The sequence below is a fragment of the Burkholderia sp. 22PA0099 genome, assembly GCF_047497165.1.
Classification (GTDB): Bacteria; Pseudomonadota; Gammaproteobacteria; order Burkholderiales; family Burkholderiaceae; genus Burkholderia.
In genome coordinates this window covers 3,204,772-3,262,442 of the sequence record NZ_CP163164.1, presented here as the reverse complement: position 1 = coordinate 3,262,442, position 57,671 = coordinate 3,204,772, and the positions used below count along the sequence as shown (strand labels likewise).

Sequence of the window (57,671 nt, the reverse complement as noted above, 5' to 3'; positions counted from 1 at the left end):
CGAAACCGCCGCCTGGCGCGACGACCTGCACGACGCGCTCGTCAAGCTCGCGGCCGACAAGGCCAGCACCTTCCACGCCGGCAAGCTCGACGACACCGCCTGGAACTGGGTCGCGCAGCGCCTGCAGTACATGGCCGGCGATTTCGAGGACGCGGCCGCCTACCAGCGGCTCGCCAAGCAGCTCGGCGACAAGCAGGGCAACGTGGTGTTCTACCTCGCCGTGAGCGGGCGCTTCTTCAAGCCGATCGTCGAGCAGCTCGGCAAGGCGGGCTTGCTCGAGGAGCGCGGCGGCGCGAACGGGCCGTTCCGCCGGATCGTCATCGAAAAGCCGTTCGGCAGCGATCTGGCCTCGGCGCGCGACCTGAACCAGCACTTGCTGGACGTGGCGAAGGAATCGCAGATCTACCGGATCGACCATTTTCTCGGCAAGGAAACCGTGCAGAGCATCATGGCCGTGCGCTTCGCCAACGCGCTGTTCGAGCCGATCTGGCGGCGCGAGTACATCGACAGCGTGCAGATCACGGCGTCGGAGGTGATCGGCGTGGAGCGGCGCGGCAACTTCTACGAGCAGACCGGCGCGTTTCGCGACATGGTGCCGAACCACCTGTTCCAGTTGCTCGGCATGGTGGCGATGGAGCCGCCGAACTCGTTCGAGGCCGAGGCCGTGCGCGACAAGAAGGCCGATATCTTCGAGGCGCTGAAGCCGCTCGCGCCCGCCGACGTGGTGTTCGGCCAGTACGCGGCCGGCCCCGGCGGCGTGGCCTATCGCGACGAGCCGGATGTCGCGAAGGACAGCCGCACCGAAACCTACGCGGCCGCGCGCGTGCAGATCGACAACTGGCGCTGGGCCGGCGTGCCGTTCTACCTGCGCACCGGCAAGCGGCTGGCCGAGCGGCGCACCGAAATCTCGGTGCAGCTCAAGCCGGTGCCGTTCCGGCTGTTCCGCGACACGCCGATCGATGCGCTCACACCGAACGTGCTGACGCTGCGCATCGACCCGTCGCACGGCACGAGCTTCGATTTCAACGTCAAGACGCCGGGGCCGGCCATGCAGGTGGGGCCGGTGCGCTCGTCGTTCGACTACGATGCGTTCTTTCCGCAGCGCGCCAACGTGGGCTACGAAACGCTGCTGTACGACTGCCTGCTCGGCGACGAGACGCTGTTCCAGCGCGCCGACGCCATCGAGGACACCTGGGCGGCGGTGGAGGGCGTGCTGCATCCCGAAGGCGGCGAGACGATCCCGGTGCACGATTACCCGGCCGGCAGCGAAGGGCCGGCCGAGGCCGATGCGCTGCTGGCGCGCGACGGCCGGGCCTGGCGCCCGCTCGTCGAGGCGGAGCCGGCCGCAGCCGGGAGCGCGGGGCAGGCCAAGGCACCCGATGCCCCCGGCGCACCTCACGCACCTCACGCACCCGCGCGCGGCGGAAAATCCTGAGGAACGCGAACGATCCGGCCGGCGGCGCAGCCCGCCGCTTCTACCGACAACACGAGACAAACACCATGAAACCCAGCAAGAAGCCGAGCACCAAGCCCCACGCCACGCACGAGCATGGCGAGGCGATCCTGGCGATCGACATCGGTGGCAGCGGCCTGAAGGCCGCGATCGTCGATGCTGACGGCACGATGCGCACCGAGCGCGTGCGCGTGAGCACGCCGCATCCGTGCCCGCCAAAGCGGATGGTCGAGACGCTGCACGAACTGGTCAAGCCGTTGCTCGCGCAACATCCGGCCTCGCGCATGTCGATCGGCTTTCCCGGCTTCGTGCGCGACAACCATGTGCTGACCGCGCCGAACATCGGCCCGAAGGGCTGGAACGACGTGCCGCTGGCCGAGATGCTCGGCCAGCGCCTCGGCATCCCGGAGGTACGCATGATCAACGACGCGGAAATGCAGGGCTTCGCCGCGATCGAGGGGCATGGCCTCGAATTCGTGCTGACGCTCGGCACCGGGGCCGGCACCGCGCTGTTCCGCGACGGCGAGCTGATGCCGCATCTCGAGCTCGCGCATCACCCGGTCAGCAAGAAATATACGTACGACGAATATATTGGCGACGCCGCGCGCCGCTCGGCGGGCACCAAGCGCTGGAACACGCGCGTCGAGAAGGTGCTCGGCATTCTCGAATCGCTGGTGCACTACGACCGGCTGTGGATCGGCGGCGGCAATGCCGAGCGTCTCACGTTCAAGCTGCCGCCGAACGTGGCGACCGTGTCGAACGAGAACGGCATCGAGGGCGGGGCGCGGCTCTGGCATCCGCTCTCGATGCGCGAGGCGCGCCAGCGGCCCGAGGTGGATTGAGGCGCTACCGGCGCCCAAAAAGGAAACCGGCCGCATCGAACTGCATGCGGCCGGCTGCTGCGAGAGGCATGGGCACGGGCGCGCTCACGGCGCACCGGCCTGCCGTGGCTTACTGCCCCGAGGTGGCGGCTTTCTTCTCGGCGTTCTGCAGATCCTGCGGATAGTTCGGATCGTTCGCCGCCGGCTTGTAGCCGTTCGCTTCCAGTTTCTTCAGTTCGGCGGAGTTCTTGGCGCGGGCCGCCTTGCGCTCGGCCTTGTGCTGCGCACGGGCGGCCTTGCGCTTCTGGGCCTTGGTCGGCGCGCTGGCGGCATCCGGCGCGGCGGCACCGGGGTCGGCCGGGGGCGTTTGGGCGAGTGCGAGACCGGACAGGCCCAGCGACAGGGACAACGTCAGCGCGGCAAGAGACAGCTTGCGGGAAGTACGCATATCGACTTTCTCCTGAATCAACGAAGTGAGCGGCGCCCGCAACGTGTGGCGGGCGCCGTGCCTGCTCGCGGGAATGCGGGCGGACTGACGCAATGTAGCAGGGTGTCGCGAGGGTTGCACTTAACGCCGCGTTTTGCCTCACATTTGCTTCGGTCAGCTATCGATATGACGTTTCGCGCGTTGCGTGGACTTTTCGGTCTGCTCGGTACGTCAGGGCCGATTCCATCCGGAATGGCGCGATGCTCGCATTGAGCGCCAGCGGCCAATAAAAACCGGCCGCATCGAACGGCATGCGGCCGGCTGCTGCGAGAGGCATGGGCACGGGCGCGCTCGCGGCGCGCCGGCCGGTGCGGCTTACTGCCCCGAGGTGGCGGCTTTCTTCTCGGCGTTCTGCAGATCTTGCGGATAGTTCGGATCTTTCGCCGCCGGCTGGTAGCCGGTCGCTTCCAGTTTCTTCAGCTCCGCGATTTTCTTGTCGTGAGCTGCCTTCAAATCGGTGATTTTCTTGTCGTTGGTTGCCTTCAGATCGGCGACCTTCTTGTCGTGGGCTGCTTTCAGATCGGCCTTGCGCTGCGCGACGGCGGCTTGGCGCTCGGCCTTGCGCTGTGCGTGGGCCGCCTTGATCGACTGGATAGGCGTCAACGTGATGGCGGCAGCCGGCGCGGCGGCTGCTGGATCGGCGGCGGGCGTTTGGGCGAACGCGAGGCTGGACAGGCCCAGCGACAGGGACAACGTCAACGCGGCAAGAGACAGCTTGCGGGTGGTACGCATATCGACTTCCTTCTTAAATCAACGAAGTGGGTGGCGCACGCAACGTGTGGCGGACGCCGTGTCCGGGCGCGAGGATGCCGCGGACCGACCCAATGTAACAGGCCGTCGCCCGAATTGCGCTTAATGCCACATTTTGCCGCACATTGACTTGTGTCGATGATCGATACGACGTTTTGCGCGTTGGGCTGTCTCCCCGGTTTGCTCAGTACGCCAGGGCCGATTCCATCCGGAACTGCGCGATGCTCGCATTGAGCTGGCGGCCCTGATCCTCCAGCGCCGTCGAGGCCGCGGCCGCTTCCTCGACCAGCGCGGCGTTCTGCTGCGTGACCTGATCCATCTGCGTGATCGCCTGGTTGACCTGCTCGATGCCGCGGCTCTGTTCCTCGGACGCGGCGGCGATCTCGCCGACGATATCGGTGACGTGGCCCACCGCCTGCGTCACGTCCGACATGGTGGCGCCGGCCTCGTTGGCGAGCCTGGCGGCGTCGCCGATCTGCTGGACCGAGGTGCTGATCAGATCCTTGATCTCCTTGGCCGCGCTCGACGAGCGTTGCGCGAGGCTGCGCACTTCGTTGGCGACCACCGCGAAGCCGCGGCCCTGATCGCCGGCGCGCGCGGCTTCCACGGCCGCGTTCAGCGCGAGGATGTTGGTCTGGAACGCGATGCCCTCGATCATGCCGGTGATGTCGGCGATCTTCGTGGAGTTGGTGCTGATCTCGCCCATCGTCACGACCACGCGGCCCACCACGGCGCTGCCCTTGGTCGCCACGTCCGATGCGTTGGCCGACAGCATGTTGGCCTGGCGTGCGCTGTCGGCGTTCTGCTTCACCGTGGCCGTCAGTTGCTCCATGCTCGACGCCGTTTCCTGCAGCGAGGCCGCCTGCTGCTCGGTGCGCGACGACAGATCGGTATTGCCTGCCGCGATCTGGCCGGAGCCGGTGGCGATGTTGTCGGCGGCGCTGCGCACGCCGCTCAGCAGCGTGACGAGGCTGCGCTGCATCTCGCTCATCGAGGCCAGCACGCTGCCGGCCGGCGCGGTGTCGCCGCCCGGCACCGGGCTCAGGTCGCCGGCCGCCACGCGATGCGTGACTTCGGCCAGGTCGGTCGGCTCCGCGCCGAGCGAGCGCATCAGGCGGCGCGTGATCATCAGGCCGGCGAGCGTGGCCAGCACGATCGAGGCCAGGCAGATCGCGATCAGCAGGTTGCGCTGTCTCGCGAAATTATCTTCGGCATCCTGAATGAGCTGAGCCTCACGCGCATGCGCGGCGCGTTGGTAGGCGTTGGTCGACTTGATCAGCGCGTTGAGCAGCGGGCGGCACTTGGTGGCGATCTCGTCGATGGCAGCGTCGCGCTGGCCGGCCAGCGCGAGGCGGTCGATGTCGAGCGCGACGGGCCGGTATTGCTCCTCGATGCGCGAGATTTCCGCCGCGTTGTTGCGCGACTGCTCGGTCATGTCGGTGGCATTGGCCACCATCTCGTTGAATTGCGCAAGCGCTGCTTCTACGCGCGTCTCGGCTTCGGACACGGCCGTTTTCTCGATCTCGATGTCGGCCGGTGCGCTGACCAGCACCAGGTTACGCACGGCCATCGCACGGTCGTCCACGGCGTTGCGCACTTCGCGGGCCTTGTCGGCGCGCGCGTTGATGCCTTTCACGAAGCTGTAGAAGCGATCGTTCGAATCGCCGAGCGCTTTCAGCGAAACGCCCGATACGACCAGCACGATAACGGTCAGGGTTCCGAATGTAATCAGGAGCGAGGATTTCGCCGATAAATTCTTGAAAGTCATATGGTGCTCCGCTCCTTGTGCCGCGATGAAAAGCCGATGACGAATGCGATGGTTCGGCGAACTGACAGTTCGCCAACGGATCGCCTTGTCCATGGCAGGGTTATCGGCAGCGTTCGGCACGAGCACAGGTGCCTATTGGGCGAAATCGCGACGCAAAGGTTTGCGTATCGTTAAAGATTGTGAACTCGCGGGATATGACGATTTCCGCTGAGGAATGATGAAAATTTGAAGGTAAGAATGGGGTGGTTTGCAGTGAGGCGCAGGCGAAAAATCGGTAAGTTCGGCTGATTTTTTGTGGCAATGGTATGACGAAGGCGGCGCCGGTTTGGGGTTGTCGGCGGCCTTGAGGTTGCGATTCGTGCCGAGTCGCGCGATATGGGTGCGCGCCGAAGTTGGCCTTTTGCGAAAGCGAAATCGAGAATTGCCGGCGTTATTTTTATTGATATTTTTTTAATGAATTTCTAAAACTTTCCATCAAGTCACGGCGAGATGCCGCGCGCCTTTATTCGAATAAGGCGGCGCGGCCTGCCCAAGCTTATCGAGTATCCCGCCCGCCATGAAACTGCCCGAAGTGCCGGGCCGCAAACAGCCCGATCGCCAGCATGCCCAAACCGAGCGTGGCCGCGTCGGCCGTATTCCGAAGCTCGAATTGCCCCACATGGCAAACCAGCGCATAGCCCGCCACCAGATTGAACAACCCCCACACCACGTTCACCGTGGACGACGACAACCCACGCCCCCGAGGCTTGGCGAACGGGCTTTGAAACGGCTCGCCGCGAACGCCGCTGACGAAATGCGGCACGGCGTTGGCGAGAAAAACACCACCGAAGAACCACGCTACGAAGTGAAACTCATGCATGTCGGATACCTCTTGCGTCGAGAAGGTCAAGCACGTGCTGCGTCGTGCCGGTTTCGCCCAGGCGGGGAAATACGTGATTCAGGCTGGTGTCGTGCGCTTGCGGCTTGCCGTCGGTCATCGCGTCGACCGCGAGCGTCACGTGATAGCCAAGCTCATACGCCTGGCGCGCGGTCGATTCCACACCCGTGCCGGTCGCCACACCCACGATCACGACCTGCGTCACGCCGCGCGTTTTCAGTTGGCGATCGAGGTCCGTGCCGCTGAACGCGCCCCAGGTGCGTTTGGTCACCAGCACGTCGCCGGCTTGTCGATCGAGTTCGGGAATCAGTTCGGCCCAGCCGGGCGGCAGCGCTTCGGTGCGGCGAGGTTGCTCGGTGCGCCCCGGCGCGGTGCCATCGACATTGACCAGCACGACCGGCAAGCCATGCCGGCGGAACGCATCGAGCAAGGCGCGCGATCGTTCGATGATCGGGGCGATCGACTCGATGAACGCCGAGCCGACGATGCCGCGCTGCAGATCGACCACGATCAGGGCGGTGTTGGGGTCCAGCGTCGAAATGGGCATGGCCTTCCTTTACGGTATCGGCGGTATTGACGGGTGCTTACTCGTCCACCAGACGCTCGAGCAACGCCACGGCGCTCGTCAGTTGCGCCTGTTCGGCCGGGGACAAGCGTGCACGGAGGGTTTTCGACAGCCAGTCCTGCCGGGCGCTGCGCGCGCGCTCGATCCACGAACGACCGGCCTCCGTCAGCCGCAGAATGGTTCGGCGCCCATCGGCCGGATCTGGCGTGCCGGCGATGAACCCCATCGTTTCGAGCGGCGCAATCGCGGTGCCCATCGATTGCGTGCGAATGCCTTCGGCCCGCGCTAGTTCCGACACCGATCCCGAGCCCTCGCGCTCCAGGCGCAGAAGCACGAGCGCCTGCGTGGTGCTCAGATCGCCGCGACCGGCTTGCGCGCGCATGGCGCGCTTCAGCTTGGAAATGACGGTGCGAAGCGAGGTGGCGAGCGCGTCGGCTTGATCCGGCGGCGGGAGGGGGGCGTGATCTTTCATGAGCGGCACTGTGCCAGATGAAAAGAAAACTGCCAAGTTAACTTACTATTTTCACGCAAAAAAGCGCGACGTCCGCCGCGCGTACCTTACTTCGCCCGCACCACCAACCCGCGCGCCATTGCGGCCTTGTAGGGCTCGTCGAGCGTCACCGCATTGCGGTACAGCGTGCGCATCGCCAGGCAGGTGTCGGCCGGCGTGGCGGTGGCCGGGGCGCGCGTGGCGTCGAGGAAGGTCTTGCGCTCGGCGGCCGGCAGCGGCTGCATGATCCGTTCGAGCGCGGTGGTCACGGCCGCGGCGTTGGGGGCGATCGCGGGCGTGTTGTCGAGCACGGCCTGCACCGAGGCCTGCGAGATGTCGAACCAGGCGTTCGCGTCGGCTTCGTTCAGGCGCGCGATCGCATCGTTGAACATGCGTTCCTTGTCGTCCGGCTTGACGACCGGCCGCGACAAGGTCTGGCAGTCGTGATCGGGCATGCCCGCCACCAGCTTCGCCATCAGCGCGAGCCGCTGTTCGAGCTGCGCGTCGGGCAGGCGCGGCAGGCCGTCCTGCGCGAGACCGAAGCCCTTTTCGTAGCCGTCGGCCTGCTTGTCGCCGGCCAGCAGCGCCTGGAATTTCGCGTTGTCGTCGAGCTTTTCCATGAAGCGCTCGTAGGCCGCGTGCGCCGGTACGTTTTCCGCGAACGGGTTGTCGTCGTCTTCGTCTTCCTGTTGGCTGCTTGTCGAGACGGGCGGCGTGCTGCCGTCCGGCGCGCCGCGAAGGTGCTGGACCACACGCACCGCGGCCACGCCGAGCACGGCGGCGAGCAGATAAACCAGAAGGCGATTCTTGCGTGAGGTCATCGATCCACCGTCGGATTGTCGGATTGGAGCCGGCAGGGCGGATGGCCCGCTTGCATGGCATGGCCTGGATGACAGGCGCCGTGCGTAATATATCGACGCCGCACAAGGGTGGCAACGCCGCGCCGCGCGCGGCGCGTCATGACGAACGGCAAGCTTGTGAACGTGCGGCGCGAAGTGGCCGAAAGAAAGCCGAAGTGCGGACCGAACAACGGTCAACCGGTGTGCGTCAGCCCCGCCGCGACACCGGCTGGCGCGTCGCTACGGCGGCCGCGCGAGTTGCCACGAGACGGCGCGGGCAGCTTGACCGAACTGTTCCAGCCGCTCGCCTGCACGTCGCGAATCTCGCGCGCGGCGACGGCGGCGATGCACTGACGCCCCGGCATCGGCAGATCGATCACGCGCCAGGTGCCGGCGTCGTGGGTGTGCACGCGATGCGCGTGCGTGTCGGTCGACTGGCACAGATACCCGGCGGCGGACGGCGTGCCGGCCGCGGCGGCCACGCTGGCGAGGCGCACGCGATGCCGATCGTCGTCGTCCACCACGTCGCCGGTCGAGAACGCGGTGGCCAGCCCGAGCGGCTGCGCGCCGATCCCGATCAGAATCCAGATGCCCGCGTAGGCCACGGCGATATCGATCGGCCGGCTCGCATCCGACAGGTTCAACGTCACCCGGCCGCTTTCGTGATCGACGATTTCCAGCGACTTCGGCGGCACGGCGAGCATGCCGCCGAGAATGCCGCGCAATACCGCACGGCCCACCGCGAAGCGCTTGCCGATGCCCGGCTGCGGAAAGCACTTGGCGCGCTTGCGTTCATGCGGCGAGAGGCGCGCGAACGCGTCCTCGCGCGACAGCAGTTGCCACTCGGGGCGCAGCAGCCAGAGGCGCAACGCATCGTCGCGAAGCGGGGTATCGCAGAACGGCGGCTGCTCGGCCAGCGGGTGCGTGCTGAAGCTCAGGCCGGGGGCGAGTTCGATGCTGCGCTCGGCGTGAATCAGGTCGGCGGAGGCGGGCGCGGCATCGCCCGTGGCGGCCAGGCCGCGGGGTTCGCGTGCGTTGGCGCTCATGCGTGTCGCTCCCGCCGGCAAGCGGCGTAGTCGGCCCTCGGGATCGACGATCGCACGGCGGCATGCGGCAGGTTCTCGGCATGCATGATCGTTCCAGCTCTCTCTGGTTGTGATTCGAAGTGGCGCTATGTTCCGATAATTTCGAGATTAATGCAAATGGTTCTCATTTGCAGAATGTAAGCGAAACCGACCTGCCAAATCGGGCTGCCGACGCGGGATCGAAACAAGATCGAAACAGGATCGACGCGGGTGGCGAAAACTCGCCCGGCGTCTCGCAAAGTCACTTGACAAGGCGAAGCCCGCCCGTCAGAGTACGCAACCAAATGCCAATGATTCTCATTTGCGGAGCGAGAAGCAGGGTGACGGACTCAGGTCCGATGCCGCGCTCGATCCGCAGCACGCAAGGGCCGCGTGACGCCGAGAGGTGTAAATGAGTTTCGTTTATTCAATTTTTCACTGGCCGGCAAGCCGGTCGAACGGAGCAAGCGATGAGCTGGGGCGATGAAGACACGACCTATCAAGTGGTCGTCAACCACGAAGAACAGTACTCGATCTGGCCGGAATTCAAGGACATCCCGGCGGGCTGGCGCCAGGCCGGCAAGTCCGGCAAGAAGGCCGAATGCCTGGACTGGATCAACACGGTCTGGACCGACATGCGCCCGCTGAGCCTGCGCCGCGCGATGGAAGCCGACGCAGGCCGCGCGGCGGACTGATCGATGCCGGTGAACGCTGTCGCACCGGCGGCGCTGCCGCCCGTGCAGTTGTTCTGTTTCGCCCATGCGGGCGGGGCCGCCTCGCTGTATCGGCGCTGGCAGCAGGCGCTGCCGCATGGTGTCGAGGTGGTCGCGCTCGATCTGCCGGGCCACGGCACGCGCCGCGCGCTCGCGCCGCTGGCCGAATGGCCGGCGCTGCTCGATGCGATGTGCGCCGAGCTGCTGGCGCGCCGCGACCGCGAGCGCGCCTTCGCGTTGTTCGGCCACAGCATGGGCTCGCTGGTGGCCCATGAACTGATCCACCGGTTGCGGGCGCGCGATGCGGGCGAGCCGGTCTGGTTCGGCGCGTCGGCGTCGGCCGCGCCGCCGTGCCGCAAGGTCGAAACGCACTGGCTCGATTGCACGCATGAGCAACTGGTCGACAAGCTGCGCTCGCTCGGCGGCACGCCGGAGATCCTGCTGCGCGACCGCGATTTCATCGACATGCTGATGCCCACCTTCCGCGCGGATTTCCATCTGTGCGGCATCTACCCGACCGTGTTCCCGGCCGAACCGCGGCGCGAGCCGCTCGATTGCCCGGTGACGGTGTTTTCCGGCCGCGACGACGCGGCCACGGCCGATCCCGACAAGCTCGCGCCATGGCGCGACACGACCCTCGGCGAATGCACGTTCCATGCGTTCGCCGGCGGTCATTTCTATCTCGAGACGCAGCCGGAACCGGTGCTCGCGCGCGTGGCCGAGTCGCTCGCCCGTGCCCTGGCGACGCCGGCCCCGGCTGCCGTCTTGCCGACGGAGGCAGGATGGACGCAATGACGACGACGCGCCCCGCGCTGGCGCTCGATACCCGCGAACTCGAACAGAACGGCACGCGCGTGCTGGCGATCGAGCCGGCCGGCGGGGCCGCGGCGCATGCCGCACCGCCCGCGCTCGACGGTGCGGTGGCCGACGCGGTCGCCGCGCGGGTCGCGCTCGAAAAGCCTCGCTACGGCGGCGTGCTGGTGCGCGGTTTCGCGCCGCTCGGCGCGGCCGGCTTCGAGGCCTTCACGGGCCGCTTCGGCGAGCCGATCCGCGAATACGAATTCGGCTCGACGCCGCGCAGCCGCGTCGACAAGGGCGTGTTCTCGTCGACCGAATACCCGGCCAGCCAGTGGATCGACCAGCACAACGAGCAGTCGTACACGCTCAAGTGGCCCGGCTCGATCGGCTTCTATTGCGAGATCGCGGCCGAGGAAGGCGGCGCCACGCCAGTGGCGGACAGCCGGCTGGTGCATGCGCGGCTCGATCCGGCGCTGCGTGCGCGCTTCGCCGAGCACGGCGTGATGTACGTGCGCAATTACGGCAATGGTCTCGATCTGCCGTGGCAGCAGGTGTTCGGCACCGAGGAGCGGGCCGAGGTCGAACGCTATTGCGACGCCAACCGGATCGCCTACGAATGGCTCGACGACGGCGAGGAGTTGCGCACGCGGCAGATCTGCCAGTCGGAGCTCGTGCATCCGGCGACCGGCGAGACGGTCTGGTTCAACCAGGCCCACCTGTTCCATGTGACCAACCTGCCGGAAGGCGTGCGCGAGGCGATGCTCGAAGTCGTCGAGCCGGACCGCCTGCCGCGCAACACCTATTTCGGCGACGGCACGCCGATCGACGACGCGATCCTCGACGAGGTGCGCGGCGTCTATCGCGACACGATGCTGTCGTTCCCGTGGCAGGCGGGCGATGTGCTGCTGCTCGACAACCTGCTGATGTCGCATGGCCGTGCGCCGTTCGCGGGCAAGCGCCGCGTGCTGGTCGCCATGACGCGATAGCGCCGCCGTAGCGCCTCGCGTACCGGCTAGGGCCGCCGGCAGGCTTGCCGCGCGGCCGTCGGCCGTTCCGAAAACGAACCTGAAGAGTCAATCCGTGAGCGAAGTGTCGAACGATCTGCTGTCGATTTCGACGGCCTATGTGGCCCTCCCGCCGGACAAGCGCGCCGTGTTTCGCGGCCGCTTGCGCGAGCGCGGCATCGACGCCGCCCGCCTGCCGATCGTGCCGTTTCCCGGCGACGAGCGGCGTTTCCCGCTGTCGTACGCGCAGGAGCGCCTGTGGTTTCTGTGGCGTCTCGATCCCGACAGCGCGGCCTATAACGTGACCGGCGCGGTGCGCCTGCGCGGCCGGCTCGATGCGGGCGCGCTGCGCGCCGCGCTCGATCGCGTGGTGGCGGCGCACGAAAGCCTGCGTCAGCGCTTCCAGGAAGTGGACGGCGTGCCGTTCCAGAGCGCCGGCCCCGGCGAATACGGTTGGGAGACGCTCGACGCTGCCTCCGACGCACTCGACGCGCTGCTGGCCGCCCGCTCGGCCGCGCCGTTCGATCTGGAGCGCGGCCCGCTGCTGCGCGTGGCGCTGATCGCGCTCGGCCCCGACGATCACATGCTGCACGTGGCGCTGCATCACATCGTGTCGGACGGGCTGTCGATCGGCGTGTTCGTCGGCGAGGTCGCGGCCGCCTACCGGGCCTGCCTCGACGGCGCGACGGGTGCGCCCGCCGCCACCCCGGTGCAATACGGCGACTACGCGCAATGGCAGCGCGAATGGCTCGACGACGGCGCGCTCGCGCGCCAGCTCGACTATTGGCGCGAGCGGCTCGGCCACGATCATCCGGTGCTGGAACTGCCGAAATCGCGCATCCGCGCCGGCCTGCGCAGCGGCGCGGGCGCGCGGATCGTGCGGGTGCTGCCGGAAGCGGTGCGCGAGGCGCTGATGCGCGTCTCGAACGCGGCCGACGCCACGCCGTTCATGACGCTGCTGGCGGCCTACGACCTGCTGCTGGCGCGCTACAGCGGCCAGCGCGACATCCGCGTGGGCGTGCCGGTGGCCGGCCGCGACCGGCCGGAAGTGGCGAACACCATCGGTTTCTTCGTCAATACGCTGGTGATTCGCGCGGAACTCGACCGCGCGCCGAGCTTCGCCGCGCTGCTCGACCAGGTGCGCGAGCGCGTGCTCGAAGCCCATGCGCATGCGGACCTGCCGTTCACGCGGCTGGTGGACGCGTTGCAGCCGCAGCGCAGCTTCGGCCACACGCCGCTGTTCCAGGCGATGTTCAACTATCTGGGCGAGGATGGCGGCACGATCCGCCTGCCGGGCCTGGAGGTGTCGAATCACGAGATCGACACGCAGACAGCCCGCTTCGACCTGGTGCTCGACGCGCGCGAGCGCGCGGGCGGCTTCGAAGTGGCGCTGACCTATGCCGAGGACGTGTTCGAGCGCGCCACCATGGAGGCCATGCTTGATCACTACGTGGCGCTGCTCGGCGGCGCGCTGGCTGCGCCGCAGGCGCCGCTGGCCGCGCTCGGCGCGCCCGCGCCCGATGCCACGCCGGCACCCGTCAAGCCATACCGCCCGGTGCCCGCGCGTTTCGCGGCCAGCGCCGCGGCTCACGCGGCCTCGCTCGCCGTGCATTGCGAAGGCCGGCGCGCCACCTACGCGGAACTCGACCGCCACGCCGCGCGCATCGCGCGGGCATTGACGGCCGCCGGCATTGGCCACGACGAGCGCGTGGGCATCTGCATGACGCGCTCGGTCGGCATGGTCGCCGCGCTGCTCGGCACGCTGCGCTCGCCGGGCGCGTTCGTGCCGCTCGATCCGGCCTATCCGGCCGAACGGCTCGCGATGATGATGGACGATGCCGGCGTGCGCGTGGTGCTGACCGACGCCGATGCGCAGGCCCGTTGCGGCGCGCTGTTCGATGCGCGCGTGGCGATCGATGTGGGCGCGCTGGCGGATGGCGCGTCGAACGAGGCGGATAGGGAAGACGCTTCCGGCAACGATCCGCATCCCGATCAACTGGCCTACGTGATCTACACGTCCGGCTCGACGGGCCGCCCGAAGGGCGTGGCGATCTCGCACGGCGCGTTCGCGGCCCACCTCGACGATTTCATCGCCGCGCACCGCATCGGCCCCGACGACACGCAATTGCAATCGTCGACGATCAATTTCGACGTGGCGCTGCACGAGATGCTGCCGGCGCTCTTGCAGGGCGGCAGGATCGAGATGCGCGGCCCCGAGGCGTGGGATATCGACACCACCAGCCGCCACCTGATCGATGCGCGCGTGACGTTCTCGCGCCTGCCGACCGCCTACTGGCAGCAGTGGCTGCGCACGCCGCCGCCGCCCGAATCGCTGGCCGCGCTGCGCCAGATCACGGTGGGCGGCGAGGGCCTGCCCGGCGATGCGCTCGCGCAATGGCAGCGCGGCCCGCTCGGGCGGATCGGCCTGGCGAACCTGTACGGGCCGACCGAAACCACGGTGGCCTGCATGGTTCGCGCGACCACCCCCGACGACGCGGCGCAATCGATCGTCTCGATCGGCGTGCCGTATGCGTCGCGCACCGCGCGCGTGCTGGACCGCGACGGCAACGAGGCGCCGGTCGGCGCGCTCGGCGAGTTGTGCATCGGTGGCCACACGCTGGCGCGCGGCTATCTGGACCGGCCGGGGCAGACGGCCGAGCGCTTCGTGCCCGACCCGCTCGGCGGCCCGGGCGCGCGGCTCTATCGCACCGGCGACCTGTGCCGCCGCCGCGCCGACGGCGCGATCGACTTCCTCGGCCGCCTCGATCAGCAGATCAAGCTGCGCGGCTTCCGCATCGAGCCGGGCGAGATCGAGGCGGCGTTGCGACGCTTGCCGCGCGTGGCCGAAGCGGTGGTGGTGCTGGCGACCGAACGCGGCGTGGCGCGCCTGATCGGCTATGTGGTCGGGGCCGAAGGCGCGGCGCTCGACGGCGCTGAACTGCAACGCGCGCTCGCCCAGCAATTGCCCGCGCACATGGTGCCGGCCGCCATCGCCGTGCTCGCGAAGCTGCCGCTGATGCAGAACGGCAAGGTGGACCGCGCCGCATTGCCGGCCGTCGAGGTGGGCGCGGCCGACGGCGCGCGCGGCGCGCTGGCCGAACCGCGCAACGAGGCCGAACGCATGCTGCTCGATTGCTGGCGCGCGGTGCTGAACCGCGACGATCTCGGCATCGAGGATGATTTCTTCGCCTCGGGCGGCGATTCGATCCTGAGCCTGCAATTGATTGCTCGGGCGCGGGCGCAGGGCTGGTTGTTGAGCCCGCGCCAGGTGTTCGAGCAGCCGACCGTGGCGCGGCTCGCGGCCGCGATGCGACGGCTCGATGCGGCCGCCGATACGGCCGAACTGCACGAACCGCTGCCGTTGACGCCGATCCAGTCGTGGTTCTACACGCGCTATCCGGATGGCGAGCCGCATTGGAACCAGTCGGTGCTGCTGCGCGTGCGCGGCGCGCTCGATCTGCCCGCGTTCGAGCGGGCGCTCGGAGCGACGATCGCGCGGCACGATGCGTTGCGGCTCGTGTTCGAGCGCGGCGCCGAAGGCTGGACGCAACGCGTGCTGGCCGACGCGCCCGCCGTGACGGTGGCGTCGGTCGATCTGCGCGAGGCCGGCGAACGCTGGCCGGCCGCGCTGGAACCGCGCGCCGAGGACGCGCAGCGCGCGCTCGATCCGGCCGTGGGCCGCCTCGTCAACGCCATCGCGTTCCGCAGCCCCGATCTGGACGACGGCACGCCCGACGGCCGCTTGCTGCTGGTGATTCACCATCTGGCTGTCGATGGCGTGTCGTGGCGAATCCTGCTGGCCGATCTCGCGGCCGCCTATGCGGCGGCCGTCGAGGGCCGCACGATTGCACTCGATGCGGCGCTGCCGTGGAGCGTCTGGGCGCAGGCCCAGCGCGAGGCGGCCACGCCCGCGCGGCTCACGGCGGCGTGGCCGGCCTGGCAGGCCGCGCTGGCCGAGGCGGTCGCGCCGCTCGATGCACCGCGCGGCACCGTGGCGACCAGCGACGCGATCGACTGGAAGCTCGGCCGCGACGACACCGACGCGCTGCGCCGCGCCGCGCCGCGCGCGTACCGCCTCGGCATCGACGAGCTGCTGCTGGCCGCGCTGTCTCGCGCGGTGGCGGGCCTGTTCGGCGGCGGCGGTGCGCTGCTCGCGCTCGAAGGGCATGGCCGCGACCTGTACGACCGGCTGCCCGGCACGGCGCGCGACGATCTCGATCCGAGCCGCACCGTGGGCTGGTTCACGACGCGCTTCCCGGCCTGGCTGCCCGCGCCGGCCGACGACGCCGCGCTGCTGATCGGCACCAAATCGCGTCTGCGCGCGCTGCCCGATGGCGGCGCGTCGTGGGGCTGGCTGCGCAGCTATGGCGAGCCGGCCGTGCAGGGCGCGCTGGCCGCGCTGCCCGCGCCGCGCATCAGCTTCAACTATCTGGGCCAGTTCGACGGCAGCCTCGCCGAGGACGGCCCGTTCGGCTTCGCCACCGAGAAGGCCGGCAGCACCCAGCCGCTCGGCGAGGCGCTCGGCTATCCGGTCGAACTGAACGGGCTGATCGTGGCGGGGCGTCTGTCGTTCACGTGGCGCTTCGATCCGGCCGTGGTGTCACCCGAGCGCCAGCATGCGCTGGTGGCCGCGTTCGGCCGCGAGGTCGCACGGCTGGTGGCGCATTGCGAGCACGCCGCGCCGCGCGCGACCGCCGCCGATTTCCCGCGCGCCGGGCTGGACGAAGCCGGTTTCGACGCGCTCGGCGTGGCCGATATCGCGCTCGACGATCTGTATCCGGCCACGCCGCTGCAACAGGGCCTGCTGTTCCACAGCCTGCTGGAGCAGGGCGCGTACTTGAACCGCAAGCGGCTGACGCTGTCGGGCGAGGTGGATGTCGCGGCGATGCGCAGCGCCTGGCAGACCGTGATCGCGCGTCATCCGGTGCTGCGCACGCGCTTCGTGCGCGGGCACGGCGGGGCGATGCTGCAAGCGGTGCTGGCCGACGTGCCGCTGCCGTTCGAGGTGCACGACTGGCGCGAGCATGGCGATTACGAAGCGGCGTTCGCGCGCTGGTTTGACGAGGAAGCGCCCAAGCGCATCGATCTCGATGCCGCGCCGCTGATGCACGTTTCGCTGTTCCTGCGGCCCGACGGCAAGCACGATCTGGCCTGGTTCAACCATCACGCGCTGTCGGACGGCTGGAGCCAGTCGCAATTGCTCGGCGAACTGACGCGCAGCTACGCGGCCGCCTGCCGGGGCGTCGCGCCCGAACTGGAGCCGGTGGTGCCGTTCGCGGCCTATGCCGACTGGCTGGCGCGCCAGCCCGAGCCGGCCGATTGGTGGCGCACGCAACTGGCGCGCGTCGATCGACCGGCGTTGCTGCTCGACAGCGTGCCGGCCCGGCCGGCCGCCGTGCGCGATGCGTCGGGCTGGGGCCAGCGCGTCGCCACGCTCGACGCGCAGGCGTCCGCCGCGCTGGCGGAATCGGCGCGTTGCCGTGGCGTCACGCTGAACACGCTGATCCAGGCCGCGTGGGCGCTGGTGCTGGCGCGTCATGGCGGGCGCCGTCAGGCCGCATTCGGCGTGACCGTGTCGGGCCGTCCGTCCGACCTGGCCGGCGCGGGTGCGATCCAGGGCGTGTTCATCAACAGCCTGCCGCTGTGGGTGGACGTGCCCGCCGATGCGCCGCTCGATGGCTGGCTGCTCGCGCTCCAGCATCTGAACGTCGAATTGCGTCAGGTCGAGCACACGCCGCTGACCTCGGTTCGCCAATGGGCCGGTGCGGGCTTCGGCGAGCTGTTCGATTCGCTGCTGGTGTTCGAGAACTATCCGATCGATCCGTCGCTGAAGGACGGGTCGGCCGGGCTGGTGGTGGACGCCTCGGTGTCGTTCGAGCGCACCCACTATCCGTTGACGCTCGGCGTGCTGCCGGGCGAGCAGATCGGCCTCGAATGGAGCTGGGACGGCGCACGGCTCGACGGCGCGACCGTCGACGCGCTGTCGGCTGCCTACGTGGCGGTGCTCGCGCAACTGGCGCGGCCTGAAGCGTCGACGCTGGCCGAGCTGCGCATCGACGGCCCCGCCGGCGTGACGGGCGCGGCATCCGCGCCCGACGCCGCGCATCCGTACCGCCCGGCCGTGGCGCGCTTCGAGGCCGCCGCGCAGGCCGCCCCCGAGGCGCCGGCCGTGCGCTGCGGCGAGGCCGTGCTCAGTTATGGCGAACTGGCCCATGCTGCCGCCCGCATCGCGGCGCGGCTTGCCGCGCTCGGTGTGCGCGCCGAAGCGCGTGTGGGCGTGTGCATCGAGCGCGCGCCGCAACTGATCGCCGCGCTGCTCGGCGTGCTGAAGGCCGGTGGTGCGTATGTGCCCCTCGACCCGGGCTATCCGCGTGAGCGCTTGCGCGACATGTGCGCGGACGCGGGCATCGCGATCGTGCTGACCGATGCGCCCAGCGCCGCCGCGCATGGCGACTGGATCGGTGCGGCGGGTTGCGTGACGCTCGACGTGGCCGACGCGATTGGCACCGTGGTGAGCGATACGACCGATACGACCGATACGACCGAAGCAGCCGAAGCAGCCGAAGCAGCCGAAGCAGCCGAAGCAGCCGAAGCAGCCGACACGACCGATGCAGCCGATCGTTCCGCCCCTCTCGCGCCGCGCTTTGCCGCGCCGCATCCCGATCAGCTCGCCTACGTGATCTACACGTCCGGCTCGACCGGTCGGCCGAAGGGCGTGGCCTTGACACACGGCGCACTGAGCCGCCACCTCGACGATTTCATCGCCGATCACGGCCTGCGTGCCGACGACCATGTGCTGCAGTTCTCCACCGTCAACTTCGATGCGTCGGTCGAGCAGATCTTCGCGCCGCTGTCGCTGGGCGCCTCGATCGAGATGCGCGGCCCGGCGTTGTGGACGGCCGACGAATTCGACCGCGTGCTGGCCGAACGGGCGATCAGCTTCGCCTATCTGCCGACCGGCTATTGGCGTCAGTGGGCGCGCCAGGCGCGCCCGCAAGCCAAGCTCGCGCTGCGCCGCATGATGATCGGCGGCGAGGCGCTGCCCGGCAGCGCCGTCGCGCAGTGGTTCGCGGGGCCGCTGGCCGGCGTGCCGCTGCTCAATACCTACGGGCCGACCGAGATCGCCGTGACCTCGTCGGTGCAGGCGGTGGACGCCGCACAGGCGGCCTGCGCCGCCGCGCCGATCGGCGGGCCGTCGGCGTCGCGCACGTACCGCATTCTCGATCGCGACGGCCAGCCGGTGCCGCCGCTCGGCACCGGCGAGCTGTGCATCGGCGGGGCGACGCTCGCGCGCGGTTATCTGGGCCGACCGGACCAGACGGCCGAGCGCTTCGTGCCCGATCCGTCCGGCGCGCCCGGCGCGCGGCTCTATCGCACCGGCGACCTGTGCCGCTGGCTGCCCGATGGCGGCGTGGCCTATGTCGGCCGGCTCGACGCGCAGGTCAAGCTGCGCGGCTTCCGCATCGAACTCGGCGAGATCGAGGCGGCGCTCACGGCGCAGCCCGGCGTGGCCGAGGCGCTGGCGACGGTGCAGGGCGAGCATGATGCGCGCCGCCTGGTCGCCTATGTGGTGGCCGCGCCCGGCGCGAACGGTGTGCCGCCCGATCCGGCCGGATTGCGCGAGGCGCTGGCCGCGACGCTGCCGGCCTATCTCGTGCCCGCCGCGATCGGCGTGCTCGACGCGCTGCCGACGCTGCCGAACGGCAAGCTCGACCGCCGCGCGCTGCCCGCGCTCGATGCCGAAAGCGCCGGCTACGTCGCGCCGGCCACGCCGCTGGAGGCGACCGTCGCCGAGATCTGGCAGGCCGTGCTCGGCATCGACCGAGTGGGCGCGCGCGACGATTTCTTCGCGCTCGGCGGCCATTCGCTGCTGGCGCTGCAAGTGGCCTCGCGCTTGCAACGCGCGCTCGGCCGCGACGTGCCGCTGCGCGCGCTGTTCGATCATCCCGAACTGGCCGCGCTGGCCGCCTGGCTCGAAGCCGGGGCCGCGCCGGGCACGCCGGCCGCGCGCGTGCTGCCGCCGGTGCGCCGCACCGGCCGCCGCGAGGCGCCGCCCACCCACGGCCAGGCCCGGCTCTGGTTCCTGTGGCGCTTGGCACCGGACAACCCGGCCTATCACCTGTCGCTCGCGGTGCGGATCGACGGCGCGCTCGACGCCACGCTGCTGCGCGCCGCGCTCGACGCCGTGGTGGCGCGCCACGACATGCTGCACGCGCGCTTCGAGGAACGCGACGGCGCGCCGTGGCTGGTGGTGGACGACAGCCTGCGCGCCGGTTGGACGCAAGCGTCGTTCGACTCGGCCGATGGGGAGAACGCGTCGGCCTGCACGGCCTGGCTGCGCGAGGGCGGCGCCGAGCCGTTCGATCTGGCGCGCGGCCCGCTGCTGCGCGCGCGGCTCGCCCGGGTGGGCAACGACGCGCATGTGTTCCAGTTGACGCTGCACCACATCGCCACCGACGGCTGGTCGATGAACCTGCTGATCGACGAACTGGCGGCCGCCTACGAGGCGGCGCTGCGCGGCGAGGCCACGGCCTACGCGCCCGAGTTGCCGGTGCAGTACGTCGATTACGCCGTCTGGCAGCACGAATCGCTCGACGCCGCCGCGCTCGACGCGCAGCTCGATTACTGGCGCGACACGCTCGGCCGCGAGCAGCCGGTGCTCGAACTGCCGGCCGACTGGCCGCGTCCGGCGCGACGCGACGGTCACGGCGCGCAGGTCGGCCTCGAACTCGATCGCCCGCTGGCCGATGCGCTGCAGACCTGGGCGCGCCGTCACGACGCGACGCTGTTCATGACGCTGCTGGCGTCGTTCCATGCGCTGCTGCACCGCTACGGCGGGCAGGACGACATCCGCATCGGGATTCCGCTGGGCGGGCGCGAGCGCATCGAGATCGAGCCGCTGATCGGCTTCTTCGTCAATACGGCGGTGATTCGCGCCGACCTGTCGGGCGCGCTGCCGTTCGACGCGCTGCTCGCGCAGGTGCGTCGCCGCGTGCTCGATGCGCAGGCCAACCAGGACGTGCCGTTCGCGCGGATCGTCGACGCCTTGCAGCCGGTGCGCGTGGCGAGCCACACGCCGCTGTTCCAGGCGATGTTCAACTACGACGTGCGGCAGGGCGACACCGAACGCCGCGTGGCCGGCGCGTTGCGTCTGAGCCCGTTCGGCGCGGCGCGCACGGCGGCGCAGTTCGATCTGACGCTCGGCGTGTCGGTGGGCGAGCGGATCGGGCTGTCGTTCGGCTATGCGACCGATCTGTTCGATCGCGACACGGTGGCGCGTCTGCTCGACGACTATCGCGCGCTGCTGGTGCAGATCGCGGGTGCGGGTGCGGGCACGGGCACGGCGGACGCTCCGGCCGCTCCGCGCCTGCGCGACTTCGCGCTGGCCGCGCGGCCGGTGGCGAGCCGTGGCGCGTTCGAGGCGCAGCCGTTCGTCGCCACGCACGAGCGGATCGCCGCGCAGGCGCGCCGCTCGCCCGAGGCGATCGCGGTGCGCTGCGACGGCGCCGCGCTCGATTACCGGGCGCTCGATGCGCGCGCCACGCGGCTCGCGCAACGGCTGCTCGCCGACGGCATCGGCCGCGAGGCGCTGGTCGGCGTGTGCACGGCGCGTTCGCCCGACATGCTGGTGGCCGTGCTGGCGGCGATGAAGGCGGGCGCGGCCTATGTGCCGCTCGATCCCGCCTATCCCGACGCGCATCTGGCCGGGATGATCGACGACGCCGCGCTGGCTTGCACGCTGACCGATGCGGCGGGTCGCGAGCGGCTCGATGCGATCGGCGGCGCGCATCGTTACGTGGATATCGCGTCGGCTTCGGCTTCGGCTTCGGCTTCGGCCGATGAAGCGATGCCGTTGCCCGCCGTCGTGCCCGATCAACTGGCCTACGTGATCTACACCTCCGGCTCGACCGGCCGGCCGAAGGGCGTGGGCGTGACGCATGGCGCGCTGGCGCGCTTCCTCGACAGCTTCCAGGCGCGTCTCGCATTGACGCCCGACGATGTCTGGCTGGCCGTCACCACGCTGTCGTTCGACATCGCGGCGCTGGAGCTGTACCTGCCGCTCGCGGCCGGTTCGACGATCGCGCTGGCGACCCGCGAGACGGTGGTGGACGGGGTGCGGCTCGCGGCGCTGGCCGATGCCAGCGGCGCGACCGTCATGCAGGCCACGCCGATGGGCTGGCGCGTGCTGCTCGACGGCGGCTGGCAGGGCGCTTCGCCGGGCCGGCGCTTCACGGCACTGAGCGGCGGCGAGGCGCTGCCGCCCGATCTGGCCGAGGCGTTGCAGGCGCGCGGCGTGGCGCTCTGGAACCTGTACGGCCCGACCGAGACGACCATCTGGTCGAGCGCGGCGCGGCTCGAGGCCGGCGCGGCGATCACGCTCGGCGCGCCGCTCGAACACACCACGCTCCAGGTGCTCGACGCGAGCGGCCAGCCGGTGCCGGACAACGGCGTCGGCGAGCTGTGCATCGGCGGGGCCAACCTCGCGCGCGGTTACCTGAACCGGCCGGGCATGAGCGCCGAGCGCTTCATCCCCGATCCGCACGGCGCACCCGGCGCGCGGCTCTATCGCACCGGCGACCTGTGCCGGGTGCGCCGCGACGGCCGCCTCGACTACCTGGGCCGCGCCGATCAGCAGGTCAAGCTGCGCGGCTTCCGCATCGAACTCGGCGCGACCGAGGCGGCGCTGCGCGCATTCGACGGCGTGACCGGCGCGGCGTGCCGGATCGTCGGCGAGGGCAGTGCGCGGCGTCTGGTGGCCTATGTCACGGGCATGGCCGATGCCGCCGATGCAGCCGGCCTGCGCGCGCGGCTCGCCGAGCAACTGCCGATGCAGCAGGTGCCCGCGCAGATCGTGGCGCTGGCCGCGCTGCCGCTGACGTCGAACGGCAAGCTGAACCGCAACGCGCTGCCCGAGGTGGCCGCGCACGACGACGAGCGCTACGTCGCGCCGGCCACGCCGATGCAGGCGCTGGTGTGCGAGGTGTGGGCCGACGTGCTCGGCGTCGAACGGGTGGGTATCGACGACGACTTCTTCGTGCTCGGCGGCCATTCGCTGGCGGCGGTGCGCGTGGCGGCGCGGCTCGGCGAACGGCTCGGCCGTCAGATCGGGCTGGCGCAACTGTTCGCGCATCCGCGCGTGGCCGATCTGGCCGCGTGGCTCGACGCCGACTCCGGGCAGGGTTCGGCCGGGGAACCGGGCAGCGCGGACGGCTCGTCGTTCGACGCCATGCAGGGCCTGCTCGACTCGCTGTAAACCTTCGCGGCGCGCGGTGGCGGACGGATGTGCCGCCGCGCGCCCCCGGTCCGCCGCTCCGTGCCGGGGCGGCGGCCGACAGACTGGAAACGAACGACGTGACGGACAACACACTCTCGGCGCGCCCCGACGCGCTGCGGCTCGCGACGCAATACGCGGCGCTCCCCGAGGACAAGCGCGCGCTGTTCCGCGCCCGCGCGCGCACCGGCGGCATCGATACTTCGGCGCTGCCGGCCGTGCCGCTCGCGCCGCGCCCGGCGCGTTTCCCGCTGCTGCCGGCGCAGGAGCGGCTGGTGGTTCCTGTGGTGCCTCGATCCGGCCAACGCGGGGTATCACCTGACGCAGACGCTGCGCTTGCGCGGCCCGCTCGATGCGACGGCGCTGCATCGCGCGCTGCATGCGCTGGTGGCGCGCCATGAAGCGCTGCGGCTGCGCTTCGAGGCCAACGACGGCGTGCCGATGCAATACCCGGTTCCGGCCGAACTGCCGCCGCAGGGCGCGACGCCCGACGACGCGGCGCGCGCGGCCTACGGTTTTCATGCGCAAACGATCGGCCCCGATCCCGAGGCGCTGGCCGCCGCCGTGCACGGCTTCGCCTGCGCGCCGTTCGATCTGACCGGCGGTGCGCCGCTGCGCGTCGGCCTGTTCGACATCGGCCCCGACACGCGCGTGCTGCAGTTCGTGGTTCATCACATCGTGGGCGATGCGTGGTCGATGGATCTGCTGTTCCGCGATCTGCTCGCGCTCTATCGCGGCGACACGCTCGCGCCGCTGCCCGTGCAGTTCGCCGACGTGGCGATGTGGCGGCGCGAATGGCAGGCCCCCGACGAACTGGCGCGGCAGGTCGAGCACTGGCGCGCGACGCTCGACGGCGCACCCGGCGCGATCACGCTGCCGCGCGATCTGCCGCCGCGCCCGCAGCGCTCGCACGAGGGCGGCACGGTGCGCCGTGGTGTGGATGCGCCGCTGGCCGACCGGCTGCGCGCGATCGCGCGCGAGCACGGCACCACGCCGTTTACGTTGCTGCTGGCCGCCTACGGCGTGCTGCTCGGCCGCTACGCGGCGCAGCGCACCGTGGTGACCGGCGTGCCGTCGGCCGGGCGCGAGCGCCGCGAAACCGAGGCGCTGGTCGGCTTCTTCGTCAACACGCTGATCGTGCGCACCGATCTGGACGGCGCGCAGCCGTTCGCGGCGCTGCTGCGCGAGACGCATGCGCGCGTGCTCGACGCGCAGGCGCACCGCGATGTGCCGCTCGCGCAACTGGTGGAGGCGCTGGCCGTCGAACGCGATCTCGACAGTTCGCCGCTGTTCCAGGTGATGTTCGATCTGGCCGTCGACCGCCCGCGCGGTGCGGCTGCGCTGCCCGACGGGCTGGTGGCCGAGCCCGTGGCCGACGTGGCGCGTACCGCGCGTTTCGATCTGGCGCTGAACGGCCGCGACCGCGGCGCGGGCGGCACGTTCGAACTGGCGCTGACCTATGCGCGCGACCGCTTCGTGGCGCCCACCGTGGCGCGTTTCCTCGACGATTACGCGGCCCTGCTCGCGCTGATCGCCGCCGATCCGTCGCGGCGCGTGGCCGATCTGGCCGCGCCGCCCGCGCGCCATGCGGCGCATGCGGACATCGCACGCGGCCCGTTTTTACCCGCGTACCTGCGCATCGCCGCGCGCGCGGCGCAGTGCCCGGCGCGCATCGCGTTGCGCTGCGAGGGCGAATCGCTCGACTACGCCGCGCTCGACGGCTGGGCCACGCGGATCGGCGCGGCCTTGCGCGCCGACGGCCTGGCGGCCGGCGAGCGCGTGGGCCTGCTGCTGAATCGTTCGCTGGCGCTGCCGGCCGCGCTGCTCGGCGTCTGGCACGGCGGCGGCGCGTTCGTGCCGCTCGACCCCGATTACCCCGAGGCACGGCTGCGCGCGATGATCGCCGATGCCGGCGTGAGGCACGTGATCGTCGATGCGGGCACGCGCGCGCAATGGGCCGGGTTGCTCGGGCCGCTGCGTGCGCTCGACGCGGGGGGGCTGCGCGAGGCTGGATCGAGCGTCGGTGAGGGCGGCGAGTCGGTGGTTGTCGGCAACGTCGCCGGTGTGGGCAGTGCGGTCAACGCGGCCAACGCGGTCAATGCCGCCAACGCCGCTAACGCGGTCAACGCCGCCAAGCCGGTCAACGCCGCCAACGCCGCCAACACGGCCAACACGGCCAACACGGCCAACACGGCCAACACGGCCAACACGGCCAACACGGCCAACACGGCCAACACGGCCAACACGGCCAACACGGCCAACACGGCCAACACGGCCAATGCGGCCAATGCGGCCAATGCGGCCAATGCCGCGCCGCTGCATCCCGAGGCCTTGGCCTACGTGATCTACACGTCCGGTTCGACCGGCACGCCGAAGGGCGTGGCCATCTCGCACGGTGCGCTGGCGCTGCATCTCGACGATTTCCTGCACGACCACCGGATCGCCGAGACCGACACGGTGCTGCAATCGTCCACCATCAATTTCGACGTGGCGCTGCACGAACTGCTGCCGGCGCTGATCGCGGGCGGCCGCGTGGCGATGCGCGGCCCGCGCGCCTGGGAACTGGAGACGCTGAACCGCACGCTGATCGACGAGCGCGTGACGTTCGCGCGGATTCCCACCGCGCTCTGGCAGCAATGGCGGATCGCGCTGCCGGCCGCGCAGGACCTGTCGCTGCGGCAGATCACGGTGGGCGGCGAAGGCTTGCCCGGCGACGCGCTGGCGCGCTGGCTCGACGGCCCGCTCGCTCACGTCGCGATCGACAACCTGTACGGGCCGACCGAAACCACGGTGGCCGTGCTGCATCATCCGGTCACGCCGGCCGATGCGGCCAGCGCGATCGTCGCGATCGGCCGCTGCTACCCGTCGCGGCATGCCTACGTGGCCGATCTCGACGGCAACCGCGCGCCCGACGGCGCGTTGGGCGAGCTGTGCATCGGCGGCCCGACGCTGGCCCATGGCTACCTGGGCCGCGCCGCGCTGACGGCCGAGCGCTTCGTGCCCGATCCCACCGGCGAGCCCGGCTCGCGCGTGTACCGCAGCGGCGACCTGTGCCGCGCCCGCCCGGACGGCACCATCGATTTCCTCGGCCGGCTCGATCAGCAGATCAAGCTGCGCGGCCACCGCATCGAACTCGGCGAGATCGAGGCGGCGCTGCGTCGCGCGGCCGGCGTGCGCGAAGGCGTGGTGGAACTGCGCGGCGAGGGCGAACGCAAGCGGCTGGTGGCGTATTACACCGGCGAGGCCGCCCCCGATGTGGTGCGCGACGCGCTGGCCGCCACGCTGCCGGCCTCGCACGTGCCGTCGGTGTGCGTGGCGCTGGCCGCGTTGCCGACGCTGCACAACGGCAAGCTCGACCGCCGCGCGCTGCCCGAGCCGGACGAGCATGTCGATACCGGCGCGGTCGAACCGGCGGGCGCGCTCGAAACCACGCTGCTGGCGGTGTGGCAGACGGTGCTGGGCCGCACCGATTTCGGCGTGACCGATGCGTTCTTCGCGCTCGGCGGCGATTCGATTTCGAGCCTGCGCGTGATCGCACAGGCGCGCGCGGCGGGCTGGATCGTCAGCGCGCGGCAGGTGTTCGAGCATCCGACCGTGCGCGAACTCGCGCGCGTGGCGCAGCGCGCCGATGCGCAGGCGGGCGAGGGCGGGGCCGCGTTGGAAGCGTCCGGGCCGCTCGATGCGCCGCTCGTGCCGATGCAGGGCTGGTTCTTCGAGCAGTTCCCCGATGCGCCGTCGCGCTGGAATCAGTCGGTGCTGTTGCGCGCCGCCGATGCGCTCGATGCCGACGCGTTGCGCGTGGCGCTCGCGGCGGTGCTCGGCGCGCACGACGCGCTGCGCGCGCGTTTCGCGCACGATCGGGCCACCGGGCGCTGGACGCAGACCATCGTGCCGGCCACGGCTGATCTGGCCGAGGCTGCGTTCGAGGCGATCGATCTGTGCGCGACCGAGGCGACCGAGACGACCGAGACGACCGAGACGACCGAGACGACCGAGACGACCGAGACGACCGAGACGACCGAGGCGACCGAGGCGACCGAAGCGGAAGAAGCGCCCCAGCCGACCCCCACCAACGACTGGCGCGCCGCGCTGGCCGCCCACGCCGATCGCCTGCACGGCAGCCTCGATCTGGCGCAAGGCCCGCTGCTGCGTGCGGCTGCGTTCGCAACGCCGGACGGCGCGCGGCTGCTGATCGTCGCGCACCACATCGTGATGGACGGCGTGTCGTGGCGAATCCTGCTCGACGATCTGCTCAAGGCCTACGACCTGGCGCGCGCCGGCGACGCCGCCCCCGCGCTGGCGCCACCCGCCACCGGCTGGCGCGACTGGTCGCAACGGCTGGCCGCCTACGCCTCGCAACCCGAATGGCTCGGCGAGATCGCCTGGTGGCAGGCACAACTGGGCACGGCGGCCGACGCCGCGCCGCGCGCCGAAGGCGGCCAGCGCCACCTGGCCTGGTCGCTGGACGCCGACGCCACCGCGCGCCTGAGCGGCGCGGGCTGGCGCATCGACGACGTGCTGCTGGCCGCGCTCGCGCAGGCCTGCGCCGAGGTGCTGCCCGAGGTGCCGGTGATCGTCGAACTGGAAGGCCACGGCCGCGGCGAGCAGATGCCCGGCGTGGACCTGAGCCGCACGGTCGGCTGGTTCACGACGCAGTATCCGCTGCGCGTAGCGGCCGGACGCGACGCCGAAGCCGCGCGCCGCGCGATCGCCGCCGCGCGCGCCGCGCTGCCGGCCGACGGGCTGCACTACAACCTGTTCCGCTACCTGGGGCAGGCCTCGTCGCGCGCTGCGCTGGACGCGCTGCCGGCCACCACGGTCGGCTTCAACTACCTGGGCCGCTTCGAGGAGCGGCTCGGCGCGGGCCGCTTCACGTTCGCTAGAGAGGATAGCGGCGACGGCACGCTCGGCCGTACGCCGGCCGGCGCGGCGCGCCATTGGCTCGACCTGAACGGCCTGATCGCGGACGGCTGCCTCAAGGTCGACTGGAGCGCGGCGGCGGGCTCGGTCGACGAGGCGAGGCTCGCCCGGCTGGTCACCGTGTTCGATACGCAGGTGCGTGCGCTGGCGCAAGCCGCCGCGTCCGCGCCGGAAAAATCGAACACAGCAAACGCAGCAAACGCAGCAAACGCAGCAAACGTGGCCGACGTACCGGCCCGCTTCGGCGGCCTGCCCGGCGGTGCCACGCCCGCGCCGGTCGCCACCGCGAACCCGGCCGCCGATGCCGCGTTCGCGTTATGGCGCGAGCGCTTCTACACCGAGGCGCGCCTGATGCCGGCCGCCGATCCGCTGCGGCAACCGCTCAACGCGGCGCGCGCGCCCGTCACGCTGTTCTGCTGCTACCCGGGCTTCGGCCTGACCGGCGAATACCGCTACCTCGCCGCCGCGCTGCAAGGCGTGGCCTCGGTGGTGGCGTTGCGCGCGCCGGGCTTCGCGTTCCCGGCCTCGCGGCCGGCTGACTGGGCCGATAGCTTCGAGGCGCTGGCCGATGCCTGCACGCGCGAGATCGTCGCCATGCAGCCGGCCGGCCCGTACCGCTTGCTCGGCTGGTCGTTCGGCGGGCGCATCGCGTTCGCGGTGGCGGCCCGCCTGCGCGCGCTCGGTCACGCGGTGGATTTCCTCGGTCTGCTCGATACGGCGGTCTCCACCGCCGCGCATGGCCCGAACGAGACGGGCGAGCCGTCGGCCGAGGCCGAGGTGGCCGGCGCCGATGCGCTCGCGCTGCTGCCGGGCTGGCTCGACGCGCAGCCCGACGGCGCGGCGCTGCGTCCGCTGTTCGCGCGCGCGGCCGAAATCGACGCGCTGCATTACCGGCTGCGCGTCGCGCATGCGCTGCCGCGCATCGACGTGCCGCTCACGTACTGGCACGCCGCGCGCGACACGGCCACCGGCCGCGAGCGCGACTGGTCGGCCTATACGAGCGCGGTCACCACGGTGATCGAGGCCGAGGCCACGCACACCGGCATCGTGCTGCATCCGGCCGTGCACGACGAGGTGGCGCGCCGCCTGCGTGCGCTGTCCGCCGCGCACGGGCAGGATGCCGGCCGCGCTGCTGCGCCCGGCGCCGGAACTAACGGATAATGACGCCCCGGCGGGCCTGGCCCGCCGTCTCCCCGCAACACGATGCTGACGATGGAACTGAAGCCGTGACCACACCCGCCGGCGCTACGCCGCTCTACCGCCTGTCCGGCGTCGATTTCGCGATCGGCGGCAAGACGCTGTTGCAGGACATTACGCTCGACATCCCCGCCGGCCAGGTGGTCGGCCTGATCGGCCACAACGGCTCGGGCAAGACTTCGCTGATGCGCCTGCTGGCGCGCCTGCATGCGCCGACGCGCGGCCGCATCGAGTTCGGCGGCGCGCCGCTCGATAGCTGGGCGCATCGCCGCTTCGCGCAGCAGGTCGCGCACCTGCCGCAATACACGCCGCAAACCGACGGCCTGCTGGTGCGCGAACTGGTCGCGCTGGGCCGCTACCCGTGGCACGGCGCGCTCGGCCGCTTCTCGCGCGAGGATCACGAGCACGTCGAGAACGCGATGGTGTCGACCGATGTCGCCCATTACGCCGATCGCCCGGTGGACAGCCTGTCGGGCGGCGAGCGACAGCGCGTCTGGCTGGCCATGCTGATCGCGCAGGACAGCCGCTGCGTGCTGCTCGACGAGCCCACCTCGGCGCTCGACATCGGCCACCAGCTCGAAGTGCTGCAACTGATCCGCACGCTGTGCGACGCACGCGGCATGACCGCCGTGGTGGTGCTGCACGACGTCAACATGGCCACGCGCTTCTGCAGCCAGCTCGTTTCGCTGCGCGGCGGCCGCGTGTTGATGCAGGCCGGCCCCGACCAGATCATGCGCGAAGACAGCCTGGCCGCCATCTACGGCGTGCCGATGGGCGTGATGGTCGATCCCGTGGCCGGCCACCGCATCGGATACCCGCGATGAGCCGGCCGTTGCACGAATCCCGCCGCCGCTGGCTGGCGCGCGGCGGCGCGCTCGGGCTGGCCGGCGCGTTGGCGTGGTCCGGCGCGGCGCGGGCTGCCGCGAGCGCTTCGTCAGCCGGTGCGTCCGCCGCTTCACCCGACACACCGGCCGCCGTGCCCACCCGCGTCGCCACGATGAACTGGGAGCTGACCGAAACGCTGCTCGCGCTGGGCGTGACGCCGATCGGCGTCAGCCTGCCCGACTGGTATCGCAACGCGATCGTCGAGCCGCCGCTGCCGCAGGGCGTGGCCGACATCGGCCTGCTGTACCAGCCGAACTTCGAGGTGCTGCTCGCGCTGAAGCCCGACCTGCTGGTGATCACGCCGGGCCACGCGCCGGCGATCCGCACGCTGCAACGGATCGCGCCGACCATCGTATTGAGCCAGTACATGACGAGCGCGCAGCCTTACCACGACCTCTGCGACGAAACCGGCAAGCTGGCCGCCCGCGTGGGCCGCGCGCCGCAAGCGCAGGCGCTGATCGACGAGGCCGCGCGCACCGCCGAATCGGTGCGCGCGCAACTGGCCGCGCGGCCGGCGTTGCGCAAGCATCCGCTGATCGTCGCCGATCTGGCGGACGACCGGCACCTGCGCGTGTACGGGCGCGGCAGCCTGTTCGACGAGATGCTGGCGACGCTCGGCGTGCGCAACGCCGCGCACCCGCGCGATGGCGGCCCGGTGTGGCCGACCCAGACCGGCTATTCGCTGGTGCCGCTGCAGCGGCTGGCCTCGGTGCCCGACGCGAGCGTGCTGCTGGTGGGCGGGCTCAAGCCGGGGCAGCGCGAAGGCCTCGCCGGCAATGCGATCTGGCAGGCGCTGCCGGCGGTGCGCGAACGGCGCGTCGCGGCCTTGCCCGTGATCGCCCCTTATGGCGGGCTGGTATCGATGCAGCGCTTCGCGCATGCCGTCGAGGCGGCCCTGACGACGATCGACGCAGGAGGCGGCGGTGTTGCGTAATCTCATGGCCTTGCCGCGTCAGGACGCGTCGCGCGATGCCCGCTGGTGGGTGATCGGGCTGCTGGTCGCGGTATCCCTGGTGCTTGCCGTGCACGGCATTCGCGCCGAACTCGACGGCGCGTCGTTCTGGCAGGCGCTGTTCGCGCCCGACCGCGACAACCTGCGCGAGATCCTGGTGCGCGACAGCATGCTGCCGCGCATCGCGATGTGCCTGCTGTGCGGCGGCGGGCTGGCCTTGGCCGGCACGCTCGCGCAGCAGGTGCTGCGCAACCCGCTGGCCGAGCCGATGACGCTCGGCGTGTTCCCCGGCGCCTATCTCGCGCTGATCGTGGCCGACCTGTGGGCGCCGTCATGGCTGGTGATCGGCCGGCCGCTGGTGGCGCTGGCCGGCGGCACGCTCGCGATCCTGGTGGTGTTCGCGCTGTCGGCGCGGCAGCGGATGGCGCCGCTCGCGGTGGTGCTGTCGGGCATGATCGTCAACCTGTATTGCGGCGCGATCAGCCTGGCGCTGTCGATGGCGCATTTCGAACTGCTGCGCGGCCTGATGATCTGGGGCGGCGGGGCGCTCGACCAGACAGGCTGGCACGACAGCCGCATGCTCGGGCTGGCGGTGCTCGGCTGCGCGATCGTCACGGTGCTGCTGCGCCGGCCGCTCGGCGTGTTCGATGCCGGCGATTCGACCGTGCGCAGCCTCGGCGTGGGCCTGCATCGCACGCGCGTGGTGGCGTTGATGGTGGCCGTGGTGCTGACCGCCGCCGTGGTGTCGACGGTCGGGGTGATCGGCTTCGTCGGCCTGGCCGCGCCCACGCTGGCGCGGCTGGCCGGCGCGCGCCGCCTCGGCCAGCGGCTGATCTGGGCGCCGCTGCTCGGCGCCGCGCTGCTGTGGCTGACCGACGAGCTGGTGCGGGTGGTGTCGTCGGCCGAGCTGTTCTCGGCGCATCTGCTGCCCACCGGCACCGTCACCTCGCTGGTGGGCGTGCCGTTGCTGCTGCTGTTGCTGCCGCGCCTGCGCGCCCAGCCGGACTTGCACGCGGCCGGGGTGGCCGCCGCGCTGCCGGGCCGCCTGTCGCGCCGGCTGCCGGTGGCGCTGCTGGCGCTGCTGGCCGTGATCGCGTTGAGCTTCTGCGTGACGCGCACGCTCCACGGCTGGCGCTTCGGCGATCTCGCGCAGATCCGCGCCATCATGTTCTGGCGCCTGCCGCACACGGTGGCGGCCGCCGCAGCCGGCGTGCTGCTGGCGATCGGCGGCACGCTGATCCAGCGCATCACCGCGAACCCGATGGCCAGCCCCGACCTGCTCGGTGTCAGCGCGGGCGGCATGCTTGGCATCGTGGTGGCGCTGTTCGCGGGCGTCGCGCCGGGGCCGGGCGTGCTGTTCCTCAGTTGCCTGGCGGGCGTGGTGGTGACGCTCACCGTGCTGATGTGGCTCGGCTCGCGGGTGGCGTTCGCGCCCGAGCGGCTGCTGCTGATCGGCGTGGCGATCAGCGCGCTGTTGCAGGCGGTGGTCGGCGCGATGATGTCGAGCGGCGACGCGCGGGTCGGGCTGCTGCTGAACTTCATCGTCGGCTCGACCTATTACGTGCAGCCGCCGATCGCCTACGCGGCGGCCGTGATCGCGCTGCTCGGCCTGGCCCTCGCGCCGCTGTTGAGCCGCTGGATCGAGATGCTCGGGCTCGGCGCGGGCGTGGCCGGCGGCCTCGGCGTGCCGGTGGGGCGTGCGCGGTTCGCGGTGTTGCTGCTGGCTTCGGTGCTGACGGCCGCCTCGACGCTGCTGGTCGGCCCGCTGTCGTTCGTCGGCCTGATCGCGCCGCATATCGCGCGCTTCTCCGGCGCGCGGCGGCCCGCCTCGCAAATCCTGGTTGCGGCGATGATCGGCGCGTTGCTGATGACGTTCGCCGAGTGGCTCGGCCGGCAATTGGTGTTCCCGGAGGAGGTGGCCTCGGGCCTGGTCGCCACGCTGATCGGCGGGCCTTACCTGATCGCGCTGATGCTGCGCAAGACCGTCACCTCGACCTGAGGCGGGCAGGGCGCTGGCGGGCCGTCGAAGCGGCCGCCAGCGCCGCCTTGACGGTTCTTTTCCTATCGATTTCTCCGCGCATTTCCACTGCTTCGGCATCCTGACGGTCAGGCGATTTTTTCAATTGCTTCGTCATCCGATGCAATTGCGAACGGCTGTCATCGGCACGCCACATTCGTGCTGCGCAAGCACCTGTTTCGACGCCTTCGCTCCGCTTTCGAAAGCTTCGAGACAGCCTTGATCGACACGCGATTGCCCGTTCTGTCACCCCCGTTCCCATGAATACGACGCATGAATCGGAACAGTGTGCAAATGAATTGCAAATGAGAATCGTTATCGGTAATATTCCGACTCGCATTCTGGCGCGGGGAGTTGTGTGTCGCCAGCGTGTGATCACCAGGATTTCGGCATGTCGCGAGCGTCATGTCGATCGCATCCGGTGACGCTTACAAACGGCCGCCGAGTCGTCAGATCGAACCACGGCGGACGGACACAACACATGGAGCGTAGTCAACAAATGGGAATCTCGATGGACGGCTGGCGGCGCGGGAAGCGCGTTTCGTATCGACAGGCAGGGGTGATCCGGTTGACGCCGGTCGCGATCGCGCTATGCGCGGCATGGGCTGGCGCGGCGCACGCGCAGGCGGCCGCTTCCGCACCGCAGGCAGCGTCCGCCGCGCTGCCGACCGTGCACGTGAAGGCCGCGCCCGACGCGACGACCGAGGACAGCGGCTCGTACGCGACCCGCGCGGCCACCGTCGGCAGCCGTTCGGCCACGCCGGTCAAGGAGATTCCCGCCTCGGTGTCGGTGCTGACGCGCGAACGGATGAACGATCAGAACATGACGACGATCCAGGACGCGCTGCGCTACATGACGGGCGTGAGCGCGATCGAATACGGCGACGGCACGGCCTACTACCACTCGCGCGGCACGCAGCTCGGCATCGAATTCGACGGCGTGTCGATCGTCAGTGGTCTTGAATATCTGCAGCAGTTCGACCTGGGCATCTACGACCGCGTCGAATTGATTCGTGGTCCGAACGGCGTGCTCGACGGCAACGGCGAGCCGGGCGGCACCGTGAACCTGGTGCGCAAGCGCCCGCAGAAGGAATTCCACCTCAGCACCGAAACCCAGATCAGCTCGTTCGGCGGCGCCCGCCAGATGATCGACGTGACCGGCGCGCTGAACAAGGAAGGCACCGTGCGCGGCCGCGCCGTGCTGATCGGCAGCGACATGCACGGCTCGATCGACCGCGCGCGCAAGAAGGAAGTGACCGGCTACGGCGCGATCGACTGGGACATCACCCCGCGCACCACGCTGTCGCTGTCGGCCGGCTACCAGGTCAACACCAACACCGGCTTCGATTACGGCGCATCGGGCCTGTTCCGCAGCGCGACCGCCACCGCACCGTTTGGCCGCGTGCCGAGCTCGTACTCGCAGAACTTCGCGCCGGACTGGAACTACGGCTACACCTCGCTGCAGGAAGTGAACGGCAACCTGGTGCACAGCTTCGCGAACGGCTGGAAATCGCAGACGACGCTGTTCTATCGTCACGAATTCACCAAGGCGGACGAGGCCGACAGCGGCCCGGGCGCCCTGGCCCCCGGCATCGCGCGCTACACCGAGCGCCGCCAGCAGAACACCTACGACTGGTTCGGCGCCGACACCAACGTGACCGGCCCGATCGAGGCGTTCGGCCGGACCCACACGCTGACGGTCGGTGCGAACTACTCGGTGATGTCGGAAACGGCGTACAGCGGCAACAAATCGCTGGTCGGCCCCGGCCCGCTCGGCACGTTCAGCCTGTACGACCCGAACGTGATCGGCAAGGTCAACGTGCCGTTCACGTTCGGCACCAACACGCGCCAGGTTCAGTACGGCTTCTACACGCAGGCGCGCATCAAGCTGCTCGATCCGGTCACGCTGGTGCTGGGCGCGCGCGAGGCGTTCTTCGAACAGCGCTCGCAGTCGATCCTGCCGACCGTGGCCGACTGGAAGACCAACGTCAACCTCGATCACCGCTTCCTGCCGTCGGTGGGCCTGGTGTGGGACATCACGCCGTCGACCACCGTCTACGCGAGCTACTCGAAGTTCCTGGCCGCGCAAACCGCGATCGAAGCCGACAGCAGCGTGGTGCCGCCGCGTACCGGCGATCAGTATGAAATCGGCGTGAAGAACAGCTTCCTCGGCGGCCGCCTGTCGACCACCGCCGCGTTGTTCCGCATCCAGGACAACAACCGCGCGGTGGCCGATCCGGCCAACCCGACGTTCTCGATCCCGGCCGGCAAGGTGCGCGACCAGGGCTTCGAGTTCGAGGTGACGGGCCAGCCGATCGAGAACTGGAACATCTACGCGGGCTACACGTACCTGAATGCGAGCTACGAGAACGCGGCGGCCGACCTGTCGGAAGGCACCGATCCGAAGCACCTGTTCAAGCTGTGGACCAAGTACTCGTTCACGGCCGGCACCTTGCGCGGCTTCTCGGTCGGCGGCGGCATGCTGGCGCAGACGCAGACCACGCGCGGCGTGGTGCAGGGCGGCTACACGGTCTTCAATGCGCAGCTCGGCTATCGCTTCAACAAGCACCTCGAAGCGTCGCTCGCGTTGAACAACATCTTCAATCGCCAGTACTACCTGCGTCCGCCGGGCAATTTCTACAGCGTGTTCGGCGATACCCGCAACGTGATGCTGACGGTTCGTTCGGATTTCTGACGAACCACGCGGCGGGCCGGTCCCGCCGCACCTGACGAACCGGGGCGTTCCGCGCGCCCCGGCTCGATACCCGGCCCCGGCCGGGAGCGCATGCCGGAGCAGAGGACATGTGTGACAGCGGCGGTCACGGTGTGGTCGTGAAACTGAAACAATTAATGCGAATCATTCCGATTTGCATTGTATTTATATAAATTACCCGCGTACGACTCGCTTCGGGCCGAAGCCGCGTTGTGCAGCTGACTCGCGTGGTCGCGCTCCGATGCCTGGGCGCCGCCGCGAACGCGTCATGGAGGGAACGATGAATGTCGCTGACGTAAGCATGACGATGTCGAATGCCGTCCGTCCAACCTGCCTGGCCGTTCCGTGCCGGGTGTCCGATTTCAGCGCGCCGCCGGCATCGCCGTCGCGCTGCCTGCGCGTTTGCACCGGCGCCGCGTCGCCGTACGCGACGCTCCGAGCCGGTGCTGCCGGCCTTTTCTCGCACGCTCCGGCCTCGCAGCCGGGCCGCGTGCTTCCGAGAACTCTTCACAGGAACTTTCGCCATGTCGCAAGCCATGCCTTTGCTATTTGATTTCTCGCCGTTCGCCGGCCAGAGCGAACGCTACGTTGAACTGATCAAGCAGTTCTCCGCCGCGCACGCATTCCGCAGCGCGCATGTCAGCGAGCTGCTGCTGGAAGACGATTTCCACCGCCGCCCGCTGCGTCCGGAAGATTTCGAATTCCTGAAGTTCCAGAAGCCGGTGCGCCAGCACAACGTGAGCCGCCTGCCGGCGCTGGCCTCGGGCCGCACGCTGCTGTCGATCTACGAGCTGGGCGTGGCGCGCCTGCCGCGCAGCGCCGACATCGACGAATGGCAGCACTTCAGCGGCTTCTATGGCGACGACGTGCAGGTGTTCGGCGCGCAGATCGCCCCGTTCCTCGAAGCGTACGCATTCGAATACCTGTCGCAGGATCAGGCCGTCGAGGCCGAGCCGGCCGCCGCCGCGGCGCGCCTGAAGCGCCTGATCGACGAGGAAACGGCGTTCTGGACCGAATCGTTCGCCCGCCTGATGCGCAACGACTATCTGCAGGAAGGCCTGCGCTTCATCACCGTGCAGCGCTGGGCGCTCGCGCCGTCGAAGCGCCGCGCGCTGGCTCGCGCCACGGCGAGCGGCTTCCTCGACATGCTGCCCGAGGCGTTGCGCCCGCAACTGCACGGCGACCTGCCGTCGGATGCGCTGCTCGAAAAGATCGCCGCCTCGGTGGGCGTGACGCGCCAGCAGCATGCGTACTGGCAGTTCTATCTGCCGACCAGCACCGCCAAGGCCAACCTGCTGTACGCGCTGGGCCGCCGCCCGGATCGCGCGTTCGGCCTGGTGGGCGCGGCCTACGCGGCCGAAGCCGAATGGCTGGCGTTCGGCGCCGCGCTGGAGCGCGCCTGCGCGCATCTGGCGCCGGCCGGCCGCGAGCCGGGCGAATTCGAGCGCCGCACCGACGCGCTGGTGGCACGCTTCCAGGAAGCGCTGCAAACGATTGCCGGCCAATACGGCCAGCCCGCCTATGCGCAGGCGGTGCAGGGCGTGGCCGCGGCCGAGCGCCTGTGCGAGCGGGCGCGCTGGGATCTCGGCGAGCAGTTGCTGTGGCTGTCGTCGATCCGCCATTACATCAAGTTCGCACACCGAATCAGTGACCGCATCGACGTCGAATGCCCGGGCATCGACCGCGAAACCTTCGTCGAGCCGTTCGAGATGTGCTCGACCACGCACGTCCACAACGATCACCGCCTCGTGACCATCGAGGAAGGCCAGATGCTGTTCTGGGGCAATGTGGGCATGCAGTTGAAGATGAACGTGGGCGACAAGGTGCTGATTCCCGACGGCCGCCTGCACGGTTCGACCGTGCTGTCGGGCGAGTGCACGTATCACCAGCCGATCATTCCGGACGACTGGGTTCAGGCGCTGGTCGCCGAACTCGAGGCGAAGGCGAACGCGGGCGCGTCCGCCTGAGTTCCGCCGGCAGGAACCTGCTTTGACTGGTGGGCCGCGCATTCCGCGCGGCCCGGCACGCTCGCCCGCGCTGGCGACGAACAAGGATATGAAATGAGTTCAACCGAGGAAAAGGTCAACCTGTTGGCGCAAGCCGATGCGGCGCCCGGCGAAGGCTTTGATCCGGGCGACTGGAAGAGCCGCATCATCAACGGCCGTGCGCTCGGCGCCGCCGCGAACCCGCCCGCGTGGCTCGACGCGTCGTACGCGACGCTGCGCGAGAGCGTGATGCACCCCGAGTATCCGTGCTTCTTCGGCACCATCGCCGAGAAGCGCGGCGAGATGTTCTATTCGTTCGTGAACGGCAAGAACATCGCCGACCTGCCGGCCACCATGCAGACCTTCGCCGAACTCGCGCTGCGCCCCGAGTATCGCAAGAACAATATTGCGGTGTTCTTCGAACCGGATGCCGCGCCGCTCTCGCACGACGACTATCACACGCATTTCTGGCAGATCCTCCAGCATCTGCACGACGTCGATCCCGATCCGAAGGCCGACCAGCAACCGCCGCCGTCCGATGGCGACTGGGAATTCTCGTTCGCGGGCGTGGAGTGCTTCGTGGTGTGCGCGTGCCCGTCGTTCCGCACGCGCCACAGCCGCAACCTCGGCCCCGGCATGGTGCTGCTGTTCCAGCCGCGCAGCGTGTTCGTCGACACCATCACCAACAAGGTGATCGGCCGCGAGGCGCGCAACCAGGTGCGCAAGCGCCTCGAAACCTGGGACGAAATCCCGGCCCACCCGGATCTCGGCTTCTACGGCGACCCGGGCAACCTCGAATGGAAACAGTACTTCCTCGACGACGCCAACGTGGCCGCCGACGATCGCTGCCCGTTCCTGAAACGCCAGAAACAGAACGCCGAAGCGGCCCAGGCCGCGTTCGGGGCCGAGCCGCGCGACGTGCTGAACGCTGGCGACTACGCGCCGAAGCGTCATGTCGAGCCGGTGGTGGTGCAGTCGAAGCCGGCCGCCGCCGATTCGGCCGGTGCGCGCCACTGGCAGCAGCACCGGATCGTCTCGACCGAGAACCCGTATGCGCCGCATCCGGCGTCGTGGCACGGCAAGGAGCCGCACGCGGTGCCGCCGGTCAAGCGCGATCGCCACGAGTACGGCGAGGACTGACGCACCGCGGTGCCGAAGCGATCACGAGGGCCGGGCGCCACGGTGCCCGGAAACGCCGCCCGCGATGCGGCGGAGAAAGACAGCAGGGCGAGGTAGGGAAATGGCAGAGAACATGATCGAACGGTTGCGCGCGCTGGCGGCGCAGCGAGCCGCGGACACCGCGCTGGTGACGGTCGATGCGCAAGGCGACACGCGCTACGACTACGCGGCGCTCGACCGGCGCGCCACGGCGCTGGCCGTCCTGCTGCGCGAGCGCGGCGCGGGCGGCCAGGCCGCGCGCGTGTTGCTCGCGATGGACAGCGGCATCGACTACGTGGCCGCGTTCTTCGGCTGCCTTTACGCGGGCGCGATCGCGGTGCCCGTCTATCCGCCCGAATCGTTGCGCGGCCAGCATCTGGCGCGGCTCGCCGCGATCGCCGCCGATGCCGATGCGGCGTTCGTGGTGACCACCGCCGCGCTGTCGGCCAAGCTCGGCGACGCGTTCGCGCAGATCGCCCCGAACGCCGCGTGCATCGAGATGGATGCGCTCGATCACAGCGCGGTGGACGCGACCGGTTTCGCGCCGCATCGTGCCGCGCCGTCCGACATCGCGTTCCTGCAGTACACGTCCGGTTCGACCTCCACGCCGAAGGGCGTGATGGTCACGCACGGCAGCCTGTGGGCCAACGAAGTGGCGATCTGCGAAGGGCTCGGCGTGACGGCCGAGGACGTGTTCGTCAGCTGGCTGCCGCTTTATCACGACATGGGCCTGATCGGCACGCTGTCGCAACCGGTCTACAGCGGGATTGCGCTGGTGCTGATGTCGCCGCAGTTCTTCCTGGAGCGGCCGGTGCGCTGGCTGGAGGCGATCGCGCGCCATCGCGGCACGATCTCCGGCGGCCCCGATTTCTCGTACCGGCTGTGCGCCGACCGCGTGGGCGACGAGGCGCGCGCCGCGCTCGATCTGTCGAGCTGGCGGCTCGCGTTCTCCGGTTCCGAGCCGGTGCGCAAGGCCACGCTCGATGCGTTCGTCGATCGCTTCGCGCCGCAACGCTTCGACGCCGACGCGCTGTTCCCGTGCTACGGGCTGGCCGAGGCGACGCTGTACGTCAGCGGCGTCGGGCGCGGGCGTGGTGCGCGCGCGCCGGGCTTCGATGCCGAGGCGCTCGAACGCGGGCGCGCGGTGGCCGATGGGTCTGGTGTTGCACTCGTGTCGTGCGGCCATGCGCCGAGTCACCATACGATCGCCATCGTCGATCGCGCCAGCGGCGCGGTGCTGGACGACGGCGGCATCGGCGAGATCCTGGTGCACGGGCCGAGCGTGGCCGCCGGCTACTGGCGGCGCGCCGACGCGACGGCCGCCTCGTTCGTGGAGCGCGACGGCGCGACCTGGCTGCGCACCGGCGATCTCGGTTTCGTGCACGACGGCGAACTGTTCGTGGCCGGGCGCATCAAGGATCTGCTGATCGTGCGTGGCCGCAACCTGTATCCGCAGGATCTCGAACTCGCGATCGAGCGCGACGTGGAACTGGTGCGGCGTGGCCGCGTGGCGGCGTTCGCGGTCGAGGTGAACGGCCAGGAGGGGATTGGCGTCGCGGCCGAAGTGTCGCGCAACATGCAGAAGCTGGCCGCGCCCGAGGCGATCGCCGCCGCGCTGACCGAGGCCGTGGCGCAAGCCTGCGGCGAACCGGCCGCCGTGGTGGTGCTGCTCAATCCGGGCGGCCTGCCGAAGACGTCGAGCGGCAAGGTGCAGCGCGCCGCGTGCGGGCGCGGCTGGCAGGCGCGTTCGCTCGATGCCTACGCGTATCTCGTGCACGGGCAGCGGGACGATTCCGATGAACCGGCTGCGGCCGAGGGCGGCGCGGCCTGCTCCGAGCTGGAGCGGGAACTGGCCGGGTTGTGGCGCGAGGCGCTGCCGTCGCTGCCCGCTTCGCCCGATCCGGCCGCGAGCTTCTTCGCGTTCGGCGGCAATTCGCTGGCCGCCGTGCAGGTCGCGGCGGCCGTGCAGGCGCGCTGGGCGATCGACTATTCGGCGCGCGACGTGTTCACCGCGCCGACGCTGCGGGCAGCGGCCGCGCGTATCGACGAGCGTCTCGCGGCCGGCGGCGCACAATCGCTGGCGGCACTGGCCTCGTTCGCTCCGCTCGACCCCGCCGCGCGCCGCGTGGCCGTGGCCTCCGACGCGCAGCGCAGCCTGTGGCTGACCTGGCTGCACGAGCCGTCGAGCGCGGCCTACAACATGAGCGGTGAATTGCGCCTCGACGGCGTGCTCGACGCCACCGCGCTGCAACGCGCGCTCGACGACGTGGTGGCCGCGCACGACGTGCTGCGCGCGCGCTTCGAATTGGGCGACGAGGGCGAGGCGTTGCAGATCGTCGATGCACAGCGCGCGCACGCGCTGCCGCTGACCGCGCTCGATACGCTCGAAGCCGGCGCGCAGGCCGCCGCGCTCGAACGCCTGACGCGCGAGGTCGCGCACGCGCCGTTCGATCTCGAAACCGGGCCGCTGCTGCGTGCGCATCTGGTTCGCACCGCTGACGATTCGCATCGCTTGCTAATCGCGCTGCATCACATCGTGGCCGACGGCTGGTCCGTCAACGTGCTGCTCGACGCCCTGGCGCGTGCCTACGCGGCGCGCACGGGCGGGGCGGCGCCGACGCTCGCACCGGCCTGGCAATACACCGACTACATCGCCTGGGAGCGCGCCGCGCTCGGCGACAACGCGATCGCGCGTCAACTCGATTACTGGCGCAGGCAACTCGCGGCCGACGGCGATCCGGCCGCCGCCGCGCGGCTATTCCCGCGCGAGTGCGCGACGCCTGGCGCCCAGCGCGGCGTGACGTTTACGCTGCCGCGCGAGACGGCGGCGGCGCTGCGGCGGCTCGCGGCCGAGCGTCATGCCACGCCGTTCATGGCGATGCTGGCCGTGCTGAACGCGGTGCTGCACGAGGTCAGCGGCCGCGACGACATCCGCGTCGGCGCGCCGGTGTCGCGCCGCGCGCGCCCCGAAGCGCATGCGCTGATCGGCTATTTCATCAACGTGCAGGTGCTGCGCACGCGAATCGACCCGGCGCGCGGCTTCGCGGCGCTGGTCGATGCCGCGCGCGAGACGGTGCTGGCCGCGCACGAACATCAGGACGTGCCGTTCGACCGGCTGATGAGCGCGCTGCTGCCGAACCGCGTCACCGGCGACGAAGCGCTGTTCCAGGTCAAGCTGACCGAGCAGCGGCCGTTCGACACGCACGGTTTCGCACCGCTCGGCGCGCAACTGCGCGTGCTGCTCAACGACACGCCGCACTTCGATCTCGCGCTCGATTTCACCGATCGCGGCGATGCGATCGATTGCCTGCTGGCTTATGACGACGCGGTGTTCGATGCCGCCGCCGTGGCTCGCCTGAGCGCGTGCTTCACGGCGTTCGCGGCGAAGCTCGCGGCCGAACCCGACGCGCCGCTGGCCGGCGTGCTGGCCGAGGCGGCGGCGCAGGCCGATGCCGCCGCCGACGGAGGGTTTCTCGCACGGTGGACGGCGAGCGTGGCGCGCGATGGCGCGCAGATCGCGCTGGCCGATGGCGAGCGGCACGTGAGCTACGCCGCGCTCGACGCGGCCGCCGATGCGCTGGCCGCACGGCTCGTGGCGCAGGGGATCGCCCCCGAGGCGCGCGTCGCCGTGCTGGCCGAGCGTTCGGTCGAGCATGTGCTGGCCATGCTGGCCGTGCTGAAGGCCGGCGCGACCTGGCTGCCACTCGACCCGCGCGCGCCGGCCGCGCGCCTGTCGGCGCAACTGGCCGACAGTGGCGCGGCGCTGCTGCTGCATGCGGTGGCCTTGCCGGATGGGCTCGCTCTGGCTGCCGCCGTGCCGATGGCGTTGCGTTACGAGGCCGTGCCGCTCGCTACCGTCGCCACTGCGAGCCTGCCGCGTACGCATCAACATCAAGCCGATCGCGCGGCCTACATGATCTACACGTCGGGTTCGACCGGCGAGCCGAAGGGCGTGGTGATCACGCATCGCGCGCTCGGCAACTACGTGGCCGGCATGCTCGCCACGCTCGATGCGCAGCCGGCATCGTCGTTCGCGATGGTGTCCACGCCCGCGGCCGACCTCGGCCACACGACGCTGTTCGGCGCACTGGCCTCGGGCCGCACGCTGCATCTGATCGCGCCCGATCTGGTGTTCCAGCCCGATGCGTTCGCCGCCTACATGGCCGCGCATCGCGTCGGGGTCCTGAAGATCGTGCCGAGCCATCTGGCCGCGTTGCTGTCCGCCGCGCAAGCGGCGCAGGTGCTGCCGGCCGACGCGCTGATCGTCGGCGGCGAGCGCACCCCGGCCGCGCTGCTGGCGCGCGTCGCCGCACTGGCGCCGCACTGCCGCGTGTTCAATCACTACGGCCCGACCGAAACCACCGTGGGCGTCGCCATGCACGCCTGGCCCGCCGGTGCGGCAACCGATCGCGACCTGCCGCTCGGCCGCGCGCTGCCCGGCATGCGCCTGCATCTGCTCGATGCGGCCATGAACCCGGTGGCCGATGGCGAGGACGGCGAACTCTACGTCGGCGGCCCCGGCGTGGCGCGCGGCTATCACGGCCGCGCGGGGCTGACGGCCGAACGCTTCGTGCCCGATCCGTTCCTGGCCGGCGAGCGGCTGTACCGCACCGGCGACCTGGCGCGCCTCGGCGCGGACGGCCTGCTCGACTACCGCGGCCGCGCCGACGATCAGGTCAAGGTGCGCGGCTACCGCGTCGAGCCGGCCGAGGTCGAGCGCGTGTTGGCAACCCTCGACGGCGTGCGCGGCGCGGCCGTGCTGGCCTATGAAACGCCGGCCGGCACGCGGCTGGCCGCGTTCGTTGCGGGCGGGCCGGAGGCCGCCGCGCTGCGCGAGGCGGCGGCGCGGTTGCTGCCCGATTACATGGTGCCGGCCGAATCGATCGCGCTCGATGCGTTGCCACTCAATGCGAACGGCAAGCTCGACCGGGCGGCGCTGCGTGCGCGGCTCGGGGATTGGCTGGCGCAGTCGGTTACGTCAGCCGCTCCGGCTTCGGGAGAAGCTCCGGAAGGCTCGTCGGCCGAAGCCGAAATCCAAGCCGCCGACGCGCCGCGCGGCGAAACCGAACAGGCCATCGCGGCGATCTGGGCCGATGTGATCGGCATCGAACTGGCGCGTATCGGCCGCGATTGCAATTTCTTCGAAGTGGGCGGCGATTCGCTGCTCGGCCTGAAGGTCGTCGCGAAGGCGCGCAAGCTCGGCATCACGATCACGCCGAAGCAGTTGTTCCAGCGCCTGACGCTGGCGCAACTGGCCGAGAAATCGGCGGCGAAGGCGGCGGTTGCGCCTGCGCCTGCGAAGCTGGCCGACGCGCCGGTTTCCGGTTCGGCATCGGTGGCGGACGCATCGGCCGAGTCGTCGCCGATTCCGAGCCTGCCCGCTGCCGCGCGTTCGCGCTCGCTCGCTTCATTCGCGCAGCAGCGTTTGTGGTTCCTCTGGCAACTGGCCCCGGCGAGCCGTGCGTATCACGTGTCGGGCGGCCTGTGGTTGACGGGCGAGGTGGACGGCGCGGCGTTGCGTGACGGGTTCGCGGCGATCGTCGCGCGTCATGCGGTGCTGCGCACGCGCTTCGTCGCCAATGCGGCGGGCGAGGTGGAGGCGCATGTCGACGACGCGGTGTCGATCGACTGGCGCGAAGCAACAGCGGCGAACGATGCGCTCGAAACCGTCGCGCGCGCGCTGGCCGACGAACCGTTCGACCTGTCGGCCGGCCCGCTGCTGCGCGCCGCGCTGTACCGGAACGCGGGCGAGGGCCGGCATCTGCTGGCCGTGTCGATGCATCACATCGTGTCGGACGGCTGGTCCGTTCAGGTGCTGCTCGAAGAACTGGTGGCGCATTACCGCGCGCGCGTGCTCGGCGAGGCGGCGCAGTTGGCCGCGTTGCCGATTCAGTACGCCGACTACGCCGTGTGGCAGCGCGACTGGCTGGCTGCCGGCGAGCGCGAGCGGCAACTGGCCTACTGGAAGGCGACGCTCGGCGATTCGCATCCGGTGCTGGCGCTGCCGATGGACGGCGTGCGCAACGCGCAGGGCGGCTACACGGCCGGGCGTTATGCGGTGAACTTGCCGGTGTCGCTGTCGCAGGCCGTCAAGGCTTGCGCGCAGCAGCATTCGGCCACGCCGTTCATGCTGCTGCTGGCCGCGTTCCAGGCCTTGCTGCATCGCTACACGGGGCAGGACGATATTCGCGTCGGCGTGCCGGTGGCGAACCGCCATCGCGTCGAGACGGCCGGCCTGATCGGCTTCTTCGTCAATACGCAGGTGATGCGTGCGCGCTTCGACGGCGGCGAGACGCTGGGCGATCTGCTTGGCCGGTTGCGCGATGCGACGGCCGGCGCGCAAGCGCACCAGGATCTGCCGTTCGACGTGCTCGTGGAAGCGTTGCGCCCCGAGCGCAGCCTGAGCCACAGCCCGCTGTTCCAGGTGATGTTCAATCATCAGCGTCGCGATTGGCGCGTGCTGGACGGTTTGCCCGGCCTGTCGATCGAGCCGTGCCGGTTGCCCGCACCGGCCGCGCAGTTCGAGCTGATGCTCGATACGCGCGAGGAAGCGGACGGCGCGGTGAGCTTCGAGTTCAGCTATGCGCGGGAGTTGTTCGACGAGGCGACCATTGCGCGGTTCGCCGCCCATTACCGCCGCTGCGTCGAGGCCGTGGTGTCGGGTTTCGCGACGCGTGTGGCCGATCTCGCGCTGACCGACGAGGCCGAGCGCGCGACGCTCGATGCGTGGAGCCGGAATCGTACGCGGTATGACGAGATCGAGCCGGTGTTTCATGCGTTCGAGCGTCATGCGGCGGCGCATCCCGATGACGAGGCGCTGGTTTTTGGTTCGAACGCGCTGACTTATGCAGAACTGAATGATCGGGCGAACCGCCTGGCGCATTGGCTGCGGTCGCGTGGTGTGGGTGCGGAGTCGCGCGTCGGCGTTTCGGCCGAGCGGTCGCTGGAGTTGGTGATTGCGCTCTACGCGATCATGAAGGCCGGCGCAGCGTATGTGCCGCTCGATCCGTCTTATCCGGCCGACCGGATTGCCGCGATGATCGACGACAGCGGCATTGCGTTGTTGCTCGCGCAGCGTGATGTGGCGCTGCCGGTGTGTGAACACGTCGAGCGCGTCGATCTGGAAACGCTCGATCTGTCGGCGGGTTCGTCGCTTCCGGCTACGAATCCGAACGTCAAGCTGCACGGCACGAACCTGGCCTATGTGATCTTCACGTCCGGTTCGACCGGCCGCCCGAAGGGCGTCGGCAACAGCCACGACGGCCTCTCAAATCGCCTGATCTGGATGCAGCGCGAATACGGCCTGCAACGCGGCGAAACGGTGTTGCAGAAAACACCGTTCAGCTTCGACGTATCTGTCTGGGAATTCTTCTGGCCGTTGATGGTGGGCGCACGTCTGGCAATTGCGGCACCGGGGGCGCATCGCGATCCGGCCGAACTCGCACAGACGATCGTCGCGCATCGCGTCACGACGCTGCATTTCGTGCCGTCGATGTTGCAAGCGTTCATGGCGAGCGACGCGGCGGCTTCCTGCGGCGCGACGCTCAAGCGCATCATTTGCAGCGGCGAGGCCTTGCCTGCCGATCTGAGCGCGCGTACGGCGGCTGTGCTGCCGAGCGTGGCGCTGCATAACCTGTACGGCCCGACCGAAGCGGCCATCGACGTCACGGCGTGGACCTGCATTGATGAAGCCGGCCGCCCGGTGCCGATCGGCCGTCCGATTGCGGCGACGCAAACTTGGGTGCTCGATGCGCGGCTGAATCCGGTGCCGCCCGGCGTGCCCGGCGAGTTGTATCTCGGTGGCGCGGGCCTTGCACGCGGTTATCTGGGCCGCCCCGATTTGACGGCCGATCGTTTCGTCCCCGATCCGTTTGCGGACGCTCCGGGCGCACGCCTTTATCGCACGGGCGATCTCGCGCGCTGGCGCACCGATGGCGCTATCGACTACCTCGGTCGAATCGACCATCAAGTCAAGATCCGCGGCCTGCGCATCGAGCTTGGTGAAATCGAATCGGCATTGACTGCGGACGCGGCTGTGCGCGAGGCGGTCGTCATTGCGCATGAAGGCCGTCTCGTCGCCTACGTGACGGGCGACCAACCCGACGTCGCCGCCTTGCGCACCGCACTGGCCGCACGCTTGCCCGACTATATGGTGCCGTGGCGCATCCTCGCTTTGGCGGCATTGCCGCTGAACCCGAACGGCAAGGTGGACCGCCGCGCGCTGCCGCTGCCCGAAGCCGACACGATGGGCACGACGAACTACGAAGCGCCGCAGGACGGCGTGGAAACCGAACTCGCCGCGATCTGGGCCGCGCTGCTCGGCGTGTCGCGGGTCGGGCGGCACGACGATTTCTTCGAGCTGGGCGGCCATTCGCTGCTGGTCGTGCGCCTGAACGCGCGGATCGGCCTGGACCTCGGCGCGAGCCTGCCGCTTGCGGAGTTGTTCGACGCGCGCACGCTTGCCGCGCAGGCCGAGGCCATCGCACGCGGCCGCGACGCGCAGCAGGGCGCGGACGCCCTGAACAGCCTCGATCTCTTTATGGACACGCTTTGAACGCATTCATGGACAAGACCACGGCCGCCCGCATCGCCGCCCGCTTCATCGACCTGACGCCCGACAAGCGCCGTCTGTTCTGGGAAAAGATGCAGGCGGAAGGCGTGAGCGTCGCGCAGTTCCCGATCCTGCCGCGCTCGCGCGAGACCCACGAGACCCACGCGGTGCCGGTGTCGTACGCGCAGCGGCGTCAATGGGTGCTCGCGCAACTTTCGCCGGACAGCCGCGCGTATCACGTGTCGGGCGGCCTGTGGCTGACGGGCGAGGTGGACGGCGCGGCGCTGCGCGAGGCGTTCGCGGCGATCGTCGCGCGTCATGCGGTGCTGCGCACGCGCTTCGTCGCGAATGCAGCCGGCGAGGTCGAGGCCTTCGTCGATGAAGCCGCCTCGATCGACTGGTGCGAGGAAACGGTGGCGAGCGATGCGCTCGAAGCGGCCGCGCGTGCGTTGGCCGACGCGCCGTTCGACCTGTCGGCCGGCCCGTTGCTGCGCGCGGCGCTGTATCGGGATGCAGGCGAGGGGCGACATCTGCTGGCCGTGTCGATGCATCACATCGTGTCCGATGGTTGGTCGGTGCAGGTGCTGCTCGGCGAACTGGTGGCGCATTACCGCGCGCGTGTGCTTGGCGAGCCGGCGCAGTTGGCCGCGTTGCCGATCCAGTACGCCGACTACGCCGCATGGCAGCGCGACTGGCTCGAAGTGGGCGAGCGCGAGCGGCAATTGGCTTACTGGAAGGCGACGCTCGGCGATTCGCATCCGGTGCTGGCGCTGCCGATGGACGGCCTGCGCAATTCGCACGGCGACTACACGGCCGGGCGCCATGCGCTGGACCTGCCCGCGTCGCTGTCGCAGGCGATCAAGGCCTGCGCGCAGCAGCAGTCGGTCACGCCGTTCATGCTGCTGCTGGCGGCGTTCCAGGCGCTGCTGCATCGTTACACGGGGCAGGACGACATCCGCGTGGGCGTGCCGGTGGCGAACCGCAACCGCGTCGAGACGGAAGGCCTGATCGGCTTTTTCGTCAACACGCAGGTGATGCGCGCGAGCTTCGACGGCGACGAGACGCTCGGCGATCTGCTCGGCCGCTTGCGTGATACGACGGTGGGCGCGCAGGCGCATCAGGAATTGCCGTTCGACGCGCTGGTGGAAGCGCTGCGCCCCGAGCGCAGCCTGAGCCACAGCCCGCTGTTCCAGGTGATGTTCAATCACCAGCGCCGCGACTGGCGCATGCTCGACACGCTGCCGGGGCTGCATATCGAGCCGCATCCGCTGCCGACCACGATGGCGCAGTTCGAGTTGATGCTCAACACGCAGGAAGCGGTGGATGGGGCGATCACGATTGAATGGACCTACGCGCGAGAGTTGTTCGATGCGGCGACGATCGAGCGATTCGCCGCGCATTATCTGCGCTGCGTCGAGGCCATCGCGCAAGGGCCGTTGACGGCGCGGATCGCCGATATCGCGCTGACCGGCGAGGCCGAGCGCGCGACGCTCGATGCGTGGAGCCGGAATCGTACGCAGTACGACGAGATCGAGCCGGTGTTTCATGCGTTCGAGCGTCATGCAGCGGCGCATCCCGATGACGAGGCGCTGGTTTTGGGTTCTGACGCACTGACTTATGCAGAACTGAATGATCGCGCGAATCGTCTGGCGCATTGGTTGCGGTCGCGCGGCGTGGGTGCGGAGTCGCGTGTCGGCGTTTCGGCCGAGCGGTCGCTCGAACTGGTGATCGCGCTTTACGCAATCATGAAGGCCGGTGCGGCGTATGTGCCGCTCGATCCGTCTTATCCGGCCGATCGGATTGCCGCGATGATCGACGACAGCGGCATCGCGTTGTTGCTCGCGCAGCGTGACGTGGCGCTGCCTGCGTGTGACGGGGTTGAGCGCGTCGATCTGGAAACGCTCGATCTGTCGGAAAGCTCGGCGTTCCCGGCTACGAATCCGAACGTCAAGCTGCACGGCACGAACCTGGCCTACGTGATCTTCACGTCCGGTTCGACCGGCCGCCCGAAGGGCGTTGGTAACAGCCACGACGGCCTTTCAAATCGCCTGATCTGGATGCAGCGCGAATACGGCTTGCAACGCGGCGAAACGGTGTTGCAGAAAACACCGTTCAGCTTCGACGTTTCCGTCTGGGAGTTCTTCTGGCCGTTGATGGTGGGCGCACGTTTGGCGATTGCCGCGCCGGGCGCGCATCGCGATCCGGCCGAACTCGCGCAGACGATCGTCGCGCATCGCGTCACGACACTGCATTTCGTGCCGTCGATGCTGCAGGCGTTCATGGCGAGCGACACGGCGGCTTCCTGCGGCGCGACGCTCAAGCGTATCGTTTGCAGCGGCGAGGCATTGCCCGCCGACTTGAGCACGCGCACGGCGGCGGTGCTGCCGGGCGTGGCGCTGCACAACCTCTACGGCCCGACCGAAGCAGCCATCGACGTCACGGCGTGGACTTGCATCGACGAAGCTGGCCGGCCCGTGCCGATCGGCCGTCCGATTGCAGCGACGCAAACATGGGTACTCGACGCGCGGTTGAATCCCGTGCCGCCCGGTGTGCCTGGCGAGTTGTATCTCGGTGGCGCGGGCCTTGCGCGCGGTTATCTGGGCCGTCCCGATTTGACGGCTGACCGCTTCGTGCCCGATCCGTTTGCGGACGCTCCGGGCGCGCGCCTTTATCGCACGGGCGACCTCGCACGTTGGCGCACCGATGGCGCTATCGATTACCTCGGTCGGATCGACCATCAAGTCAAGATCCGCGGCCTGCGCATCGAGCTTGGTGAAATCGAAGCGGCGTTGACGGCCGATGCCGCCGTGCGCGAGGCGGTCGTCATCGCGCACGAAGGCCGTCTCGTCGCCTACGTGACGGGCGACCAACCCGATACGGCCAACTTGCGCACCGCACTGGCCGCACGCTTGCCCGACTATATGGTGCCGTGGCGCATCCTCGCTTTGGCGGCATTGCCGCTGAACCCGAACGGCAAGGTGGACCGTCGCGCGCTGCCGCTACCGGAAACCGACACGGAAGCCGCCGCGAACTACGAAGCACCGCAAGACGGCGCGGAAACCGAACTGGCCGCGATCTGGTCCGCGCTGCTGCGCGGCGCGCGCGTCGGCCGCCGCGACGATTTCTTCGAACTGGGCGGCGATTCGATCCTGGCCTTGCAGATCGTCGCGCGCGCCCGGCAAGCCGGCTACGTGCTGACCGCGCGTCAAATCTTCGAGCAAGCGACGATCGCCGAACTAGCGGCCGTCGCACAGCCGATGGACGGCCGCGACGCGGATGCGCAACGCGCCGCTGCCGACGAGGCCGAGGAAGCCGCCGCCATCGCGGACGGCGCGCCGGTCGCGCTGATGCCGGTGCAGGCATGGTTCCTCGCGCAGCCATTGGCGAACCGGAATCACTGGAACCAATCGGTGCTGCTGCATCTCGACACCGCGCCCGATGCGGCGCGTCTCGACCAGGCCTTGCACGCCGTGGCGGCGGCGCATCCGGCGCTGCGTCTGCGCTTCGCGCACGATGCCGCCGCGAACGCATGGCGGCAGCGGATCGGCGCGCTCGACGCCGCGCCGCTCGTCGCGACGCAAACCGGCGTCGCGCCGGACGCCATCGACGCCGCCTGCGATGCGATTCAAAGCACGCTCGACATCGAACACGGCCCGCTGCTGCGCGCGCTCGTGCTGGGCGTCAGCGACGGAAGCTGGCGCATCGCGATCGCGATCCACCATCTGGCCGTCGATACCGTGTCGTGGCGCATTCTGCTTGGCGACCTGCATCGGGCTTACCGTCAACTCGGTGCGGGTGAGCCGGTGGCGCTGCCCGCGCCGACGCTGTCGTACCCCGGCTTCGCGCGGCGCGTGCATGAGGCAGCCCGCCGTGCCGACGTGGCGGCGAGCCTCGGTGACTGGCTCGCGATCGGCGCGTTCGATGCGGCGTTGCCTGCAAGCGTGGTCGGTGCACCGGCCGTGCCTGCCGTATCGCACACGGCGTCCATTGCGGCCGGCGCGGCCGATGCGGCGTTGCCCGCGGGCGCTGTCAGCGCACCAGCCGCATCTGCCGTATCGCATACGGCGCCCATTACGGTCGGCGCGGCCGATGCAGCGTTGCCCGCAGACGCTTCTGCCACGCCCGCCGTCCCGCACACAGCCTCCATCACGCTCGACTCCGACACCACGCGCCGCCTGCAACAGCCGGCCTGCGCCGCTTATCGCACGCAACTGGCCGACCTGCTGCTGGTGGCGACGGGCCGCGCGCTGTGCGCGTTCGCGGGGCGCGAGGCGTTGCGCATCGACGTGGAAGGCCACGGCCGCGACGCGCCGGTGGGCGAGGCCGACCTGAGCCGCACGGTCGGCTGGTTCACGAGCATTCATCCGCTGGCGCTTGCGCCGGCCGGCGAGATCGGCGCGGCGATCAAGCGCGTCAAGGAAGCGCGCCGCAACCTGCCGCACGGCGGGGCCAGCTTCGGCATGTTGCGTTACGCGGGCGACGCCGAGGCGCGCGCCGCGCTGGCTGCCGTCGGTGCGGCCGACGTGCTGTTCAACTACCTGGGCCAGTTCGATGGTGCGTTGACGAGTGCCGGCGATGGCGGCGATGCCTGGCGTCTCGCCGCCGAGCGCGGCGGCCGGGCCGTCGGCGCAGGCAACGCACCGAGCCATGCGCTCGACATCGCCGCGCAGATCCGCGACGGCGCGTTGTCGATCGCGCTGCGCCATCCGGGCGGCGACCGCTTCGACGCGGCTGCGCTCGATGCGCTGGCCGCCAGCCTGCACGCCGAACTGCTGGCCGTGCTCGCGCACTGCACGAGCGGCGCGGCCGGGCTGACGCCGTCCGACGTGCCGCTCGCGGCCATCGATCAGGCGCGTCTCGACGCGCTGCCGGTGGCGGCGGCCGAGCTGGCCGACCTGTATCCGCTCGCGCCGATGCAGGCCGGCATCGTGTTCCACAGCCTGCTCGGCGCGCAGCAGCATGCGTATGTGAATCAATTGCGGGTCGATGCCGACGGCCTCGACCCGGTGCGTTTCGAAGCCGCCTGGGCGGCGGTCGCGCAGCGTCACGAGATGTTGCGCACCGGCGTGCTGGCGTTCGACGACCAGCCGCGCCAATGGGTGGCGCGCACCGTGGCCACGCCGTTCGCGGCGCTGGACCTGCGCGACGAGGCGGGCGGTTCGCCCGCAGCGCTGGCCGACCGGCTCGACCGCTTCAGCGCCGACGATCTCGCGCGCGGCTTCGATCTGGCCGCGCCGCCGCTCTGGCGCGTCACGCTGCTGCGCACCGGAGATACCCGTCATCACGTGGTCTGGACCTTCCATCACGTGTTGCTCGACGGCTGGAGCGCCGCGCAGTTGCTGGCCGAAGTACTGGCGATCTACGGCGGCGCGGCCCCGGCGGCCACCGATGCGCCGCCGCGCTACCGCCGCTTCGTCGGCTGGCTGGCCGCGCAGCCGCGCGAGGCCAGCGACGCCTGGTGGCAGGCGCAAACGGCCCGCCTCGACGGCCCGAGCCTGCTGACCCACGCGCTGCCCGCGCCAGTGGCTGCGCTCGCGGCGCGCCACGGCATCGTGCACTTGCGTTGCGATGCGCCGCGCACCGCGCGCCTCGCCGCGTTCGCCCGCGCCCAGCGCGCCACGCTGAGCGCGCTGGTGCAGGCCGCCTGGCTGGTGCTGCTGCAACGCTATACGGGGCAGCGCACCGTGACGTTCGGCGCGACCGTGGCCGGGCGTCCCGATTCGCTGCCGGGCGCGGATCGCATGCTCGGCCTGTTCATCAACACGATTCCGGTGATCGGCACGCCCGCGCCGTCGATGCGCGTGGGCGAATGGCTCGCCGCCGTGCAGCGCGACGGCGTGGCCGCGCGCGAGCACGAGCACCTGCCGCTGGCCGATATCCAGCGCCGCGCCGGCATCGAAGGCGGCCAGCCGATGTTCGACACGCTGCTGGTGTTCGAGAACTATCCGGTCGACGCGATCCTCGACGACGCCTCGCCGCACGGCCTGCGCTTCTCCGGGCTGCGCAACGAGGATCGCACCAGCTATCCGCTGACGCTGTCGGTCACGCAGGGCCGCGCCGCGCACGCGGCCGCGCCGGGCGAGGTGGGCGTGTCGGGTGATAAGGCCCAGGGCGACGCCGGGCAGCTCGATATCGAATTCGCCTATGCGGGCGACCTGTTCACGCAGGCGCAGATCGAACGGCTGGCCGCGCAGTTCGGCGCGCTGCTCGACGCGTTCGCTGCCGATGCCGCCACGCCGCTCGGCGCGCTCGACCCGCTGCCGCACGCCGAACGCGCGCAACTGGCGGCCTGGGGGCAGGGCGCCGACGCACCCGCGTTGCCGCCCGTGCATCGGCGCATCGCGGCGCAGGCCGCGCGCCGGCCCCACGCCACGGCGCTGGTGCACGATGGCGAAACGCTCGACTACGGCAAGCTCGAGGCGCGCGCCAACCGCATCGCGCATGCGTTGCGCGCGGCCGGCGTCGGCCCCGACGTGCGGGTGGGGATCGCCATCGAGCGTTCGCTCGGCATGATCGTGGCGATCCTCGGCGTGCTGAAGGCCGGCGGCGCCTACGTGCCGCTCGATCCGTCGTACCCGGCCGAGCGGCTGGCGATGATGATCGAGGACAGCGGCATCGCGCTGGCGCTGACCGAACACGCCGGTGCGGACGATCGCGGCCGGCTGCCGGTGCCCGCGCTCGACATCGCCGCGCTGGCCGCCGAAACCAGCGGCCATCCGGCCGTCGCGCCGGCCTGCGAGGTGCGGGGCGAGCATTTGGCCTACCTGATCTACACGTCCGGCTCGACCGGGCGGCCGAAGGGCGTCGGCATCACGCACGACGCGCTGGCACGGCATACCGAGGTGTCGATCGACATGTTCGGCATTGGCGAGACCGATCGCGTGTTGCAGTTCTCGACGTTCAATTTCGACGGCTTCGTCGAGCAGGTTTTCCCGGCGCTGGCGTCCGGCGCGGCGCTGATCGTGCGCGGGCCGGAGCTGTGGAGCACCGGCCGTTTCGTCGACGAGGTGGCGCGCGAGCGGATCACCGTGGCCGACCTGACCACCGCCTACTGGAACGCGCTCGCGCAGGATTTCGCGGCGCGGCCCGAGGCGCGGCAGGCGCTGGCGACGCTGCGCTGCGTGCATGCCGGCGGCGAGGCGATGCCGGCCGACGGCGTGCGCGCCTGGCGCGCGGCCGGCTTGAGCGGCGTGACGCTGGCCAACACCTACGGGCCGAGCGAGGCGACCGTCACCGCCACGCGTTTCGATTGCGGCGCGCTGCTGCGCGATGCGGGCCGCGACGTTCCCGCGCAGATCCCGCTCGGCGGCCCGCTGCCGGGCCGCACGCTGGCCGTGCTCGATGCGCACGGCAACCTCGCGCCGCTCGGCGCGGCGGGCGAGCTGTGCATCGGCGGGCCGCTGCTGGCGCGCGGCTATCACGACCGTCCGGGCCTGACGGCCGAGCGCTTCGTGGCCGACCCGTTCGCGGCCACGCCCGGCGCGCGGCTCTATCGCACCGGGGACATCGTGCGCTGGCACGACGACGGGTCGCTCGCTTATCTGGGCCGCGCCGATCATCAGGTCAAGATTCGCGGTTTCCGGATCGAACTGGGCGAGATCGAATCGGTGCTGTTGCAGGATGCGCGCGTGCGCGAGGCGGCGGTGATCACGCGCGACGGCCCGGGCGGGCTGCGCGTGCTGGCCTATGTCGCTCCGGCCGCTGGCGTGGCGTTGGCGGGATCGGCGCTGCGCGCCTCGTTGGCGGGGCGCTTGCCCGACTACATGGTGCCGGCCGCCGTGGTGGTGCTCGACGCGCTGCCGCTGAATCCGAACGGCAAGATCGATCGTCGTGCGCTGCCCGAGCCGGCCGCGCAGGCGGCGGACGGCGACGAGGCGTGGCCGGTGGGCGAGACCGAGACGGCGCTGGCCGGCATCTGGTCGACGCTGCTGGGCGTCACGCCGGTGCGGCGCACCGATCGCTTCTTCGAGCTGGGCGGCCATTCGCTGGCGGCCATGCAGGCGCAGTCGGCGATCCGCGCCAAGCTCGGCGCGGAGGTGGCGCTGGTCGATCTGATGCGCAACCCGCCGCTGGCCGCGTTGGCCGAATCGGTCGACGCCTTGCGCGCGCCGGCATCCAGCGACGCCGACATCGCCGCCGAGCTGAACGACATCCTCGCGGGCTTGTGAGCGCGGCGGCGCTGACGATTGCCTGACGGCGGCCTCGATGGTCGCCTTGCATCGCCGCCCCTGGTCACCCGGGGCGGCGTGTTTACTTGCGCGCGCACCTATTTTTGCGCGCCATCACGGTGCCTGGTTGCACCGCTTCACGGCATTTGCGCGCCGTCTCGGTGAATCGTTGCGATCGCACTAAAGCGCGCGCCGGACGGTGCCGTTAGACAGGGGTCGAGCCTGCGTTTTCACGCAACGCGGAACGAGAGACCGTCGAATTCCGGCCCGGAACGCGGCGTTACCCAGGAACCCTTCTGGCGCGTGCAATGCAACACAATCTGTTCTTCCGGCTGCTCGGCCGGCTGCGCGTGGGCCGCAAACTGCTGCTCATCTACCTGCTCGACCTCAGCGCGGTGGTGTACATCAGCAGCATCCTGATCCACGAAAAATACATGTCGATCGATTTCTCGCAGCAGGAGATCGTCGGCAGCCAATACGTGGCCACGGTGCGCGACGCGCTCGTCGACGCCGCCATGCTCGGCGCGGGCGGCCACATCGAGCCGGCCCGGATCGCGCGCACCACGCAGGCGCTGGCCGACGCCGAGCAGCGCTACGGCGCCGACATGAAGAGCAGCGAACTGAATGCGCACGTGCGCGGCGCGTTCGAGCGCCTCGCGCGCACGCCGAACCCGATCGGCACCGGCACCGTGCGTGACGCGCTGACGGCCTGCCGCGACCTGATCACGCGGGTCGGCAACCAGTCCAACCTGATCCTCGATCCCGATCTCGACAGCTATTACTCGATGTCGCTGTCGATCCTGCGCTATCCGGCGCTGATCGACGCGGTGGACGGCATCGGCCACCGCCTGCACGAAAGCGCCAGCCAGCCGCCGTCGCGGCGTGACCTCGGCACGCGCTACCTGGTGCTCGAAGGCCAGCTCGACGCGGTCGCGCAGGGGCTGCGCTCCGACTATTCCGAGGCCGGCGCGGCCAACCCCGCCGTGAAGGCCGCGCTGGCCGCGCCGGTCGCGCAACTGCTCGACGCCATCGAGCGCTACCGCGACGCCGCGCGCGCCGAGGTGGCCAGCGGCGGCGCGGATGCCGCCTCGCGCGCCGCTGCCGATCTCGCGCAGCAGGCGCTGGTGGCCCGCATCGGCGACGCCTGGCGCACCACCGGCACCGAGCTCGACGCGCTGCTGCACGCGCGCGTCAGCGCGCTGTTCGCGCGCATGTGGCTGCACCTGGGTACGGCGCTGTTCCTGCTGTGCGGGATCTTGTCGATGGTGTACCTGGTGGCGCAGCAGATCTCTCGGCCGCTGCGCGAGCTGGCGCGCGTGATGGACACCGTGCGGCGCACCGGCGACCATCGCCAGCGCGCGACCTGGCATAGCCAGGACGAGATCGGCCAGCTCGTGACCGGCTTCAACGAGATGCTCGTGCAGCTCGATCACGAGCGCGACGTGCAGAAGGAACTGGCCGCCACCGCACGCGCCTCGGAGGCGCAGTACGCGCTGGTGGAGGCCACTCCGGTGCCGATGATGGTGACCGCCGTGCCGGGCCACGAGGTGCTGCACGCGAACCGTCCGGCGCTGTACTGGCTCAACGGCCGCACCTCCGACCCGTGGGCCTACGGGCTCGATTCGGCGGTGCGCGCGCGGTTTTTCCAGCAACTGTCCGACCGCGAGGCCATCGACGAATTCGAGGTGCGCTGGATGGCCAGCGAGGAGCCGACCTGGGCCATGCTGTCGGCACGCCGCCTGACGTTCCAGGGCCGCGACGCGGTGCTGACCGCGTTCACGCCGATCAACCAGATCAAGCTGATGGAGCAGCGCCTGGAGCTGTGGGCGAAGGTGTTCGAGGCGTCGTCGGAGGCGATCCTGATCCTCGACAGCGACCGCCGCCTGCTGACCGCCAACGCGTCGTTCTATCGCGCCACCGGCTACCGCGTCGAGAAGGTGGTCGGCACGCTGCCCGAGTTCATCGTGGCGAGCGGCAGCGACACGCCGCTGTTGGCGCAACTGACTGCGCTGGTGGACATTTCCAGCGTGTGGAACGGCGAGGCCGTGGTGCGGCGGCGTGCCGGCGGCGACTACCCGGCGTGGCTGATGATCAGCGCCGTGCGCGACAAGCGCGGCGGCGTCTCGCACTACATCTGCACGCTGATCGACATCACCGACCGCAAGAAGAGCGAGGCGCGCATCCAGTTCCTGGCCGAGCACGACGTGCTGACCGAGCTGCCGAA

25 protein-coding genes (2 of these 25 only partly in view) are annotated in these 57,671 nt (G+C 70.2%); 17 read left to right on the top strand and 8 right to left on the bottom strand.

Annotation, left to right across the window (positions count from 1 at the left end; genetic code table 11):
• Together zwf and AB4851_RS14230 are read left to right on the top strand one after the other, a co-directional pair.
• On the top strand, positions 1–1,435 hold the 3' portion of the coding sequence (gene zwf / locus AB4851_RS14235) for a glucose-6-phosphate dehydrogenase (protein ID WP_414447742.1). 257 nt of this gene lie to the left of the window's left edge; only the last 1,435 of its 1,692 coding nucleotides appear in the window; its start codon lies beyond the left edge, outside the window; it ends in the stop codon at positions 1,433–1,435.
• Positions 1,436–1,500: 65 nt separating this feature from the next.
• Positions 1,501–2,295 (top strand): ROK family protein, encoded by a 795-nt coding sequence (locus tag AB4851_RS14230; protein WP_414447741.1) that lies wholly within the window; start codon positions 1,501–1,503, stop codon positions 2,293–2,295.
• 109 nt (positions 2,296–2,404) lie between these two features.
• Here AB4851_RS14230 and AB4851_RS14225 read toward each other — a convergent pair whose 3' ends face one another.
• From AB4851_RS14225 to AB4851_RS14190, 8 genes are all read right to left on the bottom strand, one after another.
• Positions 2,405–2,722 (bottom strand): DUF4148 domain-containing protein, encoded by a 318-nt coding sequence (locus AB4851_RS14225; protein WP_414441801.1) that lies wholly within the window; start codon positions 2,720–2,722, stop codon positions 2,405–2,407.
• 354 nt (positions 2,723–3,076) lie between these two features.
• Positions 3,077–3,493, bottom strand: a complete 417-nt coding sequence (locus AB4851_RS14220) for a DUF4148 domain-containing protein (RefSeq protein WP_414447740.1) — start codon at positions 3,491–3,493, stop codon at positions 3,077–3,079.
• Positions 3,494–3,695: 202 nt separating this feature from the next.
• Complete coding sequence (locus tag AB4851_RS14215) at positions 3,696–5,279, bottom strand: methyl-accepting chemotaxis protein (protein ID WP_414447739.1); 1,584 nt, start codon at positions 5,277–5,279, stop codon at positions 3,696–3,698.
• Between the two features lie 535 nt (positions 5,280–5,814).
• Positions 5,815–6,138, bottom strand: coding sequence for a hypothetical protein (locus AB4851_RS14210; RefSeq protein WP_414449195.1), 324 nt, complete (start codon positions 6,136–6,138; stop codon positions 5,815–5,817).
• Positions 6,131–6,703 carry a cysteine hydrolase gene (locus AB4851_RS14205; RefSeq protein WP_414447738.1) on the bottom strand — a complete coding sequence of 191 codons (573 nt, stop codon included), beginning with the start codon at positions 6,701–6,703 and terminating at the stop codon, positions 6,131–6,133. The genes AB4851_RS14210 and AB4851_RS14205 overlap by 8 nt, the downstream gene beginning before the upstream one ends.
• A 37-nt stretch (positions 6,704–6,740) precedes the next feature.
• Positions 6,741–7,193 (bottom strand): MarR family winged helix-turn-helix transcriptional regulator, encoded by a 453-nt coding sequence (locus AB4851_RS14200; protein WP_414447737.1) that lies wholly within the window; start codon positions 7,191–7,193, stop codon positions 6,741–6,743.
• 86 nt (positions 7,194–7,279) lie between these two features.
• Entirely contained in the window at positions 7,280–8,032 is a 753-nt protein-coding gene (locus AB4851_RS14195; protein WP_414447736.1) for a hypothetical protein, read from the bottom strand.
• 212 nt (positions 8,033–8,244) lie between these two features.
• Positions 8,245–9,096 carry a 4'-phosphopantetheinyl transferase family protein gene (locus tag AB4851_RS14190; RefSeq protein WP_414447735.1) on the bottom strand — a complete coding sequence of 284 codons (852 nt, stop codon included), beginning with the start codon at positions 9,094–9,096 and terminating at the stop codon, positions 8,245–8,247.
• Positions 9,097–9,584: 488 nt separating this feature from the next.
• Here AB4851_RS14190 and AB4851_RS14185 point away from each other — a divergent pair, with 488 nt between their 5' ends.
• The 15 genes from AB4851_RS14185 to AB4851_RS14115 all read left to right on the top strand — a co-directional run.
• Positions 9,585–9,809 (top strand): MbtH family protein, encoded by a 225-nt coding sequence (locus AB4851_RS14185; protein WP_414441808.1) that lies wholly within the window; start codon positions 9,585–9,587, stop codon positions 9,807–9,809.
• A gap of 3 nt (positions 9,810–9,812) precedes the next feature.
• Positions 9,813–10,622 carry a thioesterase II family protein gene (locus AB4851_RS14180; protein WP_414447734.1) on the top strand — a complete coding sequence of 270 codons (810 nt, stop codon included), beginning with the start codon at positions 9,813–9,815 and terminating at the stop codon, positions 10,620–10,622.
• A complete protein-coding gene (locus AB4851_RS14175; RefSeq protein WP_414447733.1) occupies positions 10,619–11,611 on the top strand; it encodes a TauD/TfdA family dioxygenase in 993 nt (330 codons plus the stop codon). Before AB4851_RS14180 ends, AB4851_RS14175 begins: the two co-directional genes overlap by 4 nt.
• 94 nt (positions 11,612–11,705) lie before the next feature.
• Entirely contained in the window at positions 11,706–22,883 is an 11,178-nt protein-coding gene (locus tag AB4851_RS14170; protein WP_414447732.1) for an amino acid adenylation domain-containing protein, read from the top strand.
• Between the two features lie 98 nt (positions 22,884–22,981).
• A complete protein-coding gene (locus AB4851_RS14165; protein ID WP_414447731.1) occupies positions 22,982–23,302 on the top strand; it encodes a hypothetical protein in 321 nt (106 codons plus the stop codon).
• A complete protein-coding gene (locus AB4851_RS14160) occupies positions 23,184–28,982 on the top strand; it encodes a condensation domain-containing protein (RefSeq protein ID WP_414449194.1) in 5,799 nt (1,932 codons plus the stop codon). Before AB4851_RS14165 ends, AB4851_RS14160 begins: the two co-directional genes overlap by 119 nt.
• Positions 28,983–29,047: 65 nt before the next feature.
• The gene (locus tag AB4851_RS14155) at positions 29,048–29,842 is read left to right on the top strand and encodes an ABC transporter ATP-binding protein (RefSeq protein WP_414447730.1); all 795 of its coding nucleotides are present in this window, start codon (positions 29,048–29,050) and stop codon (positions 29,840–29,842) included.
• Positions 29,839–30,837 (top strand): iron-siderophore ABC transporter substrate-binding protein, encoded by a 999-nt coding sequence (locus AB4851_RS14150; RefSeq protein WP_414447729.1) that lies wholly within the window; start codon positions 29,839–29,841, stop codon positions 30,835–30,837. Before AB4851_RS14155 ends, AB4851_RS14150 begins: the two co-directional genes overlap by 4 nt.
• On the top strand, positions 30,827–32,854 hold the full coding sequence (gene fhuB, locus AB4851_RS14145) for a Fe(3+)-hydroxamate ABC transporter permease FhuB (RefSeq protein ID WP_414447728.1): 2,028 nt from the start codon (positions 30,827–30,829) through the stop codon (positions 32,852–32,854). The genes AB4851_RS14150 and fhuB overlap by 11 nt, the downstream gene beginning before the upstream one ends.
• Positions 32,855–33,371: 517 nt before the next feature.
• On the top strand, positions 33,372–35,567 hold the full coding sequence (locus AB4851_RS14140) for a TonB-dependent siderophore receptor (protein WP_414447727.1): 2,196 nt from the start codon (positions 33,372–33,374) through the stop codon (positions 35,565–35,567).
• Positions 35,568–36,109: 542 nt separating this feature from the next.
• Positions 36,110–37,552: a peptide synthetase gene (locus tag AB4851_RS14135; RefSeq protein WP_414441819.1), complete on the top strand. Its 1,443-nt coding sequence runs from the start codon at positions 36,110–36,112 to the stop codon at positions 37,550–37,552.
• 93 nt (positions 37,553–37,645) lie between these two features.
• Entirely contained in the window at positions 37,646–38,710 is a 1,065-nt protein-coding gene (locus tag AB4851_RS14130; RefSeq protein WP_414447726.1) for a YqcI/YcgG family protein, read from the top strand.
• A 100-nt stretch (positions 38,711–38,810) separates the two neighbouring features.
• A complete protein-coding gene (locus tag AB4851_RS14125; protein ID WP_414447725.1) occupies positions 38,811–47,282 on the top strand; it encodes an amino acid adenylation domain-containing protein in 8,472 nt (2,823 codons plus the stop codon).
• 8 nt (positions 47,283–47,290) lie between these two features.
• A complete protein-coding gene (locus AB4851_RS14120; protein ID WP_414447724.1) occupies positions 47,291–55,447 on the top strand; it encodes an amino acid adenylation domain-containing protein in 8,157 nt (2,718 codons plus the stop codon).
• Between the two features lie 308 nt (positions 55,448–55,755).
• A protein-coding gene (locus AB4851_RS14115) for an EAL domain-containing protein (RefSeq protein ID WP_414447723.1) crosses the window boundary here: on the top strand, positions 55,756–57,671 show its 5' portion. The gene runs 1,282 nt beyond the window's last position; 1,916 of the gene's 3,198 nt are visible here — the first part of the coding sequence; its start codon is at positions 55,756–55,758; its stop codon lies beyond the right edge, outside the window.

What these genes read in the sequence shown, in the direction of transcription:
- AB4851_RS14215 (WP_414447739.1), bottom strand. Translation starts at nt 5,279, where the DNA reads ATGACTTTCAAGAATTTATCGGCGAAATCCTCGCTCCTGATTACATTC.
- AB4851_RS14195 (WP_414447736.1), bottom strand. Translation starts at nt 8,032, where the DNA reads ATGACCTCACGCAAGAATCGCCTTCTGGTTTATCTGCTCGCCGCCGTG.
- AB4851_RS14225 (WP_414441801.1), bottom strand. Translation starts at nt 2,722, where the DNA reads ATGCGTACTTCCCGCAAGCTGTCTCTTGCCGCGCTGACGTTGTCCCTG.
- AB4851_RS14220 (WP_414447740.1), bottom strand. Translation starts at nt 3,493, where the DNA reads ATGCGTACCACCCGCAAGCTGTCTCTTGCCGCGTTGACGTTGTCCCTG.
- AB4851_RS14125 (WP_414447725.1), top strand. Translation starts at nt 38,811, where the DNA reads ATGGCAGAGAACATGATCGAACGGTTGCGCGCGCTGGCGGCGCAGCGA.
- AB4851_RS14200 (WP_414447737.1), bottom strand. Translation starts at nt 7,193, where the DNA reads ATGAAAGATCACGCCCCCCTCCCGCCGCCGGATCAAGCCGACGCGCTC.
- AB4851_RS14180 (WP_414447734.1), top strand. Translation starts at nt 9,813, where the DNA reads ATGCCGGTGAACGCTGTCGCACCGGCGGCGCTGCCGCCCGTGCAGTTG.
- AB4851_RS14205 (WP_414447738.1), bottom strand. Translation starts at nt 6,703, where the DNA reads ATGCCCATTTCGACGCTGGACCCCAACACCGCCCTGATCGTGGTCGAT.
- AB4851_RS14185 (WP_414441808.1), top strand. Translation starts at nt 9,585, where the DNA reads ATGAGCTGGGGCGATGAAGACACGACCTATCAAGTGGTCGTCAACCAC.
- AB4851_RS14140 (WP_414447727.1), top strand. Translation starts at nt 33,372, where the DNA reads ATGGGAATCTCGATGGACGGCTGGCGGCGCGGGAAGCGCGTTTCGTAT.
- AB4851_RS14120 (WP_414447724.1), top strand. Translation starts at nt 47,291, where the DNA reads ATGGACAAGACCACGGCCGCCCGCATCGCCGCCCGCTTCATCGACCTG.
- AB4851_RS14135 (WP_414441819.1), top strand. Translation starts at nt 36,110, where the DNA reads ATGTCGCAAGCCATGCCTTTGCTATTTGATTTCTCGCCGTTCGCCGGC.
- AB4851_RS14150 (WP_414447729.1), top strand. Translation starts at nt 29,839, where the DNA reads ATGAGCCGGCCGTTGCACGAATCCCGCCGCCGCTGGCTGGCGCGCGGC.
- AB4851_RS14210 (WP_414449195.1), bottom strand. Translation starts at nt 6,138, where the DNA reads ATGCATGAGTTTCACTTCGTAGCGTGGTTCTTCGGTGGTGTTTTTCTC.
- AB4851_RS14130 (WP_414447726.1), top strand. Translation starts at nt 37,646, where the DNA reads ATGAGTTCAACCGAGGAAAAGGTCAACCTGTTGGCGCAAGCCGATGCG.
- AB4851_RS14190 (WP_414447735.1), bottom strand. Translation starts at nt 9,096, where the DNA reads ATGAGCGCCAACGCACGCGAACCCCGCGGCCTGGCCGCCACGGGCGAT.
- AB4851_RS14230 (WP_414447741.1), top strand. Translation starts at nt 1,501, where the DNA reads ATGAAACCCAGCAAGAAGCCGAGCACCAAGCCCCACGCCACGCACGAG.
- AB4851_RS14175 (WP_414447733.1), top strand. Translation starts at nt 10,619, where the DNA reads ATGACGACGACGCGCCCCGCGCTGGCGCTCGATACCCGCGAACTCGAA.